Raw genomic sequence first — 56,792 nt, forward strand, 5'->3', positions numbered from 1 at the left:
CCCGGGGGGGGGGGCCCGTGTCTTCGCGGGTGGGCTCGGGTCGTGCTTACTCCGCGGTGGCGCGGGGGGGGCCTTAATACTGGTATCTAGTCCCGGCGGGGGGGGGGGGGCCCCGCCCCCCCCCCACCGCTCACTCCTCACGACCGAAGACCGCACCAGGACGATTGTGGGCGGGGTGTGAAACTTCGCACGGACTCGTGAACGCCCCTCTGGGTAGGGCGGACGTTTCGCGGGGTTTGCCGCCCCGGACCCGCTCTTCGTCTCCTCCCGGGCCGGTCCGGTGGTTGCACCGCCCACCCGGACTGCGGGACTGTGCACGAGACAGTCGTCGTCCGTCTTCGCTAAGTGAGGTGTGGGTCACGCGTAGGGGCCCCGTACATGACTCCTTCCCCGGCCAGGCCCCGCACCCGTGCGGTGAGCACGGTGAGCGCCGCCTCCGCCCCCTGCCCGGTGGTGGTCCTGGACGCGGACGGGCACGTCACCGAGCTCAACGACGCGGCCCTTGCCCTGCTGCCGACCGCCCGCGTCGGGCAGCCCCTGTCCTCCCCGGCCTGGCTCGTCGCCGCCGACCGCAGCCGGCCGGCCCCGGTCGGCGGGGAGGTGGACGGCCGGTCCTTCTCGGCGCATCCGTCCCTCGTGGCGGGCGGCAGCACGGTCTGGTGGCTGATGGAGGAGACCGCCTACCGCTCCGCCGTGGGAGAGCTGGCGGCCGAACGCGGACGCACCCGGTTCCTCACCGAGGCCTCGACGGCCCTGCTGGCCTCCCTGAACCTGGAGCGGTGCATGGAGGTGACGGCGCGCCTGGCCACCGAGCATCTGGCCGATGCCGCCCTGGTCATCGCGCCCAACGCCGCCAGGACACTGCCGGTGGTCTCCTGTGACCACCGGGGCGGGCTCGCCCGCAGCACGGTGTCCGAGGCGCCGGACACCGTGCCGGGCCTCGCCGAGGCGCTGCGGGGCTTCCCCCCGGTTCCCTCCCGGTGGATCGACCCCGCGACGGCCCCGGACTGGCTGATCCCGGCGGGGTTCGGCGACGTCGGCTCGCTGGTGATCACACCGCTTCCGGGGCTCGGCGTACCGGCCGGCGCGCTGATCCTGCTGCGCCGGGCGCAGCAGCATGCGTTCACCGAGGCGGAGGAGTCGCTGGCCGGGCTGTTCGCCGCCCGGGCCGGCGCGGCGATGTCGGCGGCCCGCCTCTACGCGGAACAGAACTCGATCTCCGACACCCTCATGCGGGAACTCCTGCCGCCCACCCTGCGGCAGACGGAGGGCGTCGAGTTCGCGGGCGGCTACCGGGCCAGCAAGGACACCGAGCGCATCGGCGGCGACTTCTACGACGTCCACCCGCCCACCGAGGACTCCCCCGAGACCCTCGTGGTGCTGGGCGACGTGGCCGGCAAGGGGCTGGAAGCCGCGGTGCTCACCGGCAAGATCCGTAACACCCTGCACGCCCTGCTGCCCATGGCCGACGACCACGCCCGGATGCTGCGTCTGGTGAACAACGCCATGCGGACCAGCCACCACACCCGTTTCGCCACCCTGGTGATGGCCTCGGTCCGCCGGGAGGAGCGCGAGGTCGTGCTGCGGCTGACGTCGGCCGGGCACCCGGCGCCGTTGATCATCCGGCGGGACGGGACCGTGGAGGAGGCCGACACGGGCGGCACCCTGATCGGCGTCCTGCCGGCCATCACCTCCCGCACCGCGCGGGTCCGCCTCGCCCCGGGGGAGACCTGCCTGCTGTTCACCGACGGCGTCACCGAGGCAAGGGGCGGCCCGCTGGGCGACACCATGTTCGGCGACCAGCGCCTCAGGCGCGCCGCGGCCGAGTGCGCCGGCATGCCCGCGGAGGCGGTCGTGGAGCGGGTGCAGATGGTCACCTCGCAGTGGATCGGCGACGGGCGCCACGACGACATCGCCGTCCTGGCCATCACCGCGCCGCGCGGTGCCCACCTCAGTGCGGTGGACGGGGCGACCCGGGGCAGGTACACGGCGTGACCGGACACCTCACCGGCCTCGACGAGGGGCCGGGCCGTCACGGCGTGGGCGGCCGCGGCTCGGCGGCGCACGACGGCGGCGGATCCGCTCGGTGGGCGGACGAGCTGTGGGCCGCCGTACGGGCGGCGGACGAGTACGCGGCCGTCGACGTCGTCACCGGCGCCCTGGCCGACGGGCTGGCGCCCGAGTCGGTGCTGCTGGACGTCATCGGCGCCGTCCAGCACAAGGTCGGCGTCGAATGGGCGGCCAACCGGATGAGCGTGGCCGACGAGCACGCCGCCACCGCCATCAACGACCGTGTCATCGCCGTCCTGCCGGCCCGGCGCCCCGCGCACATCCGGGGCCGGATCACGGTGGCCTGCGTGGACCAGGAGTGGCACGCCCTGCCCGCGCGCCTGGTGTCCGAGACGCTGCGGCTGCGCGGCTGGCACGTGGACTACCTCGGGGCGCAGGTCCCCACCGCCCACCTGATCAGCCACATCCACCGCACCGGCCCGGACGCGGTGTGCCTGTCCGGCTCGCTGCCCACCCGGCTGCCCCTCGCGCACAGCGCCATCACCGCCGTCCAGGCGGCCGGCACCCCGGTCATGGCCGGTGGCCCCGCCTTCGGTGCGGACGGCCGCTACGCCCGGCTGCTGGGAGCCGATGCCTGGGCACCCGACGCACGCGCGGCCGCGGACCGGCTGGCGGCCGGCCCCCTGAGCCGGCCGGGGCCCGCCCACCAGGCGACCGACGACCTGCCGCATCTGCGCGACCAGGAGTACACGCTGGTCGCGAAGTCCTCCACCCGCCTGGTGCGCGACACCTTCCGCTCTCTCGAACAGCGCTTCCCCGCGATGCGGGACTACAGCGAGGAGCAGCGCGAGCACACCGCCGAGGACATCGCGCACATCGTCAGCTTCCTGACGGCCGCCCTGTACGTGGACGCCGACGACGTCTTCAGCGGCTTCCTGGTCTGGACCGCCGAGGTGCTCACCGCCCGCGGCGTCCCGGCGCGCTCGCTTCTGCCCTGCCTGGACCTGCTCCGGGAGCAACTGCACGACTTCCCCCGCGCCTGCCGGCTGCTCGACGCCGGGCGCGACGCGCTCACCCCCCGCCCCTGACCCCGAGACGCTGGACGGACCCGTGACCCCCTCTTTCGGCACCGGCCCGCACACCGTGCGGCTGGCTCTCACCGGCGATCTGGACTACGACTCCTGCGCGGAGCTGCTCCAGCGGGTGCGGGTGGCTCTCGACGGCGGCGTGAGGGTCGAGGAGCTGCACCTGGACTGCCGGGAGCTGGGGCTGGTCGATTCCATGGGGCTGTCGACCCTGCTGCAGATCCACCGCTCCGCCTGCCGGGACGGCATCGCGTTCCACCTGGACGACGTCGGCCAGGCGCTGCGGCGCCTGCTCGAACTCACCGGCACGTACGAGTATCTGACGACTCCCCGGCAGTCCGGGCCGGCCGCGGAGAGCCGTCGCGGCCGTTCCTGAACGGCAGGCGGCGCGGCTGCTACGGGCGCAGGGCGCGCAGCAGCAGATCGGCCAGGTGGTCGGCGACCTGCTGGGGCGTGAGGGGGCCGTCGGGGCGGTACCACGTCGACAGGTGGTGGACCGAGCCGAAGTGGTAGTCGACCACCAGGTCCGCCGGGGTCGCCTCGGAGAAGACGCCGGACTTCTGGCCCTCCTCGACGAGCGCGCGGAAGCGCTCGTGGTAGCGGCGCCGCTCGGAGCGGACCTGCTTGTTCTTCTCGGGGCTGAGGTGGTGCATGGAGCGCCAGAAGATCATCGCGTCGTCGAGGTTGTCGATGGTGGTCACCACGACGTCCGCGGCCGCGGCCCGCAGCCGCTTCTCGACCGGCTCGTCGGCGCCGGCCACGGCGTCCAGCCGCTCCTGCTGGATGCGCAGCACGCGCGCGTACACCTCGTGCAGCAGGTCGTCCTTGGAGCCGAAGTAGTGGTACAGCGCTCCCTTCGTGACACCGGCCGCCTCGACGATCTCCTGCACCGAGGTGCGGTCGTAGCCCTGCTCGGCGAAGAGCCGGGTGGCGGCGGCCAGGAGCCGCTGAGGCACGGGCGTGCCGTCCGAGTCCGTGGTCCTGGGCACTGCCGCCACCTGCCTTTCCGTTCTGCTGTCAGTTGCCTTGCGTACGGGAACGCAGTTCCCGCCGGAGGATCTTCCCACTGGCCGTCTTCGGCAAGTCCGGCAGGATCTCCACCTGGCGCGGATACTTGTAGGCGGCCAGTCTCTCCTTGCAGTAGGCGGCGAGTGCATCCGGGTCCGTGTCGGCGTCCGGGCGCAGGCTGATGTAGGCCTTGACGGTCTCCCCGCGATACCCGTCGGGCACCCCGACGACGGCGGCCTCGCGCACCGCCGGGTGGGTGTAGAGGACGTCCTCGACCTCGCGCGGCCACACCTTGAAGCCGGACGCGTTGATCATGTCCTTCTTGCGGTCGACGACGTACAGCCAGCCCTGCTCGTCCATGAAGCCGATGTCGCCGGTGCGCAGTTCGCCACCGGGGAACGTGGCGGCGGTGGCGTCGGGGCGGCGCCAGTAGCCGGGCACGACCTGCGGGCCGCTGACGACGATCTCGCCCTGCTCGCCGAAGGGCACCTCGGCACCGGCGTCGTCGACGATCCGCACGACCGTGTCGGGGCCGGGAAGTCCCACGGCGAGGGTCCCGGACACCGGGTCGACCGGTGCCTCCAGGCCGGGCGGCACCGAGGCGCAGGGCGCGGTGCACTCGGTCAGCCCGTAGCCGTTGCGGATGTACGGCCCGAATCCGGCCCGGAACTTCTCCACCAGCGCGGGCGGCAGCGGGGCGCCGCCGGAGGAGATCACCCGGAAGGAGGAGAAGTGGTCGCGGGTGACGGAGGGATGGGCGGCCAGCGCCATGAAGGCCGTGGACGGTCCCACCGTGTAGTGCGGACGGTGCTCGGCGAACGCGTCCAGCACCACGCCCGGCTCGAAGCGGTACGCCAGCACGAGCGTGCCCCCGCTGGTCAGGCAGGCGCCGAACTGGCACACCATGCCGGTGATGTGGAACAGCGGCGCCAGCCCGAAGTAGACGGGCCGCTCCGGCAGTTCGAGGCCGGTGCGCTGCCGCTCGGCGTTGTACATGATGTTGCCGTGCGTGTTGGTGGCGCCCTTGGGCGTGCCGCTGGTGCCCGAGGTGTAGCTGATCAGCGCGATGTCCGCGGGGCCGGGATCACGGCCCTCGGGCGCCTTGTGGCCGGCCCGCGCCACGCTCACCAGGTCGTCGGCGTCCGGGGCCTGCGACAGGCGCTCGAAGGTCAGCACGCGCGCGTCGTCGCGGCTCTGGAAGTCCAGCTCGCATCCGGTGAGCACGATCCGCAAGGGCGAGTCCGACGCCGTCTCGCGCAGATACGACTCCCAGGCCCGGTCCGAGCAGATCAGCGCGGCGACCTCGCCGTCCCGCAGGACGTGTGCCACCTCGCCCGACTTGTACATCGGGTTGACCGGCACGACGACCGCGCCCGCCTTCCACGCGCCCAGCAGGGCGAGCACGAAGTGCGGGGAGTTCTGCAGCAGCACCGCGACCCGGTCGCCGCGCCGAAGACCGCGCGCCGCGAGGTGCCCGGCGATGGAGTCGCTGAGCTCGTCGACGTCCCGGTAGGTCAGCCGGCCGTCGAAGTAGGCCAGGAAGTCGCTCCCGGGGGTCTCGGCCACGGCCCGGCGCAGGGCGTGCACGAGGGAGTCCGCGGGGCTGATCGCGCCCTTCTGCGCGTCGCCGAGCAGGGCGAGCCAGGGCTTGGCCGCGTAACGGGAGTCGGTCACCGGGCCTCCTCCCACTGCTGCTGGATGCGGTTCATGCCGGACAGCCACCGGTCCGGGTCGCCGGCCCGGGCTTGATGGTAGGCGGCGACCTCCGGGTGCGGCAGGATCAGGAACCTGTCCTCCTCGATGCCCTTCAGCAGCGCGTCCGCCACGGTTTCCGGCTCGACGGCGGTCGGCTGGAGCACGAGGTCGCCCGCGCTGCCGGTGGCGGCGAGCATGTCGGTGCGCACGCCCTGGGGGCAGATGGCGTGGACCTTCACACCCCGGTGCCGGTACGTCAGCGACAGCCACTCGGCGAAGGCGAGCGCGCCATGCTTGGTGACGGCGTAGGGGGCGGCCCCGATCATGGTCAGCAGCCCGGCGGCGGACACGGTGGAGACGAACCGTCCGCTGCCGCGCTCCAGCCAGCCGGGCAGCAGCGCGTGGGCGGCGCGGACGTGCGCCATCACGTTCACGTCCCAGGAGGCGGCCCAGGCCGTCTCGTCCAGCGGCCCGTCGGCGGCCCCGCCCTCGAAGGCGACACCGGCGTTGGCGCAGTAGACGTCGACGGTACCGGCGAGCGCGTCCCGGGCGTCCGCGACGATCGCGGAGGCGTCACCGGGCACGGCGATGCCACCGACCTCGTCCGCGACCCGCTTGGCCCGCTCGGCGTCCAGGTCGTTGACGACGACCCGGGCCCCCTCGGCGGCGAACCGCCGGGCCAGCGCTGCCCCGATCCCGCCGCCGCCCCCCGTGACAACGACTCCGGCCTCTTGAAAGGCTCCCACCATCGGTCTCCTCAGTCGCGGCTCTGCAATGCCGCCAGACTAACCGGTCGGTATGTACCAGGGAAGAGGCGCCGGGAACGCCCCCTGAAAGGGGAGCACGCCCCAATAGGGGCGCGGGGAACTGCGCGACCGGCCACACACCGCCCGCAGCCTCCCCACAACCCGCGGAAGCACGCCCCCGACAGGGGCGCGGGGAACTGCGCGACCGGCCACAGACGGCCCGCAGCCTCCCCACAACCCGCGGAAGCGCATACCGTGCCCATGCCGACCGTCCCCGCTCAAGGAGGTCACCGCATGCGCCCTTCCAGACGAGCCGTCCTCACCACCGCCACGGCGGCAGCCGTATCAGCGACATCGACCGCATCCGCCGCCGAGCGCCGCAGGCACCTGCGCACCGGGTTCGAACGCCTCGCCCACGACGGCTACTCCCTGCTCGACGGCCAGAAGGCCGGCATCGTCACCAACCCGACCGGCATCACCCGCGACGCCCGGCACATCGTCGACGTCATGCACGCCGACGACCGCGTCGAGCTGACCGCCGTCTTCGGCCCGGAGCACGGCTTCCGCGGCACCGCCCAGGCCGGCGGCTCCGAGGGCCGCTACGACGACCCCGCGACCGGCCTGCCCGTCTACGACACCTACCTCAAGAGCGGCCGGCCCCTCGCCGACGTCTTCACCGCGTCCGGCGTCGACACGGTCGTCTTCGACATCCAGGACGTCGGCGCGCGCTTCTACACGTACATCTGGACCCTTTACGACTGCATGGAGGCCGCCCAGCTCGCCGGGAAACGGTTCGTCGTGCTGGACCGGCCGAACCCGGTGACCGGCCGGGCGGCCCTCGGCCCGGTCCTGCACAAGGAGTTCGCCACGTTCGTCGGGCGGCAACCGGTCGCCCAGGCCCACGGGATGACCGTCGCCGAACTGGCGCGGCTGTTCAACGGGGAGTTCCTGACCGACCCCGTGCCGCTTCGGACGGTGACGATGTCGGGCTGGCAGCGCTCGGATTTCCACGACGCCTCCGGGCTGCCGTGGGTGCCGCCCAGCCCGAACATGCCCACACCGGAGACGGCCCTGGTGTACTCGGGAACGTGCCTGTTCGAGGGCACGAACCTGTCCGAGGGGCGTGGCACGACCCGGCCGTTCGAGCTGCTGGGCGCGGAGGGCGTCGACCGGCGCTGGGCGGCAGCGGCGAACGAACTCGCCCTGCCCGGCGTGCGGTTCAGGGAGGCGTACTTCGCGCCCACCTTCTCGAAGTTCCAGGGGAGGACGATCGGCGGTGTGCAGGTCCATGTGCACGACCGGGCCGCCTTCGATCCGGTCCGCACGGGGATCGCGCTGCTGGTCACCGCCAAGCAGGTCTGGAGCGGTTTCGCCTGGCGCCCGGACAACTGGATCGACAAGCTCACCGGCTCCGCGCGCGTACGAACGATGATCGACGCGGGCGCCGACACCGAGGAGGTGGTGGCCGGGTGGCAGGAGGACCTGGCGGCGTTCCGCAGGACGCGGCGGAAGTACCTTCTCTACCGCTGAGCCGCCGCCCTCGGTGCAGGCCCAAGCTCCCCCGTGGCAGGACGATGCGCCCGAGGAGCCACGGGACGTCTCCATACCCGGTGTTCCGCCCGTGCCGCCGCCCGGGCGACGGCAGCGACATCCTGGGCGCGGAGCCGGCCCGGCTGGTCCCGGCGGCGGGTCGCGTGCGCCGGCCCGCCGCCGGGACGGTGCCTCACCGGTGCGAGGTGAACTCCACGACCTGCTGGTAGGTCGGCCGGTTCTGCCAGCTGATCTTGCCGTGCTTGATGCCGCCGAGGGTGCGGTGGTTGATCGAGTCGGCGCACCACTGGTCGCCGGCCGAGCACACGTCGTCGCCGGGGTAGACCTGGGCCGCGGTCCGGCCGGCCGCCTCCTTCAGGGTGCTGAGGAGGGTGTCCCGGCAGGCGCCGAGGCTGCCGTCGCCGCAGTACTTTTTCGCGAGCGGCCCCTTGACCTGCTCACCGAGCACCGCGCGAACGTCCTTGTCGACGTAGCTCCACCAGCCGTACTGGAAGGAGCTTCCCGCGTGCGAGCCGGTCGGGCCGTGCGCCGCCGACGGGGATTCGTCGACAGGGAGGTTGGCCGTGACCGCTTCGTACAGCTCGCTGCCGAGGCCCGGTTCGAACTCGGCCTTGACCAGCAGCGGCCACCAGGCGTCCAGGATGCGGATCGCGTCGGCGTCGGCGTACTTCTTGGAGCCGGCGGCGGTCTCCGTGCGCTTGCCGCCCGCCGCGACCCATGCCTGGAGTTTGCTCACCGCGGCGGCGGCGGCCGGGTCGGTGACGGGGGAACCGGTGACGACCTTCAGCAGTTCGGGCAGCACGTCCTCGGCCCGGAGGTCCGCCAGCCCGGCGTCGGCCATGGCCTTCACCAGGGCGACGCGGGTCACCCCGCCCTGCTGGACCAGCTTCTTGACCCGGTCCTCCAGGAGGTTGCCGCGGTGCACCGAGCCGTTGCCCCAGGGCGCGGTCGTGTAGTCCCTGGCCTGCTTGTTGTTCCAGGAGACGTAGTAGTCCTGGTCGATGGAGTTCGGGTGGGCGGAGGGCGGGGTGTAGTCGGCCGTGTTGGTCGCCGGGTCCCAGCCGCGCCACTCGTAGGCCGGCCTGGCCCACGCCGGGAACTCGGAGTCGACGCCGGCCGCGCGCACCGGGTTGTCGCCGCTGTTGTAGTACGCGGTGTGCTCGGAGTCGGCGTAGAACCAGTTGAAGGTGTAGTTGATGTGCTGGACGGCCTTCTGGAAGGAGTCCGGGCCCTTGACGTAGTCCGGGTCGTTCAGCATCTGGAAGCCGATGATGGAGTCGGCCTCGTGCAGGAAGGACGAGCGCAGGGTGGTGTAGGCGACCTTCTTGCCGCCGACCGTCGCGCGGTACTCGACGGGCCCGTACTTCGTGCGCCAGACGCGCATGGTGTACGAGCCGGCGGCGGTGCCGTCGGCGGTCGTGGGCTTCCAGGCGTTCTTCTGCTCGATCTTCTCCATCGGCGTGCAGGTGCCGCGGTACAGGTAGTGGTAGTCGTCCTGGCACAGCTCGACCGCGTAGGAGTCGATGATGTCCTGGCCGGAGGTGGTGGCGCTCCAGGCGTAGTCCTGGCCGCGGCCGAGTTCGACGTACATGCTCAGGCCGGCGAAGGATGCGCCGCGGGCGCTGATGCCCGGGCCCTGGATCTCCTGGAGCAGGAGCAGTTGGGGGGCGAAGTAGCCGGTCTGCGGGCCGAACACGGCGACGGGGTGGCCACTGGCCGTGTGCTTGCCGCTGACCACGAGGGCGTTGGACATGCCGCGCTTGGCGGACGACGTGGCGGTTTTCGCGGCCTGAGCGGACGCGCCGGTCGCACCGGCCGTCGCGGCGCTGCCGGTGCGGTCGTACACGAGCGGCTCGGGCTGCACCGAACCGGCGTCGGGCAGCGCGGCGCCCTGCGGGTCGGCCGGCTTGGTGCCGTAGGGGAAGCTGCCGTCGCGCTGGGTGAGGACGGCCTCCGGGTCGTTGCGCATCCGGAAGGACTCCCAGACCTTGGTGCCCTCGGTGACGCCGTACTTCTCCTGGGCGGCCATGAGCGAGAGGGCGTTGTTCACCTCGCCGCCTCCGCCCGAGCCGAACAGCGCGCCGATGACGGAGGCCAGCGCGACCAGGTCGGTGATCTTGAAGTGCTCGATCGTCCCGGCGTTGGTGACTGAGTCCTTGTGGCCGGTGAGTACGTACTCACCGGGGAAGGTGCGCCCGCTGTCGGAGGCGTCGATGTAGGAGTTGATGCCGTCGAGGTAGGCCTTGACGTCGGCGAGGGCCTGCTGCCCTCGCTCGCCGTTGGTGGCGACGGCGTTGTCGATCTGCGCCTGCAGATCGGCCTCGCTGTACGGAGCGTGCCGCCAGAACTGCTGCTCGAGGCCCTGGTTGGAGGGCGCACCGCCCGCGAAGGAGGTCAGCTGACCACGCCCGACGTGCCGGAAGACGTCCATCAGCCACAGCCGGTCCTGGGCCGCCGCGTATCCCGCGCCGAACTCGGTGCCGTACCTGGTGGTACCGGTGATGTGCGGCACGCCGGTCTTCTTGTCCCGGACGATCGTCACGTCGCTGCGCCCGGCGGGTTTGACGCTGGAGGCGACCTGGTCGGCGGGGACTCCGAAGGAGGCGTCGTTGAAAAAGGTGTTGATCTTGTCGTTGGTGAGGGCGGGATAGCCCTTGGCGAGGTTGGCGTAGGGGCCGAGCTGGTCCTCGGCGTGCTCGGGCTGGGTGCCGAAAGCCTGGTTGAGGAGGATCTGGGCGAGGGTGGCGTTGCCGTTCTGACCGGGCGGGAGGATGTCCGAACACTGGTTGCCACAGTGGTCGTTCGCCGCGGCGGTGGCCTGGGCGGTAGCTGTTTCCGATGCGGCAGCCGGGGCAAGCGGCGACAAGAGACCTGCGATCAGGGTGCATACGGATGCTGTCTTCAGGAACCCGGGGATTCCGCTGGGAGTTCTCATTCTGTCGAGAACGGTGCGTGGGGCACGCCGTGGCATGGGGGGCTCCTCCCGACGGGGGTGGGCGGGATGTTACCGCCGGTATCCCCCGGCTTGAAGATGAACAAGCGTCACTTTTTGAAGTCGGCACAACAGACACACGGATCACGGCAGTCGACCGGCGAGCCTCTTCGGGCCGCTTATGGAGGCCATTTGAAATCGGATGGAGCCGATTCGCTTGTCGATACGTCTATTCGGCGACGTCCGTACGACGACGCCGAAGTGACCGGATTACAGGTGCAGGTGTGACGGAGGTGCAGGACGATGGCCGGTTTCCGGAGTCTGGCGAGACAGGTCCGCGATCCGCGGTGCGATCTGGCTCTGCGGCGCTATTCGCTGCGTAAGTGCCTTGAGCGGTTCGCCCCTTACGGGCACAGGGCGACCTGGGACCATCTCTGCTCGCGGGCGGGGTTCGGTCCGGAGGACCGCTCCCCCGATCCGGTGCGGCTCGTGGCCGCACTGGACGAGCTGGAGGAGGCGCGGGCGGTCTGGCTGGCCTACGAGGTCGAGTTCGCCGAGCGCCGCAAGAAGGAGAAGCACGACGGGCTGCGCAGGCCGGGCAGTGTGGACGACTGGCACCGGCTGACCTGGGGCGGTTTCGGCGTGGCCTGGTGCGACGACCCGGCGGTCCATCCCCGTGAACCGCTGGCCGAGGTGCTGCGCCGGCTGATCGCCGCGCTGGAGCGCGAGCCGGGCTCGGCGTGCCCGGTCTGCGGCGGCGAGCAGCTCTACTGGAGGTACGACCTGGACCACGAGCCCTCGTGCGGTCCGGTCTGCGCGGACTGCGGAATCCTGGTGCCGCGTCCCGTGCTCACGCCCGAGGCCCTGGCCTACGCCAGGCGGACCAGGTTGCTGGTGTCGGCTTGACGGATGCGGGTGCGCGGGGGGTGCGCCGGGGATGCCGCACCCCCACTGTCGGTGGTGACTGGCACCATCGACGGCATGATGCAGGGGTGCCTGAACGGTTCGCGGACGGCCGCTGACGGCGTGGCCGTGCCGCTGACACCCGAGTCGACGGCCGACTCGGCCGCCGGAGCCGTGGCCGCCGGGGCGACGGACCTCCATGTCCATCCCAAGACGCCCTGCGGACAGGACACGTTGTCGCCGCGGGTGCTCGCGACGACGCTGTCGGCGATCCGGGCGCGAGTGGCGGTGCCCGTGGGTGTGACCACGGGCGCGTGGACGGAACCCGACCCGGCCGCCCGGCTGGAGCGGATCCGCGGCTGGACCGTCCTGCCCGACCACGCCTCGGTCAACTGGCACGAGCCGGGGGCCGAGGAGACGGCCGCGCTGCTCATGGAGCTCGGAGTGGGCGTGGAGGCCGGTATCTGGTCGGGCACGGACGGGGCGGAGCGGTTCGCGGCCTCGCCGCTCGGGCCGAAGGTGCTGAGGGTCCTGGCGGAGGTGACGGACCCGGACCCGGTGAGCGCGGCCGACTCGGCACGGGGGCTGCTGTCCGGCCTGGGGTCCGCGCACGGCCGTCCCGTGCTGCTGCACGGGGAGGAGGAAGGCGCGTGGCCGGTGCTGCGGCTCGCGGGGCGACTGGGGCTGGCGACCCGGGTCGGGCTGGAGGATGTGCTGGTGCGGCCCGACGGGGTGCGGGCGCGGTCCAACGCGGAGTTGGTCGCGGTGGGGCTGGTGGAGTACGGGCGGCGGTGAGGTGACCGGCTTCGACGAGGCACGCGTGCCCGCGGGCAGGTGCGGTGCGCTCAGGCTCGGCCTCGACGGTCCGGTTCCACAGGTGCGGAGCGCTCAGGCGCGGCCCCGGCGTTCCCGTTCCACCAGCAGGCGGGAGCCCGCGCGCCGTTCGCCGAACGCGTCGTCCGGGTTGGACAGGACACAGGAGTCGAGGGAGAGGCAGCCGCAGCCGATGCAGTCGGCGAGGTGATCCCTCAGGCGGTTCAGCTGCTTGATGCGCTCTTCCAGCTCGGTGTGCCAGGCCTCGGAGAGGTGCGCCCAGTCCTCCCGGGTGGGCGTGCGCTCCTCGGGGAGTTCCGCGAGCGCCTCGCGAATCGTCGCCAGCGGGATGCCGACCCGCTGCGATGCCCTGATGAACGCGACGCGGCGCAGCGTGTCACGGGAGTAGCGGCGCTGGTTGCCCGAGGTCCGGCGGCTGCTGATCAGGCCCTTGGACTCGTAGAAGTGCAGGGCGGAGACGGCGGCGCCGCTGCGCGCCGCGAGCTGGCCGACCGTGAGCTCGTGGATCTTCTCTGGAATCCGGTGCACCCCGCGAACCCTACCGAGTCCGTTGACACAGCCACCGCGGCCGACCATGCTAAGCAGTCGCTTAGATATATGAGGGCGCAGACTCCCCGCACACGAGAGGCCTGGAAGACATGGCAGAGCCGAGGATCTTCACGTCCGTCGACGACCTGAAGTCGGCGGTGGGCGAACAACTCGGGTACACCGACTGGCTCGACATCGACCAGAAGCGCATCGACCTCTTCGCGGAGGCCACCGGTGACCACCAGTGGATCCATGTCGACGCGGAGAAGGCCGCCGCCGGCCCGTTCGGCACCACCATCGCGCACGGCTACCTGACCCTGTCCCTGCTGCCCCTCTTCGGGCCGCAGCTGATCGCCGTCGAGGGCGTGAAGATGGGCGTCAACTACGGCACCAACAAGGTGCGTTTCCCCGCCCCGGTCCCCGTCGGCTCCCGGCTGCGCGCCACCGCGACGATCAGCGGCGTCGACGAGGTTCCCGGCGGCGTCCAGGTGGCCGTCGCCTTCAGCGTGGAGCGAGAGGGCGGCGACAAGCCGGTCTGCGTCGCCGAGTCGGTGGCGCGCTACTACTTCTGAGACCGGGGCCCGCTCCGGGGCCGGGGCCCGCTACGGGGTCGGGGGCCTGCTCCAGGGCCGGGGCCCGGTGTCCCTCAGGCCGTCCGGCCCCGGGCTCCGACCATCCGCAGCACGAGGTCGGCGTACAGCTCGCCGACCTCCTCCGGCGTCCGGGGCCCGTCGACGTTGAACCACCGCGCCACGTCGATGCAGAGGGACAGCACGGCCAGCGTGGTGCCGTGCACGTCGATGACGTCGAACTCGCCCGACCGCACGCCCTCCTCGATGATGCCGCGCACCTCGCCGTCGACCTCGCGGCGCAGCGCGAGGATCTCGGCGCGGGCGTCGGGACCCAGCGATTCGAGTTCGTACTGCACGACGCGCGCGGTGGTGCGGCCGCCCGCGTGCCAGCGCACGAAGGAGCTGACCGCGTCGGCGAGCCGCTCGGTGGGGGTGCCCTCCCGCCGGGACGCCACCTGCAGGATCTCCAGGGCCTTCTCGTGCCCGATCCTGCTGATGCGGTGCAGCAGTTCTTCCTTGGTCTTGTAGTGGATGTAGAGCGCAGCCGGGCTCATCCCGGCGCGGCCCGCGATGTCGCGGGTCGTCGTGGCGTGGTAGCCGCGCTCGGCGAAGGCCTCCACCGCGGCGACCAGCAGCCGCCGCGCCGCGTCGGGCGTGACCTCGCCCCACGCCTGCGCCTCGCCGCCGGCCGTCTCCTCCGCCGTACTCATCGCTCGCCCCTCTCCACTGGCAGGAGCAACACCATACCGCCGAAGGTGAGCGAGCGCTTAGTGTGGCCGCTCAGCGCTTCTCGAAGGGGGTGTACGCGGGAGCGGCGCCCTCCTGCCGGTCCCGGATCACCTTGGCCAGGGTGAAGGAGGACGTGACCAGGTAGAGGACGGCGATGGCGAGGAAGGCCCGCACCCAGGCGTCGGCGCTCAACTGGTAGATGCCGATGGCCGTGGCCGCCATGGCGACGGCGAAGGAGGCGACGGCCTGACCGTAGAAGGCGGCCGTGTTCTGCTGCTTGCCCGGTGTGTCACTCATGGGGGAAAGCATCGGCGGACGTGGTCCGCGCCACATCCGCCGAGATACTCAGAGAGGTACTCAGAACGCCGAGACGCCCGTCAGCGCCCGGCCGATGACCAGCTTCTGGATCTGGCTCGTGCCCTCGTAGAGGGTCATCACCCGGGCGTCCCGCAGCAGCTTGCCGACCGGGTACTCGTCGATGTAGCCGTAGCCGCCGAAGACCTGGAGCGCGTTGTTGGCGGCACGGACGGCGGCCTCCGAGGCGAACAGCTTGGCCTTGGACGACTCCACTGCGAACGACTGCCCCCGGTCGATCAGGTCGGCGACCCGCCAGGTCAGCAGCCGGGCCGCGTCGACGTCCAGGGCGATGTCGCTGAGCAGCTCCTGGACGAGCTGGTGGTGGGCGATGGTCCTGCCGAACTGCTCCCGCTCCCCCGCGTACCGCACGGCCGCGTCCAGGGCGGCCTGGGCGATGCCGACGCAGCCCGCGGCGACGGACATCCGGCCCTTGGCGAGGGCCGACATGGCGATCGAGAAACCCTTGCCCTCCTCCCCGAGCAGGGCGGAGGCCGGTACGCGCACGCCCTCCAGGACGAGTTCGGCGGTGGCCTGGCCGCGCAGCCCGAGCTTGCCGTGGACGGTGCGGCGGGTCAGGCCGGGCGTGTCGGTGGGGACGAGGAAGGCGGAGACGCCCTTGTGGCCGGGGGCGTCCGTGGAGCGGGCGAAGAGCAGGACGACGTCGGCCCAGGTGCCGTTGGTGATGAACATCTTGGTGCCGTCGAGGACGTAGTCGTCGCCGTCCCGCACCGCGCGGGTCGCCAGACTGCCCGCGTCCGAGCCGGTGCCGGGCTCGGTGAGGCCGAAGCAGCCGACCGCGGCGCCGGAGGTCAGACCGGGCAGCCAGCGCCGCTTCTGCTCCTCGCTCCCGAAGGCGGCGACGGTCTTGGCGACGAGCCCGAGGGAGACGGAGACGATGCCGCGCACGGACGAGTCACCCCGGCCCAGCTCCTCCGTGACCAGGCAGTACGCGAGGTGGTCGCCGCCGGAGCCGCCGTACTCCTCGTCGATCGTCAGGCCCAGGAAGCCGACCTCGCCGAGCTTCTTGACGATGCCCCGGTCGACCTCCTCGGCGCGGTCCCAGGCCACGACGTGCGGGGTGATCTCGCGCTCCACGAAGTCCCGCGCGAGCTGCCGGGCCGCGCCCTGCTCTTCGCTGAGCTCCAGATTCACCACAGGTCACCCCACTGAAAGCCGTAAGTGTAGCTTTAAATTAGCACTGCTAGTTTCTCGGTGCAGCCCTACTATGTGCGCCATGGCCCGACCGCGCAAGCCCTTGCTCAGCACCGACCGGATCGTCGAGACGGCCCGCGCGCTCGTGGACGCGGAGGGACTGGCCGCCGTCTCCACGCGGCGCCTCGCCGCCGAACTGGGGGTCAGCGGGCCCTCGCTGTACAACCACTTCCGCACCAAGGACGAGATCCTGGAGGCGGTCGCCGACTCGGTGAGCGGCCAGGTGGACCTGTCGATGTTCCAGGACGGCCGGGACTGGCGGACCGCGCTGCACGACTGGGCCGTCTCCTACCGGGCCGCGCTGCGCGACCACCCCAACATCGTCCCGGTGCTGGCCCGCGGCCCCGGCCGCCGCCCGGCGGGACTGCGCCTCGCGGACGCCGTCTACGGCGCGATGGTCGCCGCGGGCTGGCCGCCGGCGCAGGCCACGTCCATCGGCGCGCTGATGCGGTACTTCGTGATGGGCTCCGCGCTCGGCTCCTTCGCCGGGGGCTTCGTGGACGACGCGAACGCGTACGACCCCGCCGACTACCCCCACCTCCAGCAGGCGCACCTCCTCGCCGAACGGCAGGAGAAGATCGACGAGAGGGCCTTCGAGACCGGGCTGACGGCCCTGCTGGACGGGCTGGCGCGGCAGTTCGAGCAGGTGCGGCGCACGCCGTAGCGACGCTTCGGCACCGGCCGAACCGTCCGTGTCCCATGCTGGAAGGCATGACGACGAGGGATCCGCAGGCGGTGGCCCTGGCCCGGCTCGCCGCGCTGTTCGCGGACGAGACCCGGGCCGCGTGCCTGCTGGCGCTGCTCGACGGACGGGCCTGGACCGCGAGTGAGCTGGCGCGGCACGCGGGCGTCGCCGCGTCGACGCTGAGCGAGCACCTGGGCCGGCTCGTCGGGGGCGGACTGCTCGCCGAGGAGCGGCAGGGCAGGCACCGGTACGTCCGGCTGGCCGACGCGCGGGTCGCGCAGCTGCTGGAGGACCTGGCCGCGCAGGTCACGCCCGGCACGACCGTACGGCCGCGCACCCTGCGGGAGTCGAGCGCCGGCTCGGCGATGGCCCGTGGCCGCACCTGCTACGACCATCTCGCCGGGCGGCTCGGCATCGCGGTCACCGACGCGCTGACGGCACGGGGTCTGCTGGAGCAGGAAACGGGGTTCGCGCTCACCGACGCGGGGCTGACATGGTTCGCGTCGGCCGGGATCGGCCTGGAACGCCGGGGTCGGCGGCCGTTGGCCCGGGGATGTCTGGACTGGACCGAGCGCCGTCCCCATCTCGCGGGCGTGGCGGGCGCCGCGCTGTGCCGGCACGCTCTGGACTCGGGGTGGTGCGTGCGCATCGGCTCCGAGCGGGCCGTGAAGGTGACGGCGGCGGGCGAAAGGGCCCTCTTCGATCTGCTGGGCGTGGCGGCGACGACCCTGCGCTGAGACCCCGAATCCAATCCCCTGAGCGCTACGGCCACGACCCTGCGCCGAGACCCCGAATCCAATCCCCTGAGCGCTACGGCCACGACCCTGCGCCGAGACCCCGAATCCGATCCGCTGAGCGCTACGGCCACGGCCCTGCGCCGAGACCCCGGAACGGGCCCCGACCTGCCGCGACACTCGTCGGTCAGCCCGCACCGCACCGCCCGAAAACCGCGAGCGTTCGCCCCTGCGCGCCCCCTAGCCTCGGAGACATGATGATCAACTCCCCCCGCCCTCCCGCCCGCCGCGCGGATCTGCTGGCCGCCGGTGCGGCCGCGGTGACCGTCGTGCTGTGGGCCTCCGCCTTCGTCTCGATCCGCAGCGCGGGTGACGCGTACTCACCGGGGGCGCTGGCGCTCGGACGGTTGCTGGCCGGGGCACTGACGCTGGGGGTGATCTGCCTGCTGCGGCGGGAGGGGCTGCCGCCGCGCTCGGCCTGGCGCGGGATCGCGATATCGGGCGTGCTGTGGTTCGGCTGCTACATGGTCGTCCTGAACTGGGGCGAGCAGCAGGTCGACGCGGGTACGGCCGCCCTGGTCGTGAACACCGGCCCGATCCTCATCGCGCTGCTCGGTGCCCGGCTGCTCGGCGACCCGATGCCGCCGCGGCTGCTGGCGGGGATGGCCGTGTCGTTCGCCGGCGCCGTGACGGTGGGTCTGTCGATGTCGGGCGAGGGCGGTTCCTCGGTGCTCGGGGTGCTGCTGTGCCTGCTGGCGGCCATCACGTACGCCGCCGGTGTCGTGGCGCAGAAGCCGGCACTGGGCACCGCGAGCCCGTTGCAGGTGACGACGTTCGGGTGCCTGGTCGGCGCGGTGCTGTGCCTGCCGTTCGCCGGGCAGCTGGTGCAGGAGGCCGCCACGGCGCCCGCCGCCGCGACGCTCAACATGGTGTACCTGGGCGTCTTCCCGACCGCCCTGGCCTTCACGACCTGGGCGTACGCCCTGTCCCGGACGACCGCGAGCCGGATGGGCGCGACGACGTACGCGGCGCCCGCACTGGTCGTGCTGATGTCCTGGCTGTTCCTCGGCGAGGTGCCGGGGGTACTCACGCTGGTCGGCGGTGTGCTGTGCCTGGCGGGCGTGGCGGTGTCCAGGTCGCGGGCGCGGGCAGCGGCTCGGGCCGTGGCTCCGGGAGCGGTTCCGGAGCCACGGCCCGAGGAGTCAGCGGACTCAGCCCGCTGACTCGGCCTTCGCCTCCGGCTCTGGCTGCGTCTCCGGCGCGGCCTGTGCCTCGGCCGCGCGCGCCCGCGCCGCGAGGATCCTGATCGACACCAGGGCGATCACCGAGAGCACCACGATGTAGCCGGACACGGCCATCGAGGTGCCGGTCGCCTCCAGCAGCAGCACCATCATGAAGGGCGCGAGCCCGCCGCCCGCCACGGCCGCGATCTGGTAGCCGAGGGAGGCACCGGTGTAACGCATCTCGGGCGTGAACAGCTCGGCGAACAAGGCGGCCTGGGGGCCGTACATGATGCTCAGGAAGCAGCTCGCGACGAACGTGCCGACGGCGAGCCACAGCAGCGAGCCGGTGTCGATCAGCAGGAAGAGCGGCACGGCCCACAGGGCGATGCCGGCCGCTCCGAAGGCGTAGATCCGGATGCGGCCCACGCGGTCGGACAGGGCCGCGGCGGCCGGGATCAGCACCAGCTGGGTGAGGCTGACACAGAGCGAGACCATGAGCACCGGGCCCTTCTTCATGTCCAGTTCCCGGGTCGTGTAGTCCAGGACGCCCGTGATGAGGATGTAGAAGGTGGCGGTGTTCACGGCGAAGGAGCCGCCGGCCAGGAAGACGGTGCCGAGGTGGCCGCGCAGGATCGTGCGCAGCGGTGAGCTCTGCTCGGTCTTCTCCTTCTCGGCGAGGGCCCGTTCGGCCTCCCGGAACGCCGGGGTCTCCTCGACGCGGGTGTGGATGTACCAGGCGAGGGCGAGGACCAGCAGGCCCACCAGGAACGGCACCCGCCAGCCCCAGGCCGCGAACGCCGAGTCGGTGGTGAGCGCGCCGGCCAGCAGGAAGACTGTGTTGGCGGTGACCACGCCGATGGGGACGCCGAGCTGGACGACGCTGCCGTAGACACCGCGCTTGCCTTCCGGGGCGTACTCGGTGGCCAGGAGCATCGCGCCGCCCCACTGGGCGCCGACGGCGACGCCCTGCGCGACCCGGAGCAGGACGAGCAGGATCGGGGCGGCGACGCCGATCGTGTCGTACGTCGGCAGCAGGCCGATGGCGGTCGTGGACACGCCCATCAGGGTGAGGGCGAGGACCAGCATCGGCTTGCGGCCGCGCTTGTCGCCGAGATGGCCGGCGACGATGCCGCCGACGGGCCGGGCGAGGAAGCCGACGGCGAAGGTCGCGAACGAGGCGAGAACGCCTGCCGTGGCGCTGCCGGCGGGGAAGTAGAGGTCGCCGAGCACGAGGGCGGCGGCGATACCGAAGACGAAGTAGTCGTACCACTCGACGGCCGAGGCGAGCGCCGCCGCGGTGGCGACCCGGCGTCGGTTGCCGACGGCGGGCGTGGTGGTGACGGGCTGAGCGGAAGGTGCCGTGTCCATGCGGTGCACGCTCCGGTGGGTGCGGGGGACGGAACGGGGGGTGGCTCGAGTTCCGGGGAACGTACTGACCGGACGGTATGGACGTCAACGGGTCGCGCACCAGGACTTTTACCTGTGGTTGGCATCGACCACGGGCCCGGGCACGCCGAAGGCCCCGGCCTCGCGCGGAGGCCGGGGCACCGCGATCGCGGGCTAGAACACCACCAGGGCCCGGCCGCCCTTGCCCGCCAGCATGTTCTCGAATGCCGCCGGAATGCCGTCCAGGGAGATGCGTTCCGTGACCAGCGCGCTCAGGTCGAGGCGGCCCGCCCGGACGTGCTCGGCCAGGACCGGGAGGTCCTGCGCCGGATCGGAGTTGCCGTAGACGCAGCCGGAGAGGGTGCGGCCCCAGTGGAAGATCTCCAGGGCGTTGAAGGTGACCTGCTGGTCCGTGCCGCCGATGCCGACGACCGTGGTGCGGCCGCCGCGGCGGGTGGAGTCCCAGGCGGTGCGGATGCTGACCGCGCGGCCCGCGCACTCCACGGCGACGTCGACGCCCTGCTTGCCGGTGAGGCCGCGGATCTCGCGGGCGGTGGTGTCGGAGGCGACGACGTAGTCGGTGGCGCCGGCCGCCCTGGCCAGCTCCTCCTTCCCGGCGGACACGTCCACCGCGACGATCTTCGAGGCACCCGCGATCCGGGCCGCCTGGAGGGCGGCGAGGCCCACTCCCCCGGCGCCGAACACCGCGACCGTCTCACCGGCCCGGACCCGGGCCGAGTGGTGGACGGCGCCGTAGCCGGTGAGGACGGCGCAGCCGAGGAGGGCCGCGTCGGTGAGCGGCACACCGTCCGGGACCGGCAGGACGCAGGACGCGGAGACGACCGTCTCCTCGGCGAACGCGGCCACGTTCAGGCCCGGATGGAGGTCGGCGCCCTCGGATGTGCGGGCGTAGACGTCGGCGGCGCCGCTGAGGGCGTTGGCGCACAGCCACACCTCGCCGAGCGTGCAGGCGTGGCAGACGCCGCAGGACGGGGCCCAGTTGAGGACGACACCGTCGCCGGGTGAGACGTGGCCGACCCCCTCGCCGACGGCGACGACCGTGCCGGCGCCCTCGTGTCCGAGGACGGCCGGGACGGGCACGCGCATGGTGCCGTCGGACAGGGACAGGTCGGAGTGGCAGACCCCGGCGGCGGCGAGCCGGACCCGGACCTGGCCGGGGCCGGGGTCGGGAAGCTCGATGCCGGTGATCTGGAGCGGGGAGCCGACGGCGGGCAGGACGGCGGCGCGGACAGCCATGACGGAGGGACTCCCCTGGGCTAGAACTGGAGGGACTTGGTCTGGAGGTACTCGGCCAGGCCGTGCACGCCGAGTTCGCGGCCCACACCGGACTGCTTGTAGCCGCCGAAGGGGGCGAGAGGGTTGAAGCGGCCGCCGTTGATGTCGACCTGGCCGGTCTCCATGCGGCGCGCGAAGGCCACCGCCTCGGCCTCGTCCCCGGCCCAGACGGCGCCGGCCAGGCCGTAGACGGTGCCGTTGGCGATGCGCAGGGCGTCCTCCTCGTCCTCGTAGGCGAGGATCGACAGGACGGGGCCGAAGATCTCCTCCTGCGCGATGGTCATGTCCTCGGTGACGTCGGCGAAGACGGTCGGGCTGACGAAGTACCCCTCCTCGCGGGGGGCTTCGGGGCCGCCGGCGACCAGGCGGGCACCCTCCGCGACGCCCTTCTCGATGTAGCCGCGGACCCGGTCCTGCTGCTTGGCGTTGACGACGGGACCGATGCGGTCGCCGTACTTGGCGGCGGCGGCCGCGGCGAGCTCGACGGCCTCGTCGTACCGGTCGCGGTGGACCAGCATCCGCGTCCAGGCGCTGCACGTCTGCCCGGAGTTGGACATGACGTTGGCGACCCCGACGTTGACCGCCTTGGCCAGGTCGGCGCTCGGGAGGATGACGTTGGCGGACTTGCCGCCCAGTTCGAGGGCGACCTTCTTGACCTGCCCGGCGGCGATCGCGGCGAGCTGCCGGCCGACGGCGGTGGAGCCGGTGAAGGAGACGAGGTCGACACCGGGGTGCTCGGCGAGGGCCTGGCCGGCGACCGGGCCGAGACCGGTGACCAGGTTGAAGACGCCCGCCGGGATGCCCGCCTCGTGCACGGCGTCCGCGAAGAGCCGGGCGACCAGCGGGGTGTCCTCGGCGGGCTTCACCACGATCGTGCAGCCCGCGGCGAGGGCCGGGGCGACCTTGGCGACGATCTGGTGCAGCGGGTAGTTCCAGGGCGTGATCGCGGCCACGACACCGACCGGCTCGTGGTGCACGACCGAGTTGCCGGTCTTCTCCTCGAAGGCGTACGTCGCCGCCAGCTCCGCGTAGGAGCCCGCCACGGCGATCGGCACGCCCGCGTGGACGGCCTGCGAGAACTTCAGCGGCGAGCCGAGTTCGGCCGTGACGGTCTCGGCGATCTCGTCGGCGCGGGCCGCGAGCACGTCCCGCAGGGCGGCCAGGCGTGCCGCGCGCTCGGCGGGCGGGGTCGCCGCCCAGTCCGCGAGGGCGGCGCGGGCGGCCCGTACGGCGGTGTCGACGTCCTCGGCGGTGCCCGCGGGGACGGTGGCGATGACCTGCCCGTCGACCGGGTTCACGACCTCGATCACGTCCTGGCCGGCGGCGGGGCGCCAGGCGCCGTCGATGTACATGCCGTCGTGTGCCTTCATCGCGCTTCCTCCGGTGCGGGGCGTCGTCGTCCGACACATAAACTAGCGGCGATAGTTTTCCGGCGCCAGACGTCCCGGGGCGCCGGGACCCGGATGCCGCCGGGTCATCACAGCACGGCGCGGGTCCCGTCCGAAGGTGCCGCTCCTCACTCCCCCAGGTCGGGCTGGCGCGCCGGATGCGGGCAGATGCGGTCGCCGTGCCGGTCGAACACGAAGAGGTGGGCGAGGTCCACGAGGAGCGGCACCTGCATGCCGTGGCGCAGGGCCAGGTCCGGGGTGGTGCGGACGATGAGATCCCCGGGCAGGCGGGCGTCGGCGGTCGCGGTCCGCTGTGGGTCCTCGGGGCGGTCCAGGGCGATCACGGGTCCGGCGCGTCCGACCCGTACGGCCCCGGACCGCTCCCGCAGCCGGGTGAGGACCGAGCCGTCGCGGCGTCGCCGGGCGGGGCGGCCGGCGCGCGGGCGGGGGGCCTCCAGGTCGGGGACGACGGCCGGGCTGGACCCTGTGTCGAAGTGGACGAGGATCTCGTGCCCTTGGAACTCCACGTGCTCGACCAGGCCGGTGATCGGCACCTCGCCGGGGCGGGCGGAGCTGTGGTTGGCGATCCGGACGGCCTCCGAGCGCAGGCCGACGATGACCTCGCGGCCCTGCTGGACGCGCAGCAGCTGGTGGTCGAGGGAGAGCGGCTCCGGCAGGCGCAGGAACTGCTTGCCCAGGCTGATGGTCATCGCCCCGTCGAGCGGAGCACGCACCAGGCCGCGCAGCAGATTGATGCGCGGAGTGCCGATGAACGCGGCGACGAAGACGTTGCTGGGCAGTGCGTAGACCGCGCGGGGGCTGTCGACCTGCTGCAGCACACCGCCGCGCAGCACCGCGACCCGGTCACCGAGCGACATGGCCTCCGCCTGGTCGTGGGTGACGTAGATCGTGGTGACGCCCAGCTCCTGGGTGAGGCGGGATATCTCGGCCCGCAGATGGGTGCGGAGCTTGGCGTCGAGGTTGGACAGCGGCTCGTCCATCAGGAAGGCGGAGGGGTGGCGGGAGATGGCCCGGCCCATCGCGACCCGCTGGCGCTCACCGCCGGACAGCTGCCCGGGCAGACGGTCGAGGAGGTCCTCGATGCCGAGCATGCGGGCGGTGGCGTCCACCCGGGGGCGGTGGTCCACGCCCGGGGACTCGATGCGCAGCGGGAAGCCGATGTTGTCGCGGGTGGTCATGTTCGGGTAGAGGGCGAAGTTCTGGAAGACCATCGCCATGTCCCGGCCGGAGGGCGGCAGGTCGTTGGCGTACTGGCCGTCGAGCAGCAGCCGGCCCTCGTCGATCTCCTCCAGTCCCGCGATCATTCGGAGCACGGTCGACTTGCCGCAGCCGGACGGGCCGAGCAGCACGAGGAACTCGCCGGGCGTGATGTCCAGCGTCAGCCGGTCCACCACGCGGGGGCCCCGCGAGTAGGTCTTGCTCACGTCGTGCAGGGAGATGGCGCGTGTCATGAGGGGCCCCCGAGGGGTCATCAGGGCGATGGTGCTCCGCGGTCGGAAGTCCCGTGCGGGTCGTACGGGGCTGTGGGTCACGGAAGTTAACGGAATGTGTGCGGCCAGGGGAAGACATCGGGCGAGATCGGGGGCTTCGGTCCATCTGGTGAGAAGGCGGACGGCCGATCCGGCCGTCGCGCGGGGCCGCCGGGCCGGGCCGGGTCAGCGGATGCCGGTGAGATGGGCGAAGACGACGAGGTTTCCGGAGTAGCCCTTCCTGCGGTCGTAATTGCCGCCGCAGGTGATCAGCCGCAGCTCGGGGCGGCCCCGGGCGCCGTACACCTCCTGGCTCGGGAAGTGCGCCTTCTCGTACGACTTGATCCTGTCGACCGTGTAGACGGCGATCCGCCCGTCCGCGCGGCGGGCCTTGATGATCCGTCCCCGCTTCAGCTCGGTCAGCCCCGCGAAGACCGCGGGCCCGCTGTCCGTGTCCAGGTGCCCTACGGCCACGGCAGTGCCCCGCTCGCCGGGCGAGGCGCCGTGCCGGTACCAGCCGACGAGCTTGGGGTCGTCGTCCGGCGGGGCGGTGAGGCGGCGGTCGCGGTCGAGTCCGAGGTCCATGACCGGGGCGTCGAGGTCGAGGTAGGGGATGAGGAGACGAGTGGCCCGGGAACGGGGCAGGGGCCGGAGGCCGGCCGACGGGCGGGGCTTGCGGACGGCGGGGGCGGCGCGCTGCGGAGCGGGGCGCGGGGTGGTGGCCGGGGGTCGGCCGGGGGGCGTGGCGGGCCTGGCTCCGCGGACCCCTGGTGCGCCGGGGCCAGGGGCGCGGGCCCCGGAGGTGGCGGGACCCGGGGCGCGGACCCCGGGGGTGACGGTGCCGGGGCTGCGCGATCCGGGTGTGCGGGGCCCGGGAGTGCGAGCCGGTGTCGTGGCTGATGCGGGGGGCTTGGCCGGGCCGGTGCGAGTGCCGGGGGTGGGATCGGCCGGGCCGGCCGGGCGGGCAGCGGTGTCGGGGGCTCCGGGCACGACGCTCCTGCCCGGTCCGGAGGTGCCGGGCAGGGCGGCCGTGCCCGTGGGGGACACGCCCGTGGGGGACGCGCCCGTGGGGGACGCGCCCGTGGGGGACGCGCCCGTGGGGGACGCGCCCGTGGGGGAGGTTCCCGGCGGCGCGGCCTTGCCCGTGGGGGGCGTGCCCGGCAGGGCGGCCGTGCCCGTGGGGGGCGCGCCCGGCAGGGCGGCCGTGCCGGGGCCGACCGGGCGGGCACCCGTGCCCGGGCCTTCGCCTGTGCCCGTGCCCGACGGCCGGCCGGCCGTGCCGGAGCCGGCCGGGTGGGCGGCCGTGGTGAGGTCCGGTGGCAGGGCCGTGACCGTCGTCGCGCCGGGCTCTTCGCCCCGGCCCCAGCAGACCCCGGCCACCACCAGCAGCGAGACGGCCATCGCGATCGTCCGCGCCAGCCGGAAGGCACGTGTCCGGTACCAGGGCCTGCGCGACCGCCGGGGCCGCCCCCCGGGCACGCCGGCGGGCGCCGCGTACCGTCTCGCCGGGACGGCGCCGGTGCCCGGGCCGGAACCGCGCCCGACCACCGGGGCCGCGGCACGCCCGGCCCCACGCCGAAACTCTCCGACCTCGTCACGGCCGGTCCAGCGCCGCCCCGACGGCACTCGAGCAGGGCCTCGCTCTCCCCCGCGCCGAACGACCGGCGCACCGCCAGGCCAGGAGCCGGGCCTGGCCCGCAGGCCGGCGCCGGAGCCCCGCCTCGCCCCGGGAGCCGCTCCGGACCCGCTTCCGCCCCCACGCCGCTCCGTCGGCACATCGACGGAATTGGAACCCACCCCACGCCGAACCGCCGAGGCGGCGCCGGACTCAGCACCGCCTCCCCGCCGCCTCGACGCCCCGGCACCAAACCCGGCACCATCCCCGCGCCGCCCCGACGCCCCGACATCGAACCCGGCACCGCCTCCCCGCCGCCTCGACGCCCCGGCACCAAACCCGGCACCATCCCCGCGCCGCCCCGACGCCCCGGCACCAAACCCGGCACCATCCCCGCGCCGCCCCGACGCCCCGGCATCGAACCCGGCAGCGCCAGCTCGCCGCCTCGGCCCCCCGGCATCGGACCCGAGCGGGCCCCCGCCCCGGCCCAGCGGGGCGGGGCCATCCGCGGAACCCGGCCTACGCGGCGCCATGGGGGCGGCGACGGAGCCGGAACCAGACCGTCCCGGCGACGGCGGCCAGACCGACCGCGGCCGCGCCGGTGACCGGCGTGAAGGCCTCACCGCGGGCGATGCCACCGCCACCCGCGGGCGGGCCGCCGACCGGCGTCGCCGGCTTGGAGGTGGCGCAGTCGACCTTGAACACCTTGAACTTGCCGGCGCCGTGGGCCAGGTTGGTGAGCCACGTCAGCTTGTACTGCCCGTTGGGCAGATCGATGGCCTCGGTACGGCCCATGCCGGTCGGGTCGGCGACGAAGCTGCCCGTGCGCGTGGCGCCGCCCGGGACCTCGGGCTGGGTCTGGATGGTCCAGTTGACCTGCTCACCCGCGTCGAAGTTGAACGCGGCGAGATAGAAGTCGCAGACCTTCGGGTCGTTGCGCTGATTGACCGCGGCCGTCGTGCTGGCATGGATCTTGACGTCTCCGTTGTCCCCCGGGAGGGGAGCGGCGACGGCGGACAACCCGCTCAGGGTGGTCCCTGCGAGGATGAGGGCGGCGAGGACGCCGGTGCGGGCGCCGGCGCGACGCGCGAGGGGTACGACGGGCATGAACATGCCTCCAAGTCAGATGATTTTCATACAAACACCTCGTCACCTGACTCTCTGGCACCTCACCGTCGAAAAGACCGCAGCACCGCCCTACGACGCGTCAGATATCGCTCTTCCGGCGCAGCGGCACCCCGCGCCCGAGGCCCCGCCGCCCCTCACCGCCCTCACCGTCCGACTCCCTCGGCCCGTCCGCCTTCGGCCAGTCCGCCTTCGGCCCGTCCGTCCCTGTCCGGCACGTCCCGGCCGCCCGGCTCATCCAGCTCGCCCGGTTCGTCACGCTCACCAGGCTCACCCGGTTCATCCGGTTCGCGAGGCGACCGCACGGCGACCCCGGAGGACAGCAGCAACAGCACCCCCAGCATCACGAACGGCGCCGCCACACCCGCGACCCCGGCGATCAGCCCGGCCGCCGCGGGCGCGGCGACCTGGCCGAGCCGGTTGCCGGTCAGGCGCAGGGCCAGGGCCGTGGAACGGGCGTCGTCGGGGGCGGCCTGGACGACCGTCGTCATGGACAGCGGCTGGCCGACCCCGAGGCAGAAGCCGAGCGCGACCAGCAGCAGTCCGAGCGCCCACACCGGCACCGGAAGGGCGACGGCCGCGCACAGCAGGGCCGCCAGCAGACAGGTGAGCGTCAGCAGCCGGGGCCGGCCGAGGAGCCGCAGCAGGGGCGTCAGCACCAGGCGGCAGGCGATCGTCGCCGCCGCGCGCAGACTGAGCAGGACGCCGATCACGGACGGCGCGATGCCCCGGTGCTCGCCGACCACCGGCAGATAGGCGGTCAGGATGTCGGTCGCGGACAGTACGGCCAGGCTGATGAGGATGCCCGCCGGCACACCGCGGGTGCGCAGGATGCCGCGGACCGGGACCCGGTCCCCCTTGTCCGCGCCGGACGAGGACTCCGTACGGCGATGCTCGATGCGCCACAGCGAGGTGAACGCGACGGCCGCGGTCGCGCCCGCCACGATCAGGGCGAGCGCGCTGCTGCCCGCCATGTCCTCACCGCCGATCAGCGCGCCCGCGGCGACGGGGCCGACCAGCTGGCCGAGGGCGGCGCCGATGGTGAAGTGGCCGAAGTTGCGATCCTGTTCGTGGGGCGCGGACTGGCGGGCGACCAGGGACTGGGATCCGATGACGAAGCACAGGTGCCCGAGACCCATCACCCCGCTCCACAGGGCCATCGTCCACAGGGAGCCGGCCACACCGCTCAGGGCGCAGCCGCCGGCTATGAGCACCACGCCGACCGGCAGCAGGGGCGCGCAGCGGCCGTGGTCGGTGCGGCGGCCCAGGGGCACGGCGGCGAACAGGGGCAGCAGCGCGTACACCCCGGCGATGACACCGACGGCGCGCTCGTCCGCGCCCAGCGCGAGGGCCCGGTAGGAGACGGCGGGCCGGGCCATCGACACCGCCCCCTGCGCGAAGCTGAAGGCGATGACGAGGCGGAGCAGCCAGCCGCGGTTCCCACCGGGCCTCACGATGACGTCCTCCATGAAGTGGTTCAGATGATCCCGAACAGCATGCCCGCGCCGAGGATGACCAGGCAGGTGAGGGCGGCCCACTTCACGACGAACTTGGTGTGGTCGCCGAACTCGACCTTGGCCATGCCGACCAGGACGTAGACGGCGGGGACGAGCGGGCTGGACATGTGCAGCGGCTGACCGACCAGCGAGGCGCGGGCCATCTCCAGCGGGGTGACGCCGTGCGCGGCACCGGCCTCGGCGAGGACGGGCAGGACACCGAAGTAGAAGCCGTCGTTCGACATGAAGTAGGTGAGCGGCAGGCTCAGGACGCCGGTGACGAGGGCCATGTGCGGGCCCATGCTGCCGGGGATGACGTCCACCATCCACTTGGCCATGTGGTCGACCATGCCGGTGCCCTGGAGGACGCCGGTGAAGACGGCGGCGGCGAAGACCATGCCGGAGACGTTCAGGACGTTGTCGGCGTGGGCGGCCAGGCGGGCCTTCTGGTCGGGGATGTGCGGGAAGTTCACGGAGAGGACGAGCGCGGCGCCGATGAGGAACAGCACCGGGATGGGCAGCCACTCCATGATCATGGCGGTGAGCAGGCCGACCGTGAGCAGCGCGTTGAACCAGTACAGCTTGGGGCGCAGGGTGGCCCGGTTCGGGTCGAGGCCCTGGAAGGTGTCGTCGTCACCGGAGGCGTCCGAGCCGGCGGAGGCGGCGGAGGCGGAGCCCGTGCCGCCCGCGGGGGCGTCCGTGCCGGAGCCGGCGGCGGCCGCGCCGCCCTTGCGCATCGAGACCTTGCCGTCACCGGAGGCGCCGGAACCGACGAGGACCGTCTCGGTCTCCTTCTCCTCCTCCAGCACCTCGTCCAGCGTCAGCACGCCCAGCCGCCGGCGCTCACGCACGCCGAGCACGTAGGACAGGACGAACACGAAGGCCAGGCCCACGAGGAGCGCCGGGATCATCGGGACGAAGATGTCGCTGGCGTCGAGCTTCAGCGCGGTCGCCGCGCGGGCGGTCGGGCCGCCCCAGGGGAGGGTGTTCATCACGCCGTTGGCCATGGCGGCGACACCGGTCATCACGACCAGGCTCATCTTCAGGCGCTTGTACAGCGGGTACATCGCCGAGACGGTGATCATGAAGGTGGTCGAGCCGTCGCCGTCCAGCGAGACGATGGCGGCGAGCACGGCGGTGCCGACGACGATCCGCATCGGGTCGGCTTTACAGAATTTGAGGATTCCGCGGACGATCGGGTCGAAGAGACCGACGTCGATCATCACGCCGAAGTAGACGATCGCGAACATGAGCATCGCCGCGGTGGGGGCGAGGTCGGTCACGCCGTCGAGGACGTAGTCGCCGAGGTGGGCGCCCTTGCCGACGAACACGCAGAACAGCGCGGGAATCAGCACGAGCGCCGCGATCGGCGACATCTTCTTCATCATGATCAGGACCAGGAAGGTCGCGATCATGGCGAAGCCGAGGATGGTCAGCATGAGTGGATACCTAACGTTCGCCCTTGAACATCCCACCAGGGCCGGCGGTTCCCGAGACGTTAGGTCCCGTCAAGCAGCGTTAACAAGACGTTGACGTGCGAGCAATAAGCGCAAAACTGCTGGTCACAGCTTTGCTCAGGTCAGAGCGGTGAGCTTTTCGGTCACCGGAGCACATTCGGCGGGGCTCGCGGGGCCGACTTCGACGGGCACGCCGTTGAGAACCGCGTTGCCCGACAGCGGGTCCAGAAGGCGTCCGTCGAGGAGCTGGTTGACGTTGACGCCGGGCTCCTTGGAGGCGTGGCCGAGTCGGGCGCCGGGGCGGTCGTGACCCCAGCCGTGCGGCAGGCTCACCACGCCCCGGCGAACGGTGTCGGTGACCTCCGCGGGCGCGACGACCTCTCCCCCGGCGCCCTTCACGCGCACGGCGGCCCCGTCCTCGACGCCCAGCCGCTCGGCGTCCTCGGGGTGGAGGTGCAGGGTGCAGCGGTTGGAGCCGCCGGTGAGGGCGGGCACGTTGTGCATCCAGCTGTTGTTGGAGCGCAGGTGGCGGCGGCCCACCAGGACCAGTCCCTCGGGGCGTTCGGCCAGGGCGGCGCGCAGCCGCGGCAGGTCGGCCGCGATCGGGCCGGGGAGCAGTTCCACCTGTCCGCTGCGGGTCTTCAGGGGCTGCGGCAGGCGGGGCCGCAGCGGGCCGAGGTCGATGCCGTGCGGGTGGGCCAGGAGCTTCTCCAGGCTGAGTCCGTCGGGCCGTGCGCCGAAGCCGTCGCCGTAGGGGCCGAGGCGCAGCATCATGTCGAGCCGGCGCTCGGGGCCGGTGTCGCCGGTGAGCCGGCCGGCCAGCTCGCGCGGGTCGCTGTCGTATACGAGCGAGTGCGGGTCCTTCACAGCCTTGCCGAGGGTCTGGTCGATGACCATCTGGTCGACGGCAGCGGGATCGGCCCCGTGCATACCGGTCACGGCCAGGATCAGCCGGGCCAGGATCTCCGTCTCGGCCATGCGGCCGGGCTCCAGCGGGATCGCCGGGCGCGTGTAGCGGACCTGGTTGCGTACGGCGAGGGTGTTGAAGGCGAAGTCGTGGTGGGGGCTCTGGGAGGGCGGGGGCGGAGGCAGGACCACGTCGGCGTGGCGGGAGGTCTCGTTGAGGTAGGGGTCGACGCTGACCATGAAGTCGAGCGAGTCGAGCGCCTTGTCGAGCCGGTCGCCGTCGGGCGCGGACAGCACGGGGTTGGCGGCTACCGCGATCAGCGCGCGGACCGGTTCGCCCTCCTCGGTGGCGGTGTCGATCTCCTCCGCGAGGGCCGACAGGGGCAGCTCGCCCTTGGCTTCGGGGTGTCCGCTCACCCGGGAGTGCCAGCGCCCGAGGGCGAAGCCGCGGCCGGGCCCGGCGGGGCGCGGGGTCCTGTCGGTGGCGGCCTGCGGGAAGAGTGCGCCACCGGGCCGGTCGAGGTTGCCGGTGAGGATGTTCAGGACGTCGACGAGCCAGCTGGCGAGGGTGCCGTGCGGGACGGTGCAGCTGCCGATCCGGCCGTAGACGGCGGCGGTCGGGGCGGCGGCCAGGTCGCGGGCGAGGGCGCGGATGACGCCGGCCTCGACGTCACAGGCCCCGGCGACGGCTTCGGGGGTGAACTCGGCCAGTTCCGCGACGAGTTCCTCGACGCCCTGCACGTGCTGTATCGGCTCGACGAGGCCCTCGTCGAAGAGCACCCGTGCCATCGCCGCCAGCAGCAGCGCGTCGGTGCCGGGCCGGACGGCGACGTGCCGGTCGGCGAGCTTCGCGGTGCGGGTGCGCCGCGGGTCGATCACGACCAGGGTGCCGCCCCTGGCCTTCAGCGCCTTGAGCTTGCCCGGGAAGTCGGCGGCGGTGCACAGACTGCCGTTGGACTCCAGCGGGTTGGCGCCGATCAGGAGCAGATGGTCGGTGTGGTCGAGGTCGGGCACCGGGATGGCGTTGGCGTCGCCGAAGAGGAGGCCGCTGGAGACGTGCTTGGGCATCTGGTCGACGGTGGAGGCGGTGAAGACGCTGCGGGTACCGAGTCCGGCGAGCAGGACGGCCGGGTAGAGGGCGCCGGCCATGGTGTGCACGTTGGGGTTGCCGAGCACGACCCCGACGGAGTTGGGGCCGTGGCGCTCCACGACGGGCCGGACACCGGCGGCGACCGCGTCGAAGGCCTCTTCCCAGGTGGCCTCGCACAGTTCCCCGTCCCGGCGCACGAGCGGCGTGCGCAGCCGGTCGGGGTCGGAGTCGACCGCCCCGAAGGAGGCACCCTTGGGGCAGACGAACCCCCGGCTGAACACGTCGTCGCGGTCCCCGCGGGCGTGGGTGACGCGCGTGCCCTCGATGGTGAGTGTGAGGCCGCAGGTGGCCTCACACAGGGGGCAGATACGCAGGGCGGTGCGGGACACGGGTCCTCCCGGGGCGGCGGCTACGGTGACGCGCTGACGCGCCCGAGCATACCGACCGGTATGAACGGCGGGGAGGCTCCTGACGGGATCGGCGTCAGTCGAGCACCCGGGCGAGATAGGCCCGCAGCATCTCCCGGGCCTCGTCGATGATCCGCTGGTCCCCCTCCGGAGCGACCCGGAACGCCAGGTGCACGAGGGTGTCCGCGGTCTCGACCGCTATGAGGAAGACACGCCGCAGATCGTCGTCGGGTTCGCGGTCGAGATGGCCGGAGAGGAGTTCGGTGAGGCGGTCGGCGACGCGGTGGTTGGGTTCGGCCTGGCGGGCGCCGACCGGGATCTGATTGCCGAAGTCGACGAGGGAGAAGCCGGGCGCGGTGCGCTTCATGTCCAGGTACTCGTCGAGCACGGCGTCCATGGCCGTGCGCCAGCCGCCGTCCTCGCCGGCGTCCCGCAGGCGCTGCGTGACACGCTCGGAGTACCGCTCCAGGTTGCGCTGGGCCAGGGCGTCGGCCATCTGGCGCTTGTTGCCGAAGAAGCGGTAGACCGAGCCGATCGGGACCGAGGCCCGCTGGGCGACGGCACGGGTGCTCAGGGCGTCGTAGCCCACCTCGTCGAGGAGGTCGGCACAGGCGTCGAGGATCCTGGTCAGGCGTTCGGCACTGCGCCGCTGCACGGGCGCACGTCGGAGCGATGTCGCGTGGGGCACGGGCTTCATGATGCCCCTCGGCCACGGTCCGGTGAACCCGGGCCCCCGGACACGCCCGGGCCGCCGTCCGGTGAACCGCGCCCCTCCGATGCATCCCGGCCGCCGCTCGGTGCGTCCCGGCCCTCCGATGCATTCCGGCCGCCGCCCGGTGCTCCCCGGCCGTCCGGTGCATTCCGGCCGCCGCCCGGTGCTCCCCGGCCGTCCGATGCATTCCGGCCGCCGTCCGGTGCTCCCCGGCCGTCCGGCGAGCCCCGGCCTCCAGTGCCCCCGCCCAGGGTCCGGGCCTTGCGCCGGGAGGCGGCGTCCGGCGTCACCCCCGGGCCCGGCTCGGACGCGGTGATATCGGCCGTGCTCTCCACGGGCTTGCCGTCCACCGCCCACACGGTGCCGTCGTCGGCGTGCAGACGAGCCGTGACGTGGTGCGTGCCGCGCGGCACGAGGCGGGCGTCCAGCCGGTACGTGGAGGTGCGGAGCCGGGTCACGGGGCGGCCGTCGACGAAGAGGCGCGCGAGGCCTCGCCCGGCCACCGCGCGGGCTGCCCCGCCGGCCGGTGAGAAGTGGAAGTTGTGCACGGTCAGGCGTACGTCCCAGCCGCCGGCCGCGTCCGGCTGCACCTCGATCCCGACGTCGGGGGCGCCCTCGGGTGCCACTTCACGAAGGGGCTGCCCGCCCTCCCGGCCCTCGAGGATCTTGCCGACCGGTGCGGGCGACGCACCGCCTTCCCGGGCGGCACCGGTGCCGCAGCCCACGGATCCGGCCAGAAGGAGGACACAGCCCGCGAGCGCGGCGCAAAGTCTCCGTGTCCACGACATGTTCGGGAGCGTAGAACACACGTCCGCCCCCGCGGATCATTCTCAAGTCGGGTTCCGGTCATCCGTGAAGAGGAGGGGCGCGCCCCTCTTGCGTCGGTGACATCGCAATCCTACGGTGTTGCATAGGAATCAGACCAAGGGAGCAGCGATCATGGGCGATGGGGGCACCACCCGCGCGAGCGCGTTCGAGCACGGTGGAGCGCGGAAGGCCGCCGAAGGGCTGGCCTACCTCTCCGGCTTCGGCAACGAGCACAGCTCGCAGGCCGTCCCGGGCGCACTGCCCGAGGGCCGCAACTCGCCGCAGCGGGCCCCGCTCGGACTGTACGCGGAGCAGCTGAGCGGGACGGCGTTCACCGAGCCGCGAGCCCACAACCGCCGCTCATGGCTGTACCGGATCCGCCCGTCGGCCGCGCACCCGGCGTTCACCCGGACCCACAACGGCACACTCCACACCGCACCCTTCACCCAGACCGTCCCCGACCCCAACCGGCTGCGCTGGGACCCGCTGCCCGACCCGGCCCCCGAGACCGACTTCCTGGCGGGGCTGTGGACCCTGGGCGGCAACGGCGACGCCGCCCGGCGCACGGGAGTCGCCGTGCACCTGTACGCGGCCAACACCTCCATGGACCGTGTGTTCAGCGACGCCGACGGCGAACTGCTGATCGTCCCGGAGCGCGGCGGCCTGCTGCTGCACACCGAGTTCGGTCTGCTCCATGTGGAGCCGGGACATGTCGCGCTCGTCCCGCGTGGGGTCCGCTTCCGCGTGGACCTCCTGGACACGGCGCCCGACGGCGGGCAGAGCCCGGTGTCCCGCGGCTATGTCTGCGAGAACTACGGTGCACCCTTCCGTCTCCCCGACCTCGGCCCGATCGGCGCCAACGGGCTCGCCGCCCCCCGGGACTTCCGGGCGCCCGTCGCCGCCTACGAGGACGTCGAGGGCCCGGTGGAGGTGGTGAACAAGTTCTGCGGCAACCTGTGGACCGCCACCTACGACCACTCCCCCCTCGACGTGGTCGCCTGGCACGGAAACCATGTGCCGTACGTCTACGACCTGCGGCGCTTCAATGTGCTCGGCACCATTTCCTACGACCACCCGGACCCGTCGATCTTCACGGTGCTGACGTCCCCGTCGGACACTCCGGGCCTGGCGGGTGTCGACTTCGTGGTGTTCGCGCCGCGGTGGCTGGTGGGCGAGGACACGTTCCGGCCGCCGTACTTCCACCGGAACGTGATGAGCGAGTACATGGGCCTGATCGAGGGCGCGTACGACGCGAAGACCGCCGGAAAGGGGGGTTTCGTGCCGGGTGGCGGGTCGCTGCACAACATGATGTCGGCGCACGGCCCGGACCGGGAGACCTTCGACCGGGCGAGCGCCGCCGAGCTGAGGCCGCAGAAGATCGACGACGGCCTGGCGTTCATGTTCGAGACGCGCTGGCCGCTCACCCTCACCCCGCACGCGGCCCGAGCGGAACACCTCCAGCAGCGCTACGACGACGTCTGGCAGGGCCTGGAGCGGCACTTCCGCCCCTAGGCCGCGTCCGCGGAGCCCCGCCCGCCGCGGCACCGGGCCCACAGCCGAGCCCCTTGCACTGATCATTTCCTACCGGTACGGATGGCCCGTGACCTCCTTCGCCCCGGACTCGATCGTCCTGAACCGCAAGCTGCCGCTCTGGTACCAGGTGTCGCAGTCGCTGCGCGCCTCGATCCTCGGCCGCTCGCCCCAGGACCCGCTGCGGCTGCCCACCGAGGAACAGCTGGCCGGGCACTACGGCGTGAGCGTGCTGACGATGCGGCAGGCGCTGAAGGAGCTGGAGGACGAGGGGCTGATCACGCGCCACCGCCGGCGGGGCACGTTCATCGAGCCGCACGCCCGCCGGGGTTCCCCGGTGCGCCTGCTCGGCTCGGTGGACGCGATCGTGGCGCAGCAGTCCGGCATGACGACCGAACTGCTGGACCACGGCAGCGCACCCGTACCGAGTGAACTCGCCGAGTTCTTCCCCGACGTGCGTCAGGTGGCGACGTACCACCGGCTGCGCAGCGACGAGAAGACCGGCGAGCCGACCAACCACGCCCGCAACTACGTCCGCCCCGAACTGGCCGCGCGGGTCGACCTGGACGACCTCGTGCGGTGGCCCATGACCAAGGTGCTGCGGGACGTGGTGGGGGCGGACATCAGCCGCATCACGGACACGGTGGAGGCGCGGCTGGCCGACCCGGAGACCGCGAAGCTGCTCCAAGTCCCCCTGCTGAGCCCGATCCTGCACTACACCGGGGTGACCTACGACGCCGCCGGGCGGCCCCTGGACGTGGCTGTCATCCATTACCGCGGTGACCGGTTCTCCTTCACGGTGACCCTGGACGCCACGTGACCGCCGCGTGGGGAGCGCCGTGCGGATCCGCGCGCCCGCGGGGGCCCGTCGCGCCGTTCCCCGCGCCCTTTCGGGGCGCCGGACACGTCGTACGATGCCCTGCGTGACGCACGACGACACTCCGCTGCTGGCGGACCTCATGCCGTGGTCCGTCGCACCGCCGCGACTCGGCCGCGGCTGGACTGCGGCGCCGGACGCGGCGTCCCTGAAAGCCCGCTGGGACGCCTTGGTGAAGGCGGAGGGGCCGGACCGCGAGTTCCTCTTCGAGCCGACCCGCTCGCGCACGCTGCACACGGCGGTCGGCCGGTTGCCCGGCCGGGCCGGCGGCGGCACGGAGAAACTGGTGCGCGCCTCGGGGCCCTGCCCGGAGCCGGTGCGCGTCCTGCTCGCCCCCTACGACGAACAGTGGCTCATCCCCGACCAGCGGCTCATCGACGCGGCCCGTCCCGAGCTGTGGCGGGTGGCGGACGAGCAGCAGGTCTTCGTGGCGGAGATGCCCGAGGCCGAGCCGCCCCTGCTCGCCACCTCGCTGCTCCCGCTGATCCGCCCCGGCCGGATCCGCCCGCTGTTCCGGCGCCCGTGCGGCCGCGAGCCGAATCTGGCCCCGGGCCTGCTGGACCACCTCGGCACCCGTCTGGGCAGAACACCGGCGCCGCTGGACGTACTCGCGTGGATCACGGCCACGGCCCGCCCGGACCTCACCGTCCCGCTCACCGGGGACGCCGCCGGGTGGGAACGGGGCCTCGAACGGGGGCACCGGCTGCTGTGGCTGATGCGCCGCGACGGTGAACGCCCGAAGCTCCCCGGCGGGCGCCGGCCCTACGTCCGTGCCCCGCTGCCCTCCCGGCCGGTGGCGCTGCGCTACGACCGGGACGAGGAGGCCCTGCTGCTGGACGAGGGCCGCATCTCCCCGGTGCCGCCGGAGGCCTGGGACTTCGAGATGGGCGGGGTGCGCGTCCTGCAGGAGTGGTTCGCGACCCGCGTCGCCGCCCCCGAGCCGGGCACGCTGGCGGCGATCCGCCCCGCCACCTGGCCGCAGACCTGGACGTCGGAGCTGCTGGAGCTGATCACCGTCCTGGCGCTCCTGGCCGAGCTGCGTCCCCTGGAGGCACCGGAGGTCCCCGATCCGGTCACGGCGACGGAGCTGCGCGAGGCTGGCGTCCTGCCGGTGCCGAGCGGGGCCCGCCGCCCGGCGTCGGTGCTGGAGAGGCCCGAGGAGGGCCCCGAAGGACAGCTGGCGCTGCTCTGACCCCCGGCGTCTCCCTCTAGCGCAGCTCCGGGTCGAAGGCGTCCAGGACGCGTTCGAGTGCCCGCCGGAACACCGCCTCCAGATCGACCGGCCCGCTCTGCTGCGTGAACGCCGCGGTCAGCCGCGGATACGCGCCGGTGGCGATCTGGCTGCCCAGATAGGCCATGCGGACGGCGTTCTCCTCCTCGGCCGTCCACGGCATGGAGCGGGTGCGTTCGGCGGTCGCGATGTCGTTCCCGGTGTACGTGGTCACGACGCCGTTGAGCAGCGCGACCAGCTCCGTCTTCGTGCCGGCGGGCACGTCGAGCGGTTCGAGGCAGGCCAGACAGTGCTCCAGGTAGCGCAGGGTGTGGGGACTGAAGCCGAACACCCCCGGCATCAGGCGCGGCACCCAGGTGTGGCGGTGCATGATGGCGCGCGTCTCCTCGGCGTTGCGCAGCATGTCGGCACGCCAGTCGCCCGTGGGCTCGAACATCTCGTGCTCGGCACCGATGGCATCGATCATCAGCTCGTACAGGTCCTCCTTGCGGGGGACGTAGTTGTACAGCGACATCGTGCCGCAGCCCAGCTCGGCGGCGACATGCCGCATGGTGACCCCGTCCAGCCCCTCCGCGTCGGCGATCCGCACGGCCGCCGCCGCGATGTCGGCGCGGGTGAACGCCGGTTTCGGCCCACGGCCGGTGCGCTCGGGGCGCGCCCAGATCACTTCGGGTACGGCCGCTCGGCCCGCCATCGATCATCACCTCGGCCACCATCCTAGTTACGTACAGCGTACGTAGTGCGCTATGGTCCTTCCATGACTTCTACGTACGCTGTACTTAGTGAGGGTCTGGAGAAGCGCTTCGGGGAGGTCCCTGCCCTGCGCGGGCTGGACCTCGCGGTTCCCGAGGGGACGGTCTGCGGGATCCTCGGGCCGAACGGGGCGGGCAAGACGACGGCGGTACGGCTGTTGACCACGCTGCTGCGCCCGGACGCCGGCTCCGCCCGGGTCGCGGGGCACGACCTCGTCCGCGAGGCCGCCGCCGTACGCAAGAGGATCAGCGTCACCGGGCAGGACACCTCGATCGACGGGGACCTCACCGGACGCCAGAACCTTCAGCTGTTCGGCCGCCTGTACCGGGTGCGCGGGCCCGCCGACCGGACCGCGGAGCTCCTGGACCGCTTCGGTCTGGCCGAGGCCGCCGACCGCCCCGCGTCCACCTGGTCCGGCGGCATGCGCCGCCGCCTGGACCTCGCCGCGAGCCTGGTCCGCCGCCCGGACGTGCTGTTCCTCGACGAGCCGACAACCGGCCTCGACCCGGTCAGCCGCACCCTCATCTGGGACGCCGTGCGCGCCCTGACCGCCGAGGGCACGACCGTGCTGCTCACCACGCAGTACCTGGAGGAGGCCGACCAGCTGGCCGACGACATCGCGCTGGTGGACCGGGGGCGGGTCACGCACACCGGGTCTCCGGCGCAGCTGAAGTCGCTGGTCGGGGCGCACGCCGAGGTCGTCGTGCCGGACGCGGGCACCCTGGCGAAAGCGGCGGCCGTGCTCGACCGGCTGACGGGCGCGCAGCCGTCGTTCGACCACGAGCGCAACGCCGTCGGCGCGGTCAGCAAGGACCCGACGCTCACGATCCCGCTGCTGGTGCGCGCCCTGGACACGGCGGGCGTGCCGCTCCTCGACGTGAGCCTGCGTCCGCCGACCCTGGACGACGTGTTCCTGCGCCTGACGGAGACCACGCCGCCCAAACCGACAAAGACGACCGGGACGACCGGGACGACCGACGAGAGGGAGCGTGCCGCATGAGCATGCTGGCGTACGACGGGACCGCGATGCTGGGGCGCCAGCTGCTGCGACTGCGGAACAACCCGGGGCTGCTGATCCTCACCCAGACCATGCCGATCAGCATGCTGCTGTTCTTCGGCTACGTCTTCGGCAGCGCGGTGGCGGTGCCGGGCGAGGAGTACCGGTCGTTCCTCGTGCCGGGCCTGCTGGTGGCGACCGCCTCGGGCGGGATCATGGCCGGCATGTTCCAGGCGGCACAGGACACGCACCGGGGCGTGACGAACCGCTTCCGCACGCTGCCGATGAGCCGGGCGGCCGTACCGCTGGGGCAGGCTGCCGCGGATCTGGTGGCCACCGCCCTCGGGACGGTGCCGTTCCTGCTGGTGGGCCTGGCGGTCGGCTGGCGGGTCGAGGGGAGTCCGCTCGAAGCGGTGGGGGCGCTCGCGCTGCTGATGCTGTTCCGCTTCGCCTGCACCTGGGCCGGGATCTACCTCGGCCTGCTCACCCGCAACGAGGAGGCGGCAGGTCAGCTGGGCGGGGCGACGTTCCTGCTGCCGCTGCTGTCCAGCGCGTACATCCCGACCGGCGGATTGCCGGGCTGGCTGCGGACGGTCGCCGAGTGGAATCCGATCAGCGCGGTGGCGACGGCCCTGCGGGACCTCTTCGGCAATGCGCCGGTGCCCGACGGGGCGGCCTGGCCGGTGGCCCATCCCGTCGCGGGGTCGGTCCTGTGGTGCGCCGTGCTGCTCGGGGTGTTCGTGCCGCTGGCCGTGCGCCAGTACGCGCACGGGGAGCGGTGAACGGGCGGGAGTGACCGCGGACGTCGCCCCCGGTCGCTGCCGGGCGGGGATGAGGCACCGACAGGGGGCGTGCCGCGCTCGGGGTCACACCTGGCGCCGCTGCGTGCCGCGGGGATGACGGACGACGGGTGTCGCAGCGCCGGCGCCGGAGGCGGTGTGACCGCGCGAGCGCGGACCCCTACCTGCTGCCGAACAGGGAGCGGCGCAGTCGGCGCAGCGGCGCGAAGAGCGAGACGCGACGCACGCGCGCACCCCTGCCACTGCGGTCGTGCGAATGACGCGCGGTCAGTTCCTGCATCAGCGAGGTCGCCTCGACCGTCTCCCGCTGGGGGACGGCGGGGCCGCCCAGCACCGAGAGGTGGCGGTCGAGGCGCGAACTGGTCGCGCTGCTCCCGCAGGTGATCGCAGGGACCCTGGCCCTGCTGCGCACTGTTATCTGTTCCATGTCACTCCCCACCCGTACGAGTCCACCCGGCCCGGGCAGGTTAACCCTATCGCCCTGTCCGGGCACGCGTGTATCGCGGTCACAGGATTCACCTTCCCCATAAGGGGGTTGACGATGTATCTCCGATTACTCTCCGAATCCAACAGATTTCAGGGCGAGTTGGACGATCGGCTGGGTAGTGGGCTGCGGCGATCCCCCGGCGGGCTCGACAGTCACGGCCAGTGACGTCGCGGAGGTTCCCAAACCCGTTGCGACCAGGGGCGTGTCGCCCTCGAAGAGGCCGAGGGAGCGTGGTTGCGCGCCCGGGCGCATGAGCCACAACTGGTGCACGCGGCCGCCCGCCGGGGCGCCGTATCCGCCGAGGGTGACCACCGCACTCCCCTCCGTGGCGGAAGCGATCACTCCGAGGGTGCGGCCCCGCACGTCCCGGCCTCTGCCCGCACGGGCGTCCGGAGCTGCCAGAACGTGGGCGATCTCACGTGACCGATCTTGCTCGGCGGTCAGCCGGTCCTGGGCCCGGTTCGCCTGCACGGCGAACAGCGAGGCGACGACGAGGGCCGCTGCGGCGGTGGCGGTGGCGAAGGGCACGAACAACGGGATCCGGCGCCGTTGACGCTGCCGCGGCGGCGGCTGTGCGCCCCACACGTGCGGGGGCAGCTGCGCCGCCCGCGCCGGCTCCCTCGCCACCGCCCGCTGCGGTGCCGGGTCCTGCGGAGTGGTCCGCACGGCGAGCATGACCCGGTCACGCAGCGCGGCGGGGGGCGGTGCGGTCGTGGACCAGGCGAGCCGCACGGCGTCCTCGGTCAGTGCGCGCACCTCGGCGGCGCAGCGGTCGCAGTCCCGAAGGTGCTTCTGGAAGCGGACCCGCTCCGGGGGTTCGAGGGCGTCCAGCGCGTAGGGCGCGGCGAGCGAGTGCAGGTCCTCGCGGCGGAAGAGGCTCATGCCACACCTCCCAGGCACTCGCGCATACGGGTCAGTCCGTCCCGCATCCGGGTCTTGACGGTGCCCAGCGGCAGGGACAGCTGCTCGGCCACCTCACGGTACGTGTAGCCCTCGTAGTAGGCGAGGGTGACCGACTGGCGCTGCAGCACGGTGAGCCGGTCCAGGCAGCGGCGCACCCATTCCCGTTCGAGTCCGGCCTCGACCTCTTCGGTGACCTGGTCGAAGGCGGGCTGGTTGGCGCGCAGCGCCTCGCGCTGCTCGCGTTCCCCTGCCGCACGGGCACTGCGGACCCGGTCGACGGCGCGGCGGTGGGCGAGGGTGAGGATCCACGACATGGCGCTGCCCCGGCCCGGGTCGAACCTCGCTGCGGACCGCCACAGTTCGAGCAGCACTTCCTGAGCCACCTCCTCCGACTGGGCGGGGTCGCGCACCACACGCCGTACGAGACCGAACACCGGGCCGGACACCAGTCCGTACAACTCCTCGAATGCCTTCTGGTCCCCACCTGCCACGAGCAGCAGCAGCTCGTCCGCCTCCACTCGGTCCCCCTCTCCGAGCCCGCACCGGGCCTGTCCTCTCGCACGAGGCACTCGCAACGCACACACCTCCGGACGGGGTTACGGATCAGCGCGCCGAAAACGCGGGTCGCCCGGCGATGAAACAACTTTCCCGATCCGCCGTAAGAACGTTTGAGATTCGACCAATCCGCTTCGCCGACCGCTCCGAATGGCGTGTGTCAGGCAAGTTGGCACGGAGGACGGACGGCATGACACCTATCTCCAGGACCGGTGCGGGACGCGCGAGCATCGCGACCGTGATCTGTGGCGCGCTGGCCGCCGGCGGGCTCGCGGCCGCCGGCGTGACCGCGCTGGCACCCGAGGAGGCCTCCGCCTCCAGCCACCGCGAGGCCCCGCTGATCTCGGGGACCCCGCAGTACGACAACACCGACGTGTACGCGTTCGTCAGCCCGGACAAGCCGGACACGACGACCATCGTGGCGAACTGGATCCCCTTCGAGGAACCGGCCGGCGGACCGAACTTCTTCCCCTTCGCCGAGGACGCCCAGTACGACCTGCGCATCGACAGCAACGGTGACGCGCAGGAGGACCTGCTCTTCCGGTACACGTTCAAGACCCATACGAAGAACGAGAAGACGTTCCTCTACAACACGGGCCCGGTCGAGAGCCTCGACGACCCCGACCTCAACATCACGCAGACGTACGACCTCGAGCTGATCAAGCTGAAGCACCTGAAGGCCGTGTCGAAGACCAAGGTCGCCGACGACGTCCCGGTGGCGCCGTCCAACGTCGGCAAGGCGTCGATGCCGGACTACAACACCCTGCGCCAGCAGGCCGTCCACAAACTCGCCGGTGGCGCACAGACGTTCGCCGGACAGGCCGACGACCCGTTCTTCCTGGACCTGCGCGTCTTCGACCTGCTGTACGGCGGGAACCTGTCCGAGGTCGGCAACGACACCCTCAAGGGCTACAACGTCAACTCGATCGCCCTGCAGGTCCCCAACAGCTTCATCACCGAGTCGCACGAGCAGCCGATCGTCGGCATCTGGTCGACGACGCAGCGCAAGAACGCCAAGGGCTACTTCTCGCAGGTCTCACGCCTCGGCAACCCGCTGGTCAACGAGGTCGTCAACCCGATCAAGGACAAGGACACGTTCAACGCGTCCACGCCGCGGGACGACGCCCAGTTCCTCAAGAACGTCACCAACCCGGAGCTGCCGAAGCTCATCGAGGCGATCTACAAGATCCCGGCGCCCGCCGAGCCGCGCAACGACCTGGTCGACGTGTTCCTCAAGGGCGTCAAGGACCTCAACCAGCCGCCGCACGTGACGCCGTCGGAGCAGCTGCGGCTCAACACCTCCATCAAGCCGGCCGCCAAGCCCAAGCGGCTCGGTGTGCTGGACGGTGACAACGCGGGCTTCCCGAACGGCCGTCGCCTCACCGACGACGTGATCGACGCCTCGCTCCAGGTCGTCGAGGGCGAGCTGCTCGGTGCGAAGAACGACCTCGGTGACGCGGTCGACAAGAACGACAAGAAGTTCGAGAAGTACTTCCCGTACGTGGCTCTGCCGACGGAGGGGTCGCGCGGCCCGCTCGCCAAGGGCGTGGACGGCGGCAACGACGTCCGCAGCCAGCTGGGCGACGCGCTCCAGCCGGCCGGCGCGCAGGGTTCGGACGACATGGGTCTGATGGCCGCCTCCGCGGGTGCCGGGGCGGGCGGCATCGTCCTGATCGGCGCCGCGCTGATGTGGTGGCGCCGCATGCGGAACCGGGCGTACTGACCCGCTCCGCTCCCCTGGACCGGCGCGGCCCGTTCCACATCCCCCACGGCGCGGGCCGCGTCGCCGACTTCCCCACCAGCACACCCGACCGAGGAGAGGTCATGCCTCCGCGTACGACCGACAGCACACCGGAGAGGCGCGACGGCGGCCGCGCCCCGTCGACGGCCCCGGAGCCCGAGACCACCGGGGATCGGGAGGGTGGCGCGGCTGCCGGGACGGAGACGACCGGGTCGCGGGGCGAGGCGGCCGAGGCCGGCCGGGACCGGCCGCCCGCCGACGGCGGGAGCGGGGGCAGGTCCGACGCTCGCCCCGCCGAGGGCCACTCCCACCCGGAGGCCGACGCCGGGCACGAGGCGCACACCCACACTCCGGCCGCCGGTTCCGAAGCAGGTCGGCGGGTCGCCGCCGTGCGGCGGGCCGCCGACGGGGGGCGGCGGTGGCGGGGACTGCATGTCGCGGGGTGTGCGGTGCTGCTGGCGGTCGCGGTGACCGGTGGGGCCATCGCCGCCGGGGGTGGGCAGGACCGGGGGGCCGGGGCCGACGCCGTGTCGGCGGCCGGGGCGCTGTCGCCCGGCGACCTCGCGCGCGGGGATCTCGACGCGGGGATCGCGTCCCTGCAGAAGCATCTGCGGGCCCAGCCGAGGGACTTCGGCAGTTGGGCCACCCTCGGGGTCGCATATGTCGAGCAGGCCCGCACGAAGGGCGACCCCTCCCGGTATCCGCAGGCCGAGCGCGCACTGAAGCGGTCCCTCGGGCTGGAGCCGGGCAACGACCAGGCCCTGGCGGGGCAGGCCGCCCTCGCCGCCGCCCGCCACGACTTCCACGGCGCCCTCACCCACGCCGGCCGGGCCCTGAAGCAGAACCCCTACAACGAACGCGCCCTGTGCACCAGGATCGACGCCCTCGTCGAACTCGGCCGGTACGACGACGCCGCGAAGGCCGCCGACACCGCCGACGACAGGCGCCCGGGCATCCCCGTCTTCACGCGGTACGCGTACGTGCACGAGCTGCGCGGCGACGTCCGTACGGCGCGTGAGGTGCTGGAGCGCGCCCTGGGCTCGGCCAACGCGCCCGCCGACGTCGCCTATGTCGCCACCGCCCTCGGACAGCTCGCCTGGAACCAGGGCGAGTACAAGACGGCCCTCGGCCACTACGCCCGTGCCCTCGCCGCCGACGACGCCTACCTGCCCGCCCTGGAGGGCCGCGCCCGCGCCCAGGCCGCGAGCGGTGACCGGGCGGCCGCCGTCAGGGGGCTGGAGCAGGTCGTCGCCCGGTTCCCGCTGCCCGGCCCGCTCGTGGCCCTCGGCGAGCTGTACGAGGACCGCGGCGCCGAAGGCGACCGGGCGAAGGCCGGCGACCAGTACGCCCTCGTCGACGCCTGGACGGCCCTCGCCCGCGCGGGCGGGGCCAACACCGACCTCGAGACGGCCCTGGCCGCCGCCGACCACGGCGACAAGAAGGAGGCCCTGCGCGCCGCCCGCGCCGAGTGGGAGCGCCGGCACAGCGTGCACACCGCCGACGCCCTCGCCTGGGCGCTGCACGCCAACGGCCGCGACGAGGAAGCCCTGCCGTATGCCCGCCGGGCGACCGCCACCGGTTACCGCAACGCCGTGTTCCTCTACCACCGCGGCGTCATCGAGCGGGCCACCGGCGACAAGCGCGCGGCCCGCACACATCTGAAGGCGGCGCTGGACCTGAACCCCGGCTTCTCGCCGCCCGGCGCGCGTGAGGCCCGTACCGCACTCGAGGACCTGGAGGGGAACCGGTGACCCTGCGCCGGCTGTTCGCGTCCGGCGCCGCCGTCCTCACGGCCGCCTGCGCGCTCGCCCTGCTGCCCGCCGCCACGGCGAGCGCCCACCCGCTGGGCAACTTCACCGTCAACCGCTACGACGGCCTCGTCGCCGCCCCCGGTGAACTGCGTGTCCACCACGTCGAGGACCTCGCCGAGATCCCGGCGACCCAGGCGGGGCCGGACATCAAGCGGCTCGGCATCGCCATGTGGGCGCGCGAGCGGTGCGCCACGGCGGCCGAGGACAGCCGTGCGACCGTCGACGGCCGCGGCGTCGATCTCACCGCCGAGCGCAGCACCGCGCGCGTGCGGCCCGGGCAGGCGGGACTCGACACCCTCCGGGTGGAGTGCGAGCTGACCGCGCCGCTCCCGTCGGACGGGAAGAGCCTGTCCCTCGGCTTCCGCGGCGCGGGTGCCTCCACCGGCCCGGGCTGGCGGGAGATCACGGCGCGCGGCGACCGTATGACTCTCGCCGCGTCGGACGTGCCGGAGAAGTCGGTCTCGGACGAACTCACCAGCTACCCGGAGGAGTTGCTGTCCTCCCCGGCCGACACCGCGTCGGCCGCCCTGCGGGTGCGCCCCGGCGGCGCCGCCCTGGCCGACGAGGAGTCGGACGCGCCCGCGGCCTCCGTGCTCCCGCGCGGTGCCGACCGCTGGACACGGGCCCTGGACGACCTGGTGGCCCGGCAGGACCTCACCGCCGGCTTCGCGGCGCTGGCCCTCCTCATCGCCGTCGTCCTCGGTGCGATGCACGCGCTCGCCCCGGGCCACGGCAAGACCATCATGGCCGCGACGGCGGCGGCCCGGGGCGGTGCGGCCCGGATGAAGGACGTCCTGCCCATGGCGGCCTCGGTGACCGTCACGCACACCCTCGGCGTGGTCGCCCTGGGCCTGTTGGTCACGGCCGGTTCGGCTGCGGCGCCCTCGGTGATCGCCTGGCTCGGTGTGGCCAGCGGCCTGCTGGTGACACTGGCGGGCGCGAGCCTGGTCCGCCGCGCCCTGCGCAACCGCGCGCACACCCACCACTCGCCCGGTCATCATCACGGCCACCGGCACGGCGACGGAAGCCACATTCACGACGCCACCCCCGGCCACGGAAGCCACACCCACGCCCACGACGGCGACCACCACGGTCACGCGCACGACCACAAGGAGCACCACGACCACGACCACGACCACCCGCACGACCACGACCACGACCACGACCACGCGCATGGTCACGCGCACCCGCACTCCCACCCCCACACGATCGAGCACACCCACGGCGGTTCCACCCACAGCCACGCCATCGCCCCCACCCTGCGCGGCACGATCCTCATGGGCTTCGCGGGCGGCCTCGTGCCCAGTCCGTCCGCCGTGGTGGTGCTGGTCGGCGCCGCCGCCCTCGGGCAGGCCTGGTTCGGTCTGCTGCTCGTCGTCGCCTACGGCGTCGGGCTGGCCCTCACCCTTACGGCCGCCGGGTACGCGGTCGTCAAGGCGGGCAGCGGCATGACCCGCCTCCTGGACCGGCGCCCACGCTGGTCGGCGGGCCCGATGGCGGCCCTGGTCCGCCGGACCGCCCCGCTCGGTTCGGCCTTCGCCGTCCTGGTGCTCGGAGCCGGACTGGTGTTCAAGGGGGCGGCATCCGCACTCGGCTGAGTTACGTTCGTGAGGCATCGGATGTCCGGAGAAAAGCGGATGTCGTGAGGAAATCCGACCACGTGGGGAAGACACACCCCATGGAGATTTCGCCCGGCTGCGAATGGGGGCGCCGTGTTCGAAGAACCGGGCCATGACCGTGTGATCGCCGGCCGCTACCGGCTCCTCGCACCGCTCGGCGAGGGCGGCATGGGGACGGTGTGGCGCGCCCGCGACGAGGTGCTGCACCGCGAGGTCGCCGTCAAGGAGGTCCGCGCCCCGTCCGGCCTGGCGGGGGACGACGTGCAGCGGATGTACGCGCGGCTGGAGCGGGAGGCGTGGGCGGCGGCCCGGGTCGCCAACCGCAACGTGGTGACGGTGTACGACGTGGCGACGGACGACGGCCGCCCGTGGATCGTCATGGAACTGGTCCGCGGCCTCTCCCTCGCCGAGGTGCTGGACGCCGAGGGCCCGATGGCACCACAGCGTGCCGCGCACATCGGCGCCGAGGTGCTGGCCGCGCTGCGGTCCGCGCACGAGGCCGGGGTGCTGCACCGCGACGTCAAGCCGGCCAACGTGCTGATCTCGAACGACGGCCGGATCGTGCTCACCGACTTCGGCATCGCCATGGTCGAGGGCAGCTCGGCGCTGACCATGACCGGCGAGGTCATCGGCTCGCCCGAGTTCCTCGCCCCGGAGCGGGCCCTGGGCCGTACGCCGGGCCCGGAGTCGGACCTGTGGTCGCTCGGCGTGCTGCTGTACGCGGCCGTCGAGGGCCACTCCCCCTTCCGGCACGACACCCCGCTGAGCACGCTGCGGGCGATCGTCGACGAGGAGCTGCCGCCGCCGTACCGGGCCGGGCCGCTCGCCCCGGTGATCGAAGGGCTGCTGCGCAAGGATCCCGAGCAGCGGCTGCCGGCCGGGCGGGCCGAGGAGGATCTGCGGGTCGTCGCCGCGGGCGGCTCACCGCGTGCGGACACCACGCGAGCGGTTCCGCCGGTCCCGCCGACGGTCGTGGGCCACCGCGAGCCCGCGCCCACACCGCCGATGCCGTACCCCAGGCAGCCGGCGGCGTCCGGTGCGGGTGCCACCACGACGGCCACCGGCCGTGGCCGGGACCGCCGGGCCGGCCGGGTGCTGGTCGCGGGCGTAGCCGCGCTGGCGCTCGCGGTGGGCGGGCTGACGTACGCGCTGCTCAACAACGGGGACGGTTCCGACGGCAACGACCAGGGGGCCGGGGACGGCACGCCCACGGCCCCCAAGAGCCCGCCGCGCAACACCGGGAAGGAGAAGTCCAGCCCGTCGCCGACCCCGAGCGAGTCGAAGGAGAGCAGTGCGCCCCCGCAGTCGGTGAAGGTCGCCGTGGAGGGACGGCGCACGGACTACTCGGGCCCGTGTCCGCCGCCGAACGCCCAGGCGCCCGAGTTCACGGCGACGCTCACGGTGGGGCGGCTCCCGGCCCAGGTCAGCTACCGCTGGGTGACGCAGGACGGCCAGGTGCTCGACGGGGGCTGGAAGACGCTGTCGTTCACGGAGGGCGGCGACCGTTCGAAGCGGGACACGGTGCGGGTGACGACGCGGGAGCAGACGGGGACGTTCGAGAACGAGATCAGCGTCGAGGTGCGGGAGCCGGTCCGGGAGACGTCCGAGTCGGTGCCGTTCTCGGTGACGTGCGAGACGGAGACCCCGACGGGCGGGGCCTCCCCTTCTCCTTCCGGCTCGGATCCGGACGCCCGGACCGGCTCGAACCCTGGGTCGGACGCGGACTCGGACGCGGATTCGGACTCCGGCTGAGCGGTCAGTCGTTGCTGTTGAGCACGGGCAGGTAACCGCCCGACTGGCCGGGGGCCTTCGGGTGGTACGACTCACCGATGTTGAGCCAGCTGACGCTGTGCAGCCAGGAGTCGCCGGAGCAGATCTCGTGGCCGTTGAAGGTGGCGCGGACGTCGCCGAAGGCGAAGCCGTGGTCCGCGGCGCGCTTGGCGACCGCGGTGTCGAGGTGGTCGGAGGCGTCGTTGATGGCCTTGCGCTTGGTCTCGGACAGGCCGAGACAGGTGGTGCCGAGCTGGTAGAAGCGGGGGTAGCCGAGGGCGACGACCCGGGCGGCGGGTGCCTTGGAGCGGATCGCCGAGTACACGCTGTCGAGCTTGCCGGGCAGCGTGGAGTCGACGTACGCCCGGGCGGTGTTGATGCGGGAGACGCAGGCGCTGTCGGACTGGGTCACACAGGTCGTCATGACGTCGGCGAATCCGGCGTCGTTGCCACCGATGGTGATCGAGACGAGGGCGGTGGAGGCGCTGAGCGGAGTGAGCTGACTCGCCAGAACATCACCCGTTCGGGCGCCCGAGCAGGCGGTGAAGTCGAAGCTCGAGGGTGAGTGGGCGGCTGCCCAGAGGTAGGGGTAGGCCTTGGTGCTGCGCTTGCAGTCGCCGCTGGAGCTGATGTAGCTGCCGGCTCCGACTCCGGAGGAGTAGGAGTCACCGAGGGCCACATAGCCGCCTGTTGCGGCGAGTGAGGACGCCTGCGCCGTCGCTGCCCCGGAGAGGGCGGTACCGACGGCGAGGAGGAGCGAGCTCACGAGGACGACAAGTCGGGAACGTCTCATGGAACCTCCCTTTAGCAGGATCTCTGCCATAACCGTCGTAGCAGCGACGCGCGTTGACAGGAAGTGTTCATGCCAAGTCTTTTCGGCCTCTCCCCCGACACTTGGCGCATTCACCACGGCTCGCGTTACACGCCGGACCTCTCTTGTTACGTGCTCATGACAGATTTGTTGACTGATGCTCAACTCTCTTGTTCTACGCCGGTAGTTGGTCGACGCTTTACTCCGGCCGGGAGCGGAACGCGACGCTCCCCGGTCCGTGTGCGCGACCACGCGCACACCCCCACATGACGCGTGTCCCACCCAGGCGCGCGTCGCCTAGAGGAGGACTCCCTCGCATGGCACAACTGCGTAGCAAGAGACTCGGGTTCGCCGCGCTGACCTCGCTGGCGACCGCCGCCCTCGTGGGCGGGCTCACCACCCTTCCCGCCCAGGCCGCACCGGCCGAGGGCCGGGTGCTCGCCGCGGACTCCCCGACCGCGATCAAGGACAGCTACCTCGTCACGCTCAAGAAGAGCGCGGGCCTGAAGGCGTCCTCGGCCGCGGGCAAAGGCCTGGTGAAGGAGTACGGCGGCTCGGTCGACAAGACGTTCGGCAAGGCGCTGAACGGCTGGTCCGCCACCCTGTCCGCCACCGAGGCCCGGCGGCTGGCCGCCGACCCGGCGGTGGCCTCCGTCGAGCAGAACCAGCGCGTCGCGCTCGCCGCCACCCAGACCAACGCCCCGTGGGGTCTGGACCGCATCGACCAGGCCTCGCTGCCGCTGTCCGGCACCTACACCTACCCGGACAGCGCGGGCAGCGGTGTGACGGTCTATGTGATCGACACCGGTGTGCGCATCACGCACCAGGAGATCAGCGGCCGTGCCTCACACGGCTACGACGCCGTCGACGGAGACAACAACGCCTCCGACGGAAACGGCCACGGCACCCATGTGGCCACCACCATCGCCGGCACGACCTACGGAGTCGCCAAGAAGGCGAAGATCGTGGGGGTGCGGGTGCTGAACAACAGCGGCTCCGGCACCACGGCCGGTGTGATCGCGGGCATCGACTGGGTCACGCGGAACCACTCCGGCCCCTCCGTCGCCAACATGTCGCTCGGCGGCGGCGCCTCCGCCACCCTGGACACCGCCGTCCGCAACTCCATAGCCGGCGGCGTCACCTACGCCGTCGCCGCGGGCAACAGCAGCACCTCCGCCTCCTCGTCCTCCCCGGCCCGGGTCGCCGAGGCGATCACGGTCGGCGCCACCACCAGCACGGACGCCAAGGCGAGCTACTCCAACTACGGTTCCGCCCTGGACATCTTCGCGCCCGGCTCGTCGATCACGGCCGGCTGGCACACCAGCGACACCGCGACCAACACCATTTCCGGCACCTCGATGGCGACCCCGCACGTCGCGGGCGCGGCGGCGGTCTACCTGGCGGGTCACACCTCCTCGACCCCGGCCCAGGTCGCGACGGCCCTGGTGAACGGCGCCGTCACCGGAAAGGTCACGAGCGCGGGGTCCGGTTCGCCGAACCGCCTGCTGCAGATCGTCCCGTGACCGACATCCGCACCTGAACACACGTTCCCCGGAGGCCCTGATCGCTTCCGGGGAACGCATGTTTATACGACGGAAACGTACAACTTGCGTCGCACGAGCGGTCCCTCGCAACGACCAAACCAACAAAAACGTGAGAGGCCGTTCCAGGTCTTGCCATACGGGTTCAATCGTCAATACCGTCATACATCTCACCCGCATCGGTCCGTAGTACGCGGCTCTAGGGGAGGGCTCAAGGACCGCGACGAACCGGCGCGGGGCGCGGTAGGGGGGTGCCGTGCTCGGTGACCGCATTGGTCTCCGGGCCGTGCCGCGCGGTCGGCTGCCGTTTTTGCGGCCGGCCAGCTTTGCCAGCTCACCCTGCGTGCCGGAGCTCCATCCCGGCATGCCTCGCCATCTCGGCGTGCTCCGGGTGAGAACCCCCCTTTCGAACCGGACTGGATCCGGACTGCCCTGGGGGGGCGGTCCACCGGACGAGAGGGACCAGACTCATGAGCTCAGTCCTGCAGCCGGCCGCGACGCAGCAGCGTCCGCCGACCGCCTCCAAGTACCGACCCGTCTCCTCTCACCTGGCCATCGCGCCGCCGGTGAGCGTGGTGATCCCGGCCATGAACGAGGCGGAGAACCTGCCCTACGTCTTCAAGACCCTGCCCGACTGGATACACGAGGTGGTCCTGGTCGACGGCAACTCCACCGACAACACCGTCGAGGTGGCCCGCGAGCTGTGGCCCGAGGTGAAGGTCGTCGAGCAGCGCGGCAAGGGCAAGGGCGACGCCCTGATCACCGGGTTCCAGGCCTGCACCGGCGACATCATCGTGATGGTCGACGCGGACGGCTCGGCGGACGGCGGGGAGATCCTCAGCTATGTCTCCGCCCTGGTCTCCGGCGCGGACTTCGCCAAGGGCTCCCGCTTCGCCAACGGCGGCGGCACCGACGACATGACCTTCATCCGCAAGATGGGCAACTGGGCGCTGTGCACGGCCGTCAACCGCAAGTTCGGCGCCCGCTACACCGACCTGTGCTACGGCTACAACGCGTTCTGGCGGCACTGCCTCGACAAGATCGACCTCGACTGCACCGGCTTCGAGGTCGAGACCCTGATGAACATCCGGGTCGTCAAGGCCGGCCTCAGGGTGCAGGAGATCCCGAGCCACGAGTACCTGCGCATCCACGGCGTGAGCAATCTGCGGGCCGTGCGGGACGGGCTGCGCGTGCTGAAGGTGATCCTGCGGGAGCGCTCCAACCGACGGGCGCTGCGCCGCCGTTCCTCCCGGTCGTCGATGCCCGCCGCGATGCGGGGAGAGGTGTCTTGAGCGGTCCCGGCATCTCCGTCGTGATCTGCGCGTACACCGAGGACCGCTGGGAGGACATCCTCGCCGCGGTCGCCTCGGTCCGCGCGCAGTCACGGCCGGCCCTGGAGACGCTGCTGGTCGTCGACCACAACGACACGCTCCGGGAGCGTCTGGCCAAGGAGTACAAGGAGCACACGGAACACACCGAACACACGATGACCGCCGGCGGTGCCGTGGTGCGGGTGCTCGCCAACGCGGGCCCCCGCGGCCTGTCCGCCGGCCGAAACACCGGAATCGCCGCGGCCCGGGGCGAGGTCGTGGCCTTCCTCGACGACGACGCCGTCGCCGAGCGCGACTGGCTGCGGCACTTCGCCGAGGCGTACACCGACCCGCGGGTGATGGCGGTCGGCGGGCGCACGGAACCGGTCTGGGCCTCCGGGCGGCGGCCCGACTGGTTCCCGGAGGAGTTCGACTGGGTGGTGGGCTGCACCTACCGGGGCCTGCCGCGCGGCCGGGTGCGGGTGCGCAACGTGCTCGGCGGCAACGCCTCGTTCCGGCGAAGCGCCTTCGACGCGGCGGGCGGTTTCGCCACCGGCATCGGCCGGGACGGCGACAAACGCCCGCTGGGCTGCGAGGAGACGGAGCTGTGCATCCGGCTGTCCCGGGCCCGGCCGGACGCGGTGCTGCTGATCGACGACCGGGCGGTGATCCACCACCGGGTGCCCGAGGTCCGCGAGCACTTCCGCTACTTCCGCAGCCGCGCCTGGGCCGAGGGCCTGTCCAAGGCCCTGGTGGCCCGGAGCGTCGGGGCGGAGAAGGGCCTGGAATCGGAGCGCCGGTACGCCACGCGGGTCCTGCCCGCCGGGGTGGCCCGGGGCCTGCGGGACGCCCTGCTGGCCCGGTCGGGCGGTGCGGGACGGGCCGGCGCGATCGTGGCCGGGGTGCTGACGGCGGCGGGCGGTTACGTCGTCGGCAGCGTCCGGGCACGCCGGGGCGGGACCACGTTCCAGGTTCCCGAGGTGGAGGTGACGGCCCGTGAGTGACGCCCGCGTCCCGATCCTGATGTACCACGCGGTCTCGACCGATCCGAACGAGGAGACACGCGCCCTGTCCGTGACCCCGGAGGCGTTCGCCGAGCAGATGGCGGTGCTCGCCGACCGGGGGCTCAGCCCGCTCACCACTGCCGGACTGGCGGCGTGCTGGCGCACCGGCCGTGCGCTGCCCGAGCGGCCGGTCCTGATCACCTTCGACGACGGCTACGAGGGCGTGCACCGGCACGCCCTCCCCGCGCTCGCCAAGCACGGCTTCGCGGCCACCCTGTTCGTCTCGACCGGGTGGCTCAGGGGGCCGCACGACACCGGCGGCGGCCTGGACACCATGCTGGACTGGGACCAGGTCCGCGACCTCGCGGCGGCCGGCGTCGAGATCGGCGGGCACAGTCACAGCCACCCGCAGCTCGACCAGGTCTCCGACGCCACACTGCGGTTCGAGCTGATCCACTGCAAGGAGATCGTCTCGGACCAGCTGGGCACCGTACCGGCGTCGTTCGCCTACCCCTACGGCTACTCCAGCCGCCGGGTCCGGCGAGCGGTGCGCGAGACGGGCTGGGCCCAGGCCCTCGCCGTCGGCAACGGCCTCGCGCGGCGTGCTCAGGGGCCTTACGCGCTGCGCCGGGTGACGGTGCGTCGCAGCACGGGCATCGGGGAGTTCGAGCGGCTGGTCGAGGGGCGCGCGATCGCCCGTACGTTCGCCGCCGACCGTGTGCTGACCAAGGGGTACGCCGTGGTCCGCAGGGCCCGGCAGACGCGCCGGACGGTCTCCCGCGCCGGGGGCTGACCTGCGCGGGGACGACATGCCGCGTGCACGCGGAAACCGGGTGCACGCGGCGTCCCCGTGCCGGATCATGGCGGCATGTCTGGAAACCCGCACGAGGCGCTGCCGATCCGGCTCAACGTCGACGACTCCGACTCTCCGTCCGATGTCGTCGACGCGCTGTTCCTCGGCCGCTTCGCGACGGGCGAGCAGCCTTACTCCCACGCGGTGAACATCGAGCGTGTGCGGTCCGGGGCGACGCTGATGCCGCCGGGCGCCCGGGTGCTGCGCGTCGCCCGGGACGACGACCGCAGCGCGACCCTCGCCGAGGGCGACGGATGGACGCTGCTGGTCTCCCGCTGGAACCGGGGCGCCGACGTCACCGTGACGGCGACCGGCGAGGAGCTCGCGAAGAAGATCCTCGACCAGGCCACGGACGGCGCGGCGGACGAGCCCGAACCGCAGCCGGAGAACGTCACGATGGGCTTCTGGTACGTCTCCCCGCGCCGTGGCCCGCACCGCACCACCCGCCAGATCGCCGCGGGCACCTGGGACGAGGTCCGGCCCAACTACACCGCGCCGGTGGCGGACGCCATGGACCGCCTGATGAAGACGACCCCCGAGGACATCGCGGGCCGTCTCCTGCTGCTGCACGGCCCGCCGGGCACCGGCAAGACCTCGGCGCTGCGGACGCTGGCCCGGTCCTGGCGCGACTGGTGCCAGGTGGACTGCGTCCTGGACCCCGAGCGGCTCTTCTCCGACGTCGGCTACCTCATGGACATCGCCATCGGCGAGGAGGACACGACCGGCAAGGGCCGCTGGCGGCTGCTGCTCCTGGAGGACTGCGACGAACTGATCCGCGGCGAGGCCAAGCACACGGCGGGCCAGGCCCTGTCGAGGCTGCTGAACCTGACGGACGGCCTGCTCGGCCAGGGGCGCAACGTCCTGGTCGGTGTCACGACCAACGAGGACCTGGAGCGCCTGCACCCGGCCGTCGTCCGCCCCGGCCGCTGCCTCGCCCGGATCGAGGTCGGCCCGCTGACCCGCTCCGAGGCGGTGGACTGGCTGGGCCGGGAGGACGGCGTCGGCCGCGAGGGCGCGACGCTGGCGGAGCTGTACGCACTGCGCCGCGGCACGTCCCCCACGGCCCTCCCCGAGCCGCGCGGGGGCGTGGACGCGGGGCTGTATCTGTAACGGGGCCGACCGCCGGGGTCTGCGGCGAGTCGACCGCCGGGCTCGGCTGCGGGCCGACTTCCGGGTTCGCGGCGGGCCGACCGCCGGGTTCGCGGTGGGCCGAGCGCCGGAATCCATGGCGGGCCGACCGCCGGAATCCGTGGCGGGCCGAGCGCCGGCGTCCGTCGCGGAACCCCCGCCGGTTCCGGTCACAACCGCCTCTCACCTGCCTGTTACCCAGGCGTGCCAAGGTGTGCGACGGAGCGACGCCGAGCTCCGTACGGACCAGGGAGGCTCTGATGGCGCACCCGGCGCCCGCCGTGTTCAGCGAACCCGTCCACCGTGTCGCGCGATGGGTCCTGCCCGTCGTGCTCGGTGTCGTCTACGGCAACTGGGTCGCGGTGAACCGGCGTCACGGCGGTCCGATCACCGGGCCGGACGTGGCGTCGGGCGTGTGGAGCGCGCTCGCCTTCATGGTCCTGTGCATCGCCGTGGTCCAGGCGACCCGGCGCCTCAGGCGGGACCTGCACGCCCTGCACGCCCTGCTCCGGGCGGCGTTCGCCGGCGCCGCACTGGGTTTCCTCTACAGCCAGACCGGCGACGACGTCCGCCCCGTGGTCATCACGTCGGTGCTGGTCACGGCGGCCGTCTTCCTGCTGCTGTGCTACCGCTTCCACACGCGCTCCGACGCGTAGCGAGGGCTGGTGCTTTGATAGGGGTATGACCCTGTTCGTCGGCACGTCCGGGTGGCAGTACAAGGACTGGCGGGACGTCCTGTACCCGTCCGGGCTGCCGATGCGGCTGTGGCTGGAGGAGTACACGCGGCACTTCGCCACCGTCGAGATCAACAACGCCTTCTACCGGCTGCCGGCCCGGGAGACGTTCGAGGACTGGGGGCGGCGGGTGCCCGGCGACTTCGTCGTCGCGGTCAAGGCGAGCCGCTATCTGACCCACATCAAGCGGCTCAAGGAACCCGGGGAGCCTGTGCACCGGCTGATGAGCCGCGCGGCGGGGCTCGGCGACCGCCTCGGCCCGGTCCTGCTCCAGCTCCCGCCCACGCTGCGCGCCGACCCGGGCCTGCTGGACGCGTGCCTGGCCTGCTTCCCGGCGTCGGCCCGGGTCGCGGTCGAA

The 56,792-nt window shown here is 72.6% G+C and carries 50 protein-coding genes (1 of these 50 only partly in view); 26 read left to right on the top strand and 24 right to left on the bottom strand.

The features are described from left to right. Positions 1-378: 378 nt before the first annotated feature. Genes ACFCXS_RS23060 through ACFCXS_RS23070 form a run of 3 tightly spaced genes read left to right on the top strand, consistent with a single transcriptional unit; the run spans position 379 to position 3,471 of the window. Positions 379-1,995 carry a PP2C family protein-serine/threonine phosphatase gene (locus ACFCXS_RS23060; RefSeq protein WP_376645208.1) on the top strand — a complete coding sequence of 539 codons (1,617 nt, stop codon included), beginning with the start codon at positions 379-381 and terminating at the stop codon, positions 1,993-1,995. A gap of 44 nt (positions 1,996-2,039) precedes the next feature. Further along, the gene (locus ACFCXS_RS23065; RefSeq protein ID WP_376645291.1) at positions 2,040-3,098 is read left to right on the top strand and encodes a B12-binding domain-containing protein; all 1,059 of its coding nucleotides are present in this window, start codon (positions 2,040-2,042) and stop codon (positions 3,096-3,098) included. Between the two features lie 22 nt (positions 3,099-3,120). Continuing rightward, on the top strand, positions 3,121-3,471 hold the full coding sequence (locus ACFCXS_RS23070) for an STAS domain-containing protein (protein ID WP_376645209.1): 351 nt from the start codon (positions 3,121-3,123) through the stop codon (positions 3,469-3,471). A 19-nt stretch (positions 3,472-3,490) separates the two neighbouring features. On the opposite strand, the gene ACFCXS_RS23075 is transcribed toward ACFCXS_RS23070, so the two are convergent. The 3 genes from ACFCXS_RS23075 to ACFCXS_RS23085 are packed head-to-tail and all read right to left on the bottom strand — an operon-like array spanning position 3,491 to position 6,547. Beyond that, positions 3,491-4,084 carry a TetR/AcrR family transcriptional regulator gene (locus ACFCXS_RS23075; RefSeq protein ID WP_361882256.1) on the bottom strand — a complete coding sequence of 198 codons (594 nt, stop codon included), beginning with the start codon at positions 4,082-4,084 and terminating at the stop codon, positions 3,491-3,493. A 28-nt stretch (positions 4,085-4,112) separates the two neighbouring features. Next, positions 4,113-5,777, bottom strand: coding sequence for a class I adenylate-forming enzyme family protein (locus tag ACFCXS_RS23080; RefSeq protein WP_376645210.1), 1,665 nt, complete (start codon positions 5,775-5,777; stop codon positions 4,113-4,115). Continuing rightward, positions 5,774-6,547 carry an SDR family oxidoreductase gene (locus tag ACFCXS_RS23085; protein ID WP_376645211.1) on the bottom strand — a complete coding sequence of 258 codons (774 nt, stop codon included), beginning with the start codon at positions 6,545-6,547 and terminating at the stop codon, positions 5,774-5,776. Before ACFCXS_RS23085 ends, ACFCXS_RS23080 begins: the two co-directional genes overlap by 4 nt. A 291-nt stretch (positions 6,548-6,838) precedes the next feature. Here ACFCXS_RS23085 and ACFCXS_RS23090 point away from each other — a divergent pair, with 291 nt between their 5' ends. Then, entirely contained in the window at positions 6,839-8,074 is a 1,236-nt protein-coding gene (locus ACFCXS_RS23090; protein WP_376645212.1) for an exo-beta-N-acetylmuramidase NamZ domain-containing protein, read from the top strand. A 193-nt stretch (positions 8,075-8,267) separates the two neighbouring features. Here ACFCXS_RS23090 and ACFCXS_RS23095 read toward each other — a convergent pair whose 3' ends face one another. Next, a complete protein-coding gene (locus ACFCXS_RS23095; RefSeq protein WP_376645213.1) occupies positions 8,268-11,066 on the bottom strand; it encodes a penicillin acylase family protein in 2,799 nt (932 codons plus the stop codon). 264 nt (positions 11,067-11,330) lie between these two features. Between ACFCXS_RS23095 and ACFCXS_RS23100 the strand changes: the two genes are divergently transcribed. Together ACFCXS_RS23100 and ACFCXS_RS23105 are read left to right on the top strand one after the other, a co-directional pair. Next, positions 11,331-11,933, top strand: coding sequence for a hypothetical protein (locus ACFCXS_RS23100; RefSeq protein WP_376645214.1), 603 nt, complete (start codon positions 11,331-11,333; stop codon positions 11,931-11,933). 75 nt (positions 11,934-12,008) lie between these two features. Next, a complete protein-coding gene (locus ACFCXS_RS23105; RefSeq protein WP_376645292.1) occupies positions 12,009-12,725 on the top strand; it encodes a 3-keto-5-aminohexanoate cleavage protein in 717 nt (238 codons plus the stop codon). A 93-nt stretch (positions 12,726-12,818) separates the two neighbouring features. Here ACFCXS_RS23105 and soxR read toward each other — a convergent pair whose 3' ends face one another. Then, positions 12,819-13,292 (bottom strand): redox-sensitive transcriptional activator SoxR, encoded by a 474-nt coding sequence (gene soxR / locus ACFCXS_RS23110; protein ID WP_376645215.1) that lies wholly within the window; start codon positions 13,290-13,292, stop codon positions 12,819-12,821. A gap of 110 nt (positions 13,293-13,402) precedes the next feature. Between soxR and ACFCXS_RS23115 the strand changes: the two genes are divergently transcribed. Next, complete coding sequence (locus ACFCXS_RS23115; protein WP_104778600.1) at positions 13,403-13,864, top strand: MaoC family dehydratase; 462 nt, start codon at positions 13,403-13,405, stop codon at positions 13,862-13,864. 74 nt (positions 13,865-13,938) lie between these two features. Here ACFCXS_RS23115 and ACFCXS_RS23120 read toward each other — a convergent pair whose 3' ends face one another. From ACFCXS_RS23120 to ACFCXS_RS23130, 3 genes are all read right to left on the bottom strand, one after another. Beyond that, positions 13,939-14,574: a TetR/AcrR family transcriptional regulator gene (locus ACFCXS_RS23120; RefSeq protein WP_376645216.1), complete on the bottom strand. Its 636-nt coding sequence runs from the start codon at positions 14,572-14,574 to the stop codon at positions 13,939-13,941. A gap of 70 nt (positions 14,575-14,644) precedes the next feature. After that, a complete protein-coding gene (locus ACFCXS_RS23125; RefSeq protein WP_361310509.1) occupies positions 14,645-14,890 on the bottom strand; it encodes a YiaA/YiaB family inner membrane protein in 246 nt (81 codons plus the stop codon). A 60-nt stretch (positions 14,891-14,950) separates the two neighbouring features. Next, entirely contained in the window at positions 14,951-16,102 is a 1,152-nt protein-coding gene (locus ACFCXS_RS23130) for an acyl-CoA dehydrogenase family protein (protein WP_376645217.1), read from the bottom strand. Between the two features lie 73 nt (positions 16,103-16,175). On the opposite strand from ACFCXS_RS23130, the gene ACFCXS_RS23135 reads away from it, so the two are divergent. The 3 genes from ACFCXS_RS23135 (at position 16,176) to ACFCXS_RS23145 (ending at position 18,804) form a co-directional block, all read left to right on the top strand. Continuing rightward, positions 16,176-16,826 (top strand): TetR/AcrR family transcriptional regulator, encoded by a 651-nt coding sequence (locus ACFCXS_RS23135; protein ID WP_376645218.1) that lies wholly within the window; start codon positions 16,176-16,178, stop codon positions 16,824-16,826. Between the two features lie 35 nt (positions 16,827-16,861). Then, entirely contained in the window at positions 16,862-17,584 is a 723-nt protein-coding gene (locus ACFCXS_RS23140) for an ArsR/SmtB family transcription factor (protein WP_376645219.1), read from the top strand. A gap of 251 nt (positions 17,585-17,835) precedes the next feature. Beyond that, entirely contained in the window at positions 17,836-18,804 is a 969-nt protein-coding gene (locus ACFCXS_RS23145) for a DMT family transporter (RefSeq protein WP_376645220.1), read from the top strand. Here the strand turns inward: ACFCXS_RS23145 and ACFCXS_RS23150 are convergent. From ACFCXS_RS23150 to ACFCXS_RS23200, 11 genes are all read right to left on the bottom strand, one after another. Beyond that, entirely contained in the window at positions 18,793-20,172 is a 1,380-nt protein-coding gene (locus ACFCXS_RS23150) for an MFS transporter (RefSeq protein WP_376645221.1), read from the bottom strand. The two genes, ACFCXS_RS23145 and ACFCXS_RS23150, sit on opposite strands and share 12 nt — an antisense overlap. Before the next feature lie 192 nt (positions 20,173-20,364). Then, on the bottom strand, positions 20,365-21,447 hold the full coding sequence (locus ACFCXS_RS23155; protein WP_376645222.1) for a Zn-dependent alcohol dehydrogenase: 1,083 nt from the start codon (positions 21,445-21,447) through the stop codon (positions 20,365-20,367). Positions 21,448-21,467: 20 nt separating this feature from the next. Next, positions 21,468-22,856 (bottom strand): aldehyde dehydrogenase family protein, encoded by a 1,389-nt coding sequence (locus ACFCXS_RS23160; RefSeq protein WP_376645223.1) that lies wholly within the window; start codon positions 22,854-22,856, stop codon positions 21,468-21,470. Between the two features lie 146 nt (positions 22,857-23,002). Beyond that, positions 23,003-24,346: an ABC transporter ATP-binding protein gene (locus ACFCXS_RS23165; RefSeq protein WP_376645224.1), complete on the bottom strand. Its 1,344-nt coding sequence runs from the start codon at positions 24,344-24,346 to the stop codon at positions 23,003-23,005. 204 nt (positions 24,347-24,550) lie between these two features. Continuing rightward, positions 24,551-25,765 (bottom strand): class F sortase, encoded by a 1,215-nt coding sequence (locus ACFCXS_RS23170; protein ID WP_376645225.1) that lies wholly within the window; start codon positions 25,763-25,765, stop codon positions 24,551-24,553. Positions 25,766-26,498: 733 nt separating this feature from the next. Beyond that, positions 26,499-27,086 carry a hypothetical protein gene (locus ACFCXS_RS23175; RefSeq protein ID WP_376645226.1) on the bottom strand — a complete coding sequence of 196 codons (588 nt, stop codon included), beginning with the start codon at positions 27,084-27,086 and terminating at the stop codon, positions 26,499-26,501. A 164-nt stretch (positions 27,087-27,250) separates the two neighbouring features. Further along, positions 27,251-28,558, bottom strand: a complete 1,308-nt coding sequence (locus ACFCXS_RS23180) for an MFS transporter (protein ID WP_376645293.1) — start codon at positions 28,556-28,558, stop codon at positions 27,251-27,253. A 23-nt stretch (positions 28,559-28,581) separates the two neighbouring features. Then, positions 28,582-30,039 (bottom strand): CitMHS family transporter, encoded by a 1,458-nt coding sequence (locus ACFCXS_RS23185; protein WP_376645227.1) that lies wholly within the window; start codon positions 30,037-30,039, stop codon positions 28,582-28,584. Between the two features lie 135 nt (positions 30,040-30,174). Continuing rightward, positions 30,175-32,442 (bottom strand): molybdopterin oxidoreductase family protein, encoded by a 2,268-nt coding sequence (locus tag ACFCXS_RS23190; protein ID WP_376645228.1) that lies wholly within the window; start codon positions 32,440-32,442, stop codon positions 30,175-30,177. A gap of 94 nt (positions 32,443-32,536) precedes the next feature. Further along, positions 32,537-33,157, bottom strand: coding sequence for a TetR family transcriptional regulator (locus ACFCXS_RS23195; RefSeq protein WP_376645229.1), 621 nt, complete (start codon positions 33,155-33,157; stop codon positions 32,537-32,539). Beyond that, positions 33,154-33,960 (bottom strand): hypothetical protein, encoded by an 807-nt coding sequence (locus ACFCXS_RS23200; protein WP_376645230.1) that lies wholly within the window; start codon positions 33,958-33,960, stop codon positions 33,154-33,156. The genes ACFCXS_RS23195 and ACFCXS_RS23200 overlap by 4 nt, the downstream gene beginning before the upstream one ends. Before the next feature lie 151 nt (positions 33,961-34,111). Here ACFCXS_RS23200 and hmgA point away from each other — a divergent pair, with 151 nt between their 5' ends. From hmgA to ACFCXS_RS23215, 3 genes are all read left to right on the top strand, one after another. Continuing rightward, positions 34,112-35,491 carry a homogentisate 1,2-dioxygenase gene (gene hmgA / locus ACFCXS_RS23205; protein WP_376645231.1) on the top strand — a complete coding sequence of 460 codons (1,380 nt, stop codon included), beginning with the start codon at positions 34,112-34,114 and terminating at the stop codon, positions 35,489-35,491. 88 nt (positions 35,492-35,579) lie between these two features. After that, positions 35,580-36,329, top strand: coding sequence for a GntR family transcriptional regulator (locus ACFCXS_RS23210; RefSeq protein WP_376645232.1), 750 nt, complete (start codon positions 35,580-35,582; stop codon positions 36,327-36,329). A gap of 94 nt (positions 36,330-36,423) precedes the next feature. Next, positions 36,424-37,578: a type ISP restriction/modification enzyme gene (locus tag ACFCXS_RS23215; RefSeq protein ID WP_376645233.1), complete on the top strand. Its 1,155-nt coding sequence runs from the start codon at positions 36,424-36,426 to the stop codon at positions 37,576-37,578. Positions 37,579-37,594: 16 nt separating this feature from the next. Here ACFCXS_RS23215 and ACFCXS_RS23220 read toward each other — a convergent pair whose 3' ends face one another. After that, positions 37,595-38,311, bottom strand: coding sequence for a TetR/AcrR family transcriptional regulator (locus ACFCXS_RS23220; protein ID WP_376645234.1), 717 nt, complete (start codon positions 38,309-38,311; stop codon positions 37,595-37,597). Between the two features lie 63 nt (positions 38,312-38,374). Here ACFCXS_RS23220 and ACFCXS_RS23225 point away from each other — a divergent pair, with 63 nt between their 5' ends. Both ACFCXS_RS23225 and ACFCXS_RS23230 read left to right on the top strand, forming a co-directional pair. After that, the gene (locus ACFCXS_RS23225) at positions 38,375-39,370 is read left to right on the top strand and encodes an ATP-binding cassette domain-containing protein (RefSeq protein WP_376645235.1); all 996 of its coding nucleotides are present in this window, start codon (positions 38,375-38,377) and stop codon (positions 39,368-39,370) included. Then, positions 39,367-40,149, top strand: coding sequence for an ABC transporter permease (locus tag ACFCXS_RS23230; RefSeq protein ID WP_376645236.1), 783 nt, complete (start codon positions 39,367-39,369; stop codon positions 40,147-40,149). Before ACFCXS_RS23225 ends, ACFCXS_RS23230 begins: the two co-directional genes overlap by 4 nt. A 178-nt stretch (positions 40,150-40,327) precedes the next feature. Here ACFCXS_RS23230 and ACFCXS_RS23235 read toward each other — a convergent pair whose 3' ends face one another. From ACFCXS_RS23235 to ACFCXS_RS23245, 3 genes are all read right to left on the bottom strand, one after another. Then, positions 40,328-40,594: a hypothetical protein gene (locus ACFCXS_RS23235; protein ID WP_053672352.1), complete on the bottom strand. Its 267-nt coding sequence runs from the start codon at positions 40,592-40,594 to the stop codon at positions 40,328-40,330. A gap of 126 nt (positions 40,595-40,720) precedes the next feature. After that, positions 40,721-41,536 carry an anti-sigma factor domain-containing protein gene (locus ACFCXS_RS23240; protein ID WP_376645237.1) on the bottom strand — a complete coding sequence of 272 codons (816 nt, stop codon included), beginning with the start codon at positions 41,534-41,536 and terminating at the stop codon, positions 40,721-40,723. Then, entirely contained in the window at positions 41,533-42,075 is a 543-nt protein-coding gene (locus tag ACFCXS_RS23245) for a sigma-70 family RNA polymerase sigma factor (RefSeq protein ID WP_376645238.1), read from the bottom strand. The genes ACFCXS_RS23240 and ACFCXS_RS23245 overlap by 4 nt, the downstream gene beginning before the upstream one ends. 227 nt (positions 42,076-42,302) lie before the next feature. Here ACFCXS_RS23245 and ACFCXS_RS23250 point away from each other — a divergent pair, with 227 nt between their 5' ends. The 4 genes from ACFCXS_RS23250 (at position 42,303) to ACFCXS_RS23265 (ending at position 49,035) form a co-directional block, all read left to right on the top strand. Beyond that, complete coding sequence (locus ACFCXS_RS23250; RefSeq protein ID WP_376645239.1) at positions 42,303-43,835, top strand: DUF4331 domain-containing protein; 1,533 nt, start codon at positions 42,303-42,305, stop codon at positions 43,833-43,835. A 101-nt stretch (positions 43,836-43,936) separates the two neighbouring features. Further along, the gene (locus ACFCXS_RS23255; protein ID WP_376645240.1) at positions 43,937-45,604 is read left to right on the top strand and encodes a tetratricopeptide repeat protein; all 1,668 of its coding nucleotides are present in this window, start codon (positions 43,937-43,939) and stop codon (positions 45,602-45,604) included. Further along, complete coding sequence (locus ACFCXS_RS23260) at positions 45,601-47,262, top strand: nickel transporter (protein ID WP_376645241.1); 1,662 nt, start codon at positions 45,601-45,603, stop codon at positions 47,260-47,262. The genes ACFCXS_RS23255 and ACFCXS_RS23260 overlap by 4 nt, the downstream gene beginning before the upstream one ends. A gap of 114 nt (positions 47,263-47,376) precedes the next feature. Beyond that, positions 47,377-49,035 carry a serine/threonine-protein kinase gene (locus ACFCXS_RS23265; protein ID WP_376645242.1) on the top strand — a complete coding sequence of 553 codons (1,659 nt, stop codon included), beginning with the start codon at positions 47,377-47,379 and terminating at the stop codon, positions 49,033-49,035. Positions 49,036-49,039: 4 nt separating this feature from the next. On the opposite strand, the gene ACFCXS_RS23270 is transcribed toward ACFCXS_RS23265, so the two are convergent. Further along, a complete protein-coding gene (locus tag ACFCXS_RS23270; protein ID WP_376645243.1) occupies positions 49,040-49,846 on the bottom strand; it encodes an SGNH/GDSL hydrolase family protein in 807 nt (268 codons plus the stop codon). 335 nt (positions 49,847-50,181) lie between these two features. Between ACFCXS_RS23270 and ACFCXS_RS23275 the strand changes: the two genes are divergently transcribed. From ACFCXS_RS23275 to ACFCXS_RS23305, 7 genes are all read left to right on the top strand, one after another. Next, positions 50,182-51,387: a S8 family peptidase gene (locus ACFCXS_RS23275; RefSeq protein WP_376645244.1), complete on the top strand. Its 1,206-nt coding sequence runs from the start codon at positions 50,182-50,184 to the stop codon at positions 51,385-51,387. A 488-nt stretch (positions 51,388-51,875) separates the two neighbouring features. Then, positions 51,876-52,697 (top strand): glycosyltransferase family 2 protein, encoded by an 822-nt coding sequence (locus ACFCXS_RS23280; RefSeq protein WP_376645245.1) that lies wholly within the window; start codon positions 51,876-51,878, stop codon positions 52,695-52,697. After that, a complete protein-coding gene (locus tag ACFCXS_RS23285; protein WP_376645246.1) occupies positions 52,694-53,719 on the top strand; it encodes a glycosyltransferase family 2 protein in 1,026 nt (341 codons plus the stop codon). The genes ACFCXS_RS23280 and ACFCXS_RS23285 overlap by 4 nt, the downstream gene beginning before the upstream one ends. Next, positions 53,712-54,512 carry a polysaccharide deacetylase family protein gene (locus ACFCXS_RS23290; protein WP_376645247.1) on the top strand — a complete coding sequence of 267 codons (801 nt, stop codon included), beginning with the start codon at positions 53,712-53,714 and terminating at the stop codon, positions 54,510-54,512. The genes ACFCXS_RS23285 and ACFCXS_RS23290 overlap by 8 nt, the downstream gene beginning before the upstream one ends. A 75-nt stretch (positions 54,513-54,587) precedes the next feature. Beyond that, positions 54,588-55,682, top strand: coding sequence for a DUF5925 domain-containing protein (locus ACFCXS_RS23295; protein WP_376645248.1), 1,095 nt, complete (start codon positions 54,588-54,590; stop codon positions 55,680-55,682). Between the two features lie 278 nt (positions 55,683-55,960). Beyond that, positions 55,961-56,356, top strand: coding sequence for a hypothetical protein (locus ACFCXS_RS23300; protein WP_376645249.1), 396 nt, complete (start codon positions 55,961-55,963; stop codon positions 56,354-56,356). Between the two features lie 25 nt (positions 56,357-56,381). Then, on the top strand, positions 56,382-56,792 hold the 5' portion of the coding sequence (locus ACFCXS_RS23305) for a DUF72 domain-containing protein (protein WP_376645250.1). It continues 363 nt past the right edge of the window; 411 of the gene's 774 nt are visible here — the first part of the coding sequence; it begins with the start codon at positions 56,382-56,384; the stop codon falls past the right edge of the window.

The organism is Streptomyces sp. NPDC056373, assembly GCF_042262425.1.
In the GTDB taxonomy this organism is placed as follows: domain Bacteria; phylum Actinomycetota; class Actinomycetes; order Streptomycetales; family Streptomycetaceae; genus Streptomyces.

Bases quoted from the DNA above. Each gene is read 5' to 3' on its own strand.
- ACFCXS_RS23060 (WP_376645208.1), top strand. From the start codon at position 379: ATGACTCCTTCCCCGGCCAGGCCCCGCACCCGTGCGGTGAGCACGGTG.
- ACFCXS_RS23085 (WP_376645211.1), bottom strand. From the start codon at position 6,547: ATGGTGGGAGCCTTTCAAGAGGCCGGAGTCGTTGTCACGGGGGGCGGC.
- ACFCXS_RS23090 (WP_376645212.1), top strand. From the start codon at position 6,839: ATGCGCCCTTCCAGACGAGCCGTCCTCACCACCGCCACGGCGGCAGCC.
- ACFCXS_RS23095 (WP_376645213.1), bottom strand. From the start codon at position 11,066: ATGCCACGGCGTGCCCCACGCACCGTTCTCGACAGAATGAGAACTCCC.
- ACFCXS_RS23100 (WP_376645214.1), top strand. From the start codon at position 11,331: ATGGCCGGTTTCCGGAGTCTGGCGAGACAGGTCCGCGATCCGCGGTGC.
- ACFCXS_RS23105 (WP_376645292.1), top strand. From the start codon at position 12,009: ATGATGCAGGGGTGCCTGAACGGTTCGCGGACGGCCGCTGACGGCGTG.
- ACFCXS_RS23115 (WP_104778600.1), top strand. From the start codon at position 13,403: ATGGCAGAGCCGAGGATCTTCACGTCCGTCGACGACCTGAAGTCGGCG.
- ACFCXS_RS23120 (WP_376645216.1), bottom strand. From the start codon at position 14,574: ATGAGTACGGCGGAGGAGACGGCCGGCGGCGAGGCGCAGGCGTGGGGC.
- ACFCXS_RS23125 (WP_361310509.1), bottom strand. From the start codon at position 14,890: ATGAGTGACACACCGGGCAAGCAGCAGAACACGGCCGCCTTCTACGGT.
- ACFCXS_RS23135 (WP_376645218.1), top strand. From the start codon at position 16,176: ATGTGCGCCATGGCCCGACCGCGCAAGCCCTTGCTCAGCACCGACCGG.
- ACFCXS_RS23140 (WP_376645219.1), top strand. From the start codon at position 16,862: ATGCTGGAAGGCATGACGACGAGGGATCCGCAGGCGGTGGCCCTGGCC.
- ACFCXS_RS23145 (WP_376645220.1), top strand. From the start codon at position 17,836: ATGATGATCAACTCCCCCCGCCCTCCCGCCCGCCGCGCGGATCTGCTG.
- ACFCXS_RS23150 (WP_376645221.1), bottom strand. From the start codon at position 20,172: ATGGACACGGCACCTTCCGCTCAGCCCGTCACCACCACGCCCGCCGTC.
- ACFCXS_RS23155 (WP_376645222.1), bottom strand. From the start codon at position 21,447: ATGGCTGTCCGCGCCGCCGTCCTGCCCGCCGTCGGCTCCCCGCTCCAG.
- ACFCXS_RS23160 (WP_376645223.1), bottom strand. From the start codon at position 22,856: ATGAAGGCACACGACGGCATGTACATCGACGGCGCCTGGCGCCCCGCC.
- ACFCXS_RS23165 (WP_376645224.1), bottom strand. From the start codon at position 24,346: ATGACACGCGCCATCTCCCTGCACGACGTGAGCAAGACCTACTCGCGG.
- ACFCXS_RS23170 (WP_376645225.1), bottom strand. From the start codon at position 25,765: ATGGCCGTCTCGCTGCTGGTGGTGGCCGGGGTCTGCTGGGGCCGGGGC.
- ACFCXS_RS23175 (WP_376645226.1), bottom strand. From the start codon at position 27,086: ATGCCCGTCGTACCCCTCGCGCGTCGCGCCGGCGCCCGCACCGGCGTC.
- ACFCXS_RS23185 (WP_376645227.1), bottom strand. From the start codon at position 30,039: ATGCTGACCATCCTCGGCTTCGCCATGATCGCGACCTTCCTGGTCCTG.
- ACFCXS_RS23195 (WP_376645229.1), bottom strand. From the start codon at position 33,157: ATGAAGCCCGTGCCCCACGCGACATCGCTCCGACGTGCGCCCGTGCAG.
- ACFCXS_RS23200 (WP_376645230.1), bottom strand. From the start codon at position 33,960: ATGTCGTGGACACGGAGACTTTGCGCCGCGCTCGCGGGCTGTGTCCTC.
- hmgA (WP_376645231.1), top strand. From the start codon at position 34,112: ATGGGCGATGGGGGCACCACCCGCGCGAGCGCGTTCGAGCACGGTGGA.
- ACFCXS_RS23215 (WP_376645233.1), top strand. From the start codon at position 36,424: ATGCCCTGCGTGACGCACGACGACACTCCGCTGCTGGCGGACCTCATG.
- ACFCXS_RS23220 (WP_376645234.1), bottom strand. From the start codon at position 38,311: ATGGCGGGCCGAGCGGCCGTACCCGAAGTGATCTGGGCGCGCCCCGAG.
- ACFCXS_RS23225 (WP_376645235.1), top strand. From the start codon at position 38,375: ATGACTTCTACGTACGCTGTACTTAGTGAGGGTCTGGAGAAGCGCTTC.
- ACFCXS_RS23230 (WP_376645236.1), top strand. From the start codon at position 39,367: ATGAGCATGCTGGCGTACGACGGGACCGCGATGCTGGGGCGCCAGCTG.
- ACFCXS_RS23235 (WP_053672352.1), bottom strand. From the start codon at position 40,594: ATGGAACAGATAACAGTGCGCAGCAGGGCCAGGGTCCCTGCGATCACC.
- ACFCXS_RS23240 (WP_376645237.1), bottom strand. From the start codon at position 41,536: ATGAGCCTCTTCCGCCGCGAGGACCTGCACTCGCTCGCCGCGCCCTAC.
- ACFCXS_RS23250 (WP_376645239.1), top strand. From the start codon at position 42,303: ATGACACCTATCTCCAGGACCGGTGCGGGACGCGCGAGCATCGCGACC.
- ACFCXS_RS23255 (WP_376645240.1), top strand. From the start codon at position 43,937: ATGCCTCCGCGTACGACCGACAGCACACCGGAGAGGCGCGACGGCGGC.
- ACFCXS_RS23270 (WP_376645243.1), bottom strand. From the start codon at position 49,846: ATGAGACGTTCCCGACTTGTCGTCCTCGTGAGCTCGCTCCTCCTCGCC.
- ACFCXS_RS23275 (WP_376645244.1), top strand. From the start codon at position 50,182: ATGGCACAACTGCGTAGCAAGAGACTCGGGTTCGCCGCGCTGACCTCG.
- ACFCXS_RS23280 (WP_376645245.1), top strand. From the start codon at position 51,876: ATGAGCTCAGTCCTGCAGCCGGCCGCGACGCAGCAGCGTCCGCCGACC.
- ACFCXS_RS23295 (WP_376645248.1), top strand. From the start codon at position 54,588: ATGTCTGGAAACCCGCACGAGGCGCTGCCGATCCGGCTCAACGTCGAC.
- ACFCXS_RS23300 (WP_376645249.1), top strand. From the start codon at position 55,961: ATGGCGCACCCGGCGCCCGCCGTGTTCAGCGAACCCGTCCACCGTGTC.